General features: G+C 44.9%; 55 protein-coding genes, 1 tRNA gene and 1 other RNA gene (2 of these 57 running past the window's edge). 39 read left to right on the forward strand and 18 right to left on the reverse strand.

Annotated features, from left to right (window positions below; translation table 11 throughout):
• The 4 genes from xdhA to MAR181_RS07050 form a co-directional block, all read left to right on the forward strand.
• On the forward strand, nucleotides 1–223 hold the end of the coding sequence (xdhA, locus tag MAR181_RS07035; protein ID WP_013795912.1) for a xanthine dehydrogenase small subunit. Its footprint begins 1271 nt before the window's first position; only the last 223 of its 1494 coding nucleotides appear in the window; the start codon falls outside the window, past its left edge; it ends in the stop codon at nucleotides 221–223.
• Nucleotides 216–2573 (forward strand): xanthine dehydrogenase molybdopterin binding subunit, encoded by a 2358-nt coding sequence (gene xdhB, locus MAR181_RS07040; protein ID WP_013795913.1) that lies wholly within the window; start codon nucleotides 216–218, stop codon nucleotides 2571–2573. Before xdhA ends, xdhB begins: the two co-directional genes overlap by 8 nt.
• Nucleotides 2570–3436: a xanthine dehydrogenase accessory protein XdhC gene (gene xdhC, locus MAR181_RS07045; RefSeq protein ID WP_013795914.1), complete on the forward strand. Its 867-nt coding sequence runs from the start codon at nucleotides 2570–2572 to the stop codon at nucleotides 3434–3436. The genes xdhB and xdhC overlap by 4 nt, the downstream gene beginning before the upstream one ends.
• A 155-nt stretch (nucleotides 3437–3591) precedes the next feature.
• Nucleotides 3592–3960 (forward strand): MmcQ/YjbR family DNA-binding protein, encoded by a 369-nt coding sequence (locus MAR181_RS07050; RefSeq protein WP_013795915.1) that lies wholly within the window; start codon nucleotides 3592–3594, stop codon nucleotides 3958–3960.
• 77 nt (nucleotides 3961–4037) lie between these two features.
• On the opposite strand, the gene MAR181_RS07055 is transcribed toward MAR181_RS07050, so the two are convergent.
• The 3 genes from MAR181_RS07055 to MAR181_RS07065 form a co-directional block, all read right to left on the reverse strand.
• On the reverse strand, nucleotides 4038–4874 hold the full coding sequence (locus MAR181_RS07055; protein ID WP_013795916.1) for a mechanosensitive ion channel family protein: 837 nt from the start codon (nucleotides 4872–4874) through the stop codon (nucleotides 4038–4040).
• Between the two features lie 369 nt (nucleotides 4875–5243).
• Complete coding sequence (locus MAR181_RS18075) at nucleotides 5244–6980, reverse strand: hypothetical protein (protein ID WP_144011227.1); 1737 nt, start codon at nucleotides 6978–6980, stop codon at nucleotides 5244–5246.
• 195 nt (nucleotides 6981–7175) lie between these two features.
• Nucleotides 7176–7415, reverse strand: coding sequence for a DUF1127 domain-containing protein (locus MAR181_RS07065; RefSeq protein WP_013795918.1), 240 nt, complete (start codon nucleotides 7413–7415; stop codon nucleotides 7176–7178).
• A gap of 116 nt (nucleotides 7416–7531) precedes the next feature.
• Between MAR181_RS07065 and MAR181_RS07070 the strand changes: the two genes are divergently transcribed.
• Together MAR181_RS07070 and pssA are read left to right on the forward strand one after the other, a co-directional pair.
• A complete protein-coding gene (locus MAR181_RS07070; RefSeq protein WP_013795919.1) occupies nucleotides 7532–8488 on the forward strand; it encodes a LysR substrate-binding domain-containing protein in 957 nt (318 codons plus the stop codon).
• 168 nt (nucleotides 8489–8656) lie between these two features.
• A complete protein-coding gene (gene pssA / locus MAR181_RS07075; RefSeq protein WP_013795920.1) occupies nucleotides 8657–9994 on the forward strand; it encodes a CDP-diacylglycerol--serine O-phosphatidyltransferase in 1338 nt (445 codons plus the stop codon).
• A gap of 94 nt (nucleotides 9995–10088) precedes the next feature.
• On the opposite strand, the gene MAR181_RS07080 is transcribed toward pssA, so the two are convergent.
• Nucleotides 10089–11363 carry an aromatic ring-hydroxylating oxygenase subunit alpha gene (locus MAR181_RS07080; RefSeq protein WP_013795921.1) on the reverse strand — a complete coding sequence of 425 codons (1275 nt, stop codon included), beginning with the start codon at nucleotides 11361–11363 and terminating at the stop codon, nucleotides 10089–10091.
• A 263-nt stretch (nucleotides 11364–11626) separates the two neighbouring features.
• Here MAR181_RS07080 and MAR181_RS07085 point away from each other — a divergent pair, with 263 nt between their 5' ends.
• A complete protein-coding gene (locus tag MAR181_RS07085) occupies nucleotides 11627–12748 on the forward strand; it encodes an FAD-binding oxidoreductase (protein WP_013795922.1) in 1122 nt (373 codons plus the stop codon).
• Nucleotides 12749–13328: 580 nt separating this feature from the next.
• Nucleotides 13329–14447, forward strand: coding sequence for a choline metabolism transcriptional regulator GbdR (gene gbdR / locus MAR181_RS07090; RefSeq protein WP_013795923.1), 1119 nt, complete (start codon nucleotides 13329–13331; stop codon nucleotides 14445–14447).
• A gap of 69 nt (nucleotides 14448–14516) precedes the next feature.
• On the opposite strand, the gene MAR181_RS07095 is transcribed toward gbdR, so the two are convergent.
• Nucleotides 14517–15938 (reverse strand): ArnT family glycosyltransferase, encoded by a 1422-nt coding sequence (locus MAR181_RS07095; RefSeq protein WP_013795924.1) that lies wholly within the window; start codon nucleotides 15936–15938, stop codon nucleotides 14517–14519.
• Nucleotides 15935–16960: a glycosyltransferase family 2 protein gene (locus MAR181_RS07100; RefSeq protein ID WP_013795925.1), complete on the reverse strand. Its 1026-nt coding sequence runs from the start codon at nucleotides 16958–16960 to the stop codon at nucleotides 15935–15937. Before MAR181_RS07100 ends, MAR181_RS07095 begins: the two co-directional genes overlap by 4 nt.
• Nucleotides 16961–17089: 129 nt before the next feature.
• Between MAR181_RS07100 and MAR181_RS07105 the strand changes: the two genes are divergently transcribed.
• The 3 genes from MAR181_RS07105 to MAR181_RS07115 all read left to right on the forward strand — a co-directional run bounded on the left by MAR181_RS07105 (nucleotide 17090) and on the right by MAR181_RS07115 (nucleotide 20166).
• Nucleotides 17090–17770, forward strand: a complete 681-nt coding sequence (locus MAR181_RS07105; RefSeq protein WP_013795926.1) for a response regulator transcription factor — start codon at nucleotides 17090–17092, stop codon at nucleotides 17768–17770.
• Nucleotides 17767–19020 carry a sensor histidine kinase gene (locus MAR181_RS07110; protein ID WP_013795927.1) on the forward strand — a complete coding sequence of 418 codons (1254 nt, stop codon included), beginning with the start codon at nucleotides 17767–17769 and terminating at the stop codon, nucleotides 19018–19020. The genes MAR181_RS07105 and MAR181_RS07110 overlap by 4 nt, the downstream gene beginning before the upstream one ends.
• 144 nt (nucleotides 19021–19164) lie before the next feature.
• Nucleotides 19165–20166: a pirin family protein gene (locus MAR181_RS07115; RefSeq protein WP_013795928.1), complete on the forward strand. Its 1002-nt coding sequence runs from the start codon at nucleotides 19165–19167 to the stop codon at nucleotides 20164–20166.
• A gap of 14 nt (nucleotides 20167–20180) precedes the next feature.
• Here MAR181_RS07115 and MAR181_RS07120 read toward each other — a convergent pair whose 3' ends face one another.
• Complete coding sequence (locus tag MAR181_RS07120; protein WP_013795929.1) at nucleotides 20181–20609, reverse strand: GtrA family protein; 429 nt, start codon at nucleotides 20607–20609, stop codon at nucleotides 20181–20183.
• 59 nt (nucleotides 20610–20668) lie between these two features.
• Here MAR181_RS07120 and MAR181_RS07125 point away from each other — a divergent pair, with 59 nt between their 5' ends.
• From MAR181_RS07125 to MAR181_RS07135, 3 genes are all read left to right on the forward strand, one after another.
• A complete protein-coding gene (locus MAR181_RS07125; protein WP_083815586.1) occupies nucleotides 20669–20893 on the forward strand; it encodes a tautomerase family protein in 225 nt (74 codons plus the stop codon).
• A gap of 129 nt (nucleotides 20894–21022) precedes the next feature.
• Nucleotides 21023–21910, forward strand: coding sequence for a DMT family transporter (locus MAR181_RS07130; protein WP_013795931.1), 888 nt, complete (start codon nucleotides 21023–21025; stop codon nucleotides 21908–21910).
• A 7-nt stretch (nucleotides 21911–21917) separates the two neighbouring features.
• A complete protein-coding gene (locus tag MAR181_RS07135; RefSeq protein WP_013795932.1) occupies nucleotides 21918–22271 on the forward strand; it encodes a VOC family protein in 354 nt (117 codons plus the stop codon).
• Between the two features lie 158 nt (nucleotides 22272–22429).
• Here the strand turns inward: MAR181_RS07135 and MAR181_RS07140 are convergent, their stop codons facing one another.
• From MAR181_RS07140 to MAR181_RS07150, 3 genes are read right to left on the reverse strand one after another with little or no spacing between them, the layout of a single operon-like run.
• Complete coding sequence (locus tag MAR181_RS07140; protein ID WP_013795933.1) at nucleotides 22430–23461, reverse strand: asparaginase; 1032 nt, start codon at nucleotides 23459–23461, stop codon at nucleotides 22430–22432.
• Nucleotides 23458–24861, reverse strand: a complete 1404-nt coding sequence (locus MAR181_RS07145; RefSeq protein WP_013795934.1) for an aspartate ammonia-lyase — start codon at nucleotides 24859–24861, stop codon at nucleotides 23458–23460. The genes MAR181_RS07140 and MAR181_RS07145 overlap by 4 nt, the downstream gene beginning before the upstream one ends.
• Nucleotides 24862–24914: 53 nt before the next feature.
• The gene (locus MAR181_RS07150) at nucleotides 24915–26336 is read right to left on the reverse strand and encodes an alanine/glycine:cation symporter family protein (RefSeq protein WP_013795935.1); all 1422 of its coding nucleotides are present in this window, start codon (nucleotides 26334–26336) and stop codon (nucleotides 24915–24917) included.
• Between the two features lie 256 nt (nucleotides 26337–26592).
• Between MAR181_RS07150 and MAR181_RS07155 the strand changes: the two genes are divergently transcribed.
• Entirely contained in the window at nucleotides 26593–27408 is an 816-nt protein-coding gene (locus MAR181_RS07155) for a helix-turn-helix domain-containing protein (RefSeq protein ID WP_013795936.1), read from the forward strand.
• Nucleotides 27409–27435: 27 nt separating this feature from the next.
• Here MAR181_RS07155 and MAR181_RS07160 read toward each other — a convergent pair whose 3' ends face one another.
• Nucleotides 27436–27615 (reverse strand): DUF2986 domain-containing protein, encoded by a 180-nt coding sequence (locus MAR181_RS07160; protein WP_013795937.1) that lies wholly within the window; start codon nucleotides 27613–27615, stop codon nucleotides 27436–27438.
• Nucleotides 27616–27838: 223 nt separating this feature from the next.
• On the opposite strand from MAR181_RS07160, the gene MAR181_RS07165 reads away from it, so the two are divergent.
• Nucleotides 27839–28711 (forward strand): LysR substrate-binding domain-containing protein, encoded by an 873-nt coding sequence (locus MAR181_RS07165; RefSeq protein WP_013795938.1) that lies wholly within the window; start codon nucleotides 27839–27841, stop codon nucleotides 28709–28711.
• A 57-nt stretch (nucleotides 28712–28768) separates the two neighbouring features.
• Here MAR181_RS07165 and MAR181_RS07170 read toward each other — a convergent pair whose 3' ends face one another.
• Nucleotides 28769–29668 carry a DMT family transporter gene (locus tag MAR181_RS07170; protein WP_013795939.1) on the reverse strand — a complete coding sequence of 300 codons (900 nt, stop codon included), beginning with the start codon at nucleotides 29666–29668 and terminating at the stop codon, nucleotides 28769–28771.
• 257 nt (nucleotides 29669–29925) lie between these two features.
• Nucleotides 29926–30010, reverse strand: a tRNA-Leu gene (locus tag MAR181_RS07175).
• 158 nt (nucleotides 30011–30168) lie between these two features.
• Here MAR181_RS07175 and queA point away from each other — a divergent pair.
• The 5 genes from queA to secF all read left to right on the forward strand — a co-directional run bounded on the left by queA (nucleotide 30169) and on the right by secF (nucleotide 35643).
• Complete coding sequence (gene queA, locus MAR181_RS07180) at nucleotides 30169–31230, forward strand: tRNA preQ1(34) S-adenosylmethionine ribosyltransferase-isomerase QueA (RefSeq protein WP_013795940.1); 1062 nt, start codon at nucleotides 30169–30171, stop codon at nucleotides 31228–31230.
• Between the two features lie 32 nt (nucleotides 31231–31262).
• Nucleotides 31263–32381, forward strand: a complete 1119-nt coding sequence (gene tgt, locus MAR181_RS07185; protein WP_216086371.1) for a tRNA guanosine(34) transglycosylase Tgt — start codon at nucleotides 31263–31265, stop codon at nucleotides 32379–32381.
• Between the two features lie 72 nt (nucleotides 32382–32453).
• Nucleotides 32454–32780, forward strand: a complete 327-nt coding sequence (yajC, locus tag MAR181_RS07190) for a preprotein translocase subunit YajC (RefSeq protein WP_013795942.1) — start codon at nucleotides 32454–32456, stop codon at nucleotides 32778–32780.
• An 87-nt stretch (nucleotides 32781–32867) separates the two neighbouring features.
• Entirely contained in the window at nucleotides 32868–34718 is a 1851-nt protein-coding gene (gene secD / locus MAR181_RS07195) for a protein translocase subunit SecD (protein WP_013795943.1), read from the forward strand.
• 10 nt (nucleotides 34719–34728) lie between these two features.
• A complete protein-coding gene (gene secF / locus MAR181_RS07200; protein ID WP_013795944.1) occupies nucleotides 34729–35643 on the forward strand; it encodes a protein translocase subunit SecF in 915 nt (304 codons plus the stop codon).
• Nucleotides 35644–35719: 76 nt separating this feature from the next.
• Here the strand turns inward: secF and asd are convergent, their stop codons facing one another.
• Nucleotides 35720–36580, reverse strand: coding sequence for an archaetidylserine decarboxylase (asd, locus tag MAR181_RS07205; protein WP_013795945.1), 861 nt, complete (start codon nucleotides 36578–36580; stop codon nucleotides 35720–35722).
• Between the two features lie 23 nt (nucleotides 36581–36603).
• Nucleotides 36604–38079, reverse strand: coding sequence for an HDOD domain-containing protein (locus MAR181_RS07210; protein ID WP_013795946.1), 1476 nt, complete (start codon nucleotides 38077–38079; stop codon nucleotides 36604–36606).
• A gap of 123 nt (nucleotides 38080–38202) precedes the next feature.
• On the opposite strand from MAR181_RS07210, the gene motA reads away from it, so the two are divergent.
• Nucleotides 38203–39057, forward strand: coding sequence for a flagellar motor stator protein MotA (gene motA, locus MAR181_RS07215; RefSeq protein ID WP_013795947.1), 855 nt, complete (start codon nucleotides 38203–38205; stop codon nucleotides 39055–39057).
• A gap of 30 nt (nucleotides 39058–39087) precedes the next feature.
• Nucleotides 39088–39996, forward strand: a complete 909-nt coding sequence (locus MAR181_RS07220; RefSeq protein WP_013795948.1) for a flagellar motor protein MotB — start codon at nucleotides 39088–39090, stop codon at nucleotides 39994–39996.
• 83 nt (nucleotides 39997–40079) lie between these two features.
• Here MAR181_RS07220 and rsgA read toward each other — a convergent pair whose 3' ends face one another.
• Nucleotides 40080–41114, reverse strand: a complete 1035-nt coding sequence (gene rsgA, locus MAR181_RS07225) for a small ribosomal subunit biogenesis GTPase RsgA (protein ID WP_013795949.1) — start codon at nucleotides 41112–41114, stop codon at nucleotides 40080–40082.
• Nucleotides 41115–41188: 74 nt separating this feature from the next.
• On the opposite strand from rsgA, the gene orn reads away from it, so the two are divergent.
• Nucleotides 41189–41740 carry an oligoribonuclease gene (gene orn / locus MAR181_RS07230; RefSeq protein WP_013795950.1) on the forward strand — a complete coding sequence of 184 codons (552 nt, stop codon included), beginning with the start codon at nucleotides 41189–41191 and terminating at the stop codon, nucleotides 41738–41740.
• Nucleotides 41741–41810: 70 nt separating this feature from the next.
• On the opposite strand, the gene MAR181_RS07235 is transcribed toward orn, so the two are convergent.
• Complete coding sequence (locus tag MAR181_RS07235) at nucleotides 41811–42560, reverse strand: sulfite exporter TauE/SafE family protein (protein ID WP_013795951.1); 750 nt, start codon at nucleotides 42558–42560, stop codon at nucleotides 41811–41813.
• Nucleotides 42561–42700: 140 nt separating this feature from the next.
• Here MAR181_RS07235 and tsaE point away from each other — a divergent pair, with 140 nt between their 5' ends.
• The 14 genes from tsaE to rnpB all read left to right on the forward strand — a co-directional run bounded on the left by tsaE (nucleotide 42701) and on the right by rnpB (nucleotide 56782).
• Nucleotides 42701–43171 (forward strand): tRNA (adenosine(37)-N6)-threonylcarbamoyltransferase complex ATPase subunit type 1 TsaE, encoded by a 471-nt coding sequence (gene tsaE, locus MAR181_RS07240; RefSeq protein ID WP_013795952.1) that lies wholly within the window; start codon nucleotides 42701–42703, stop codon nucleotides 43169–43171.
• Between the two features lie 132 nt (nucleotides 43172–43303).
• Nucleotides 43304–44587, forward strand: coding sequence for an N-acetylmuramoyl-L-alanine amidase (locus MAR181_RS07245; protein WP_245546223.1), 1284 nt, complete (start codon nucleotides 43304–43306; stop codon nucleotides 44585–44587).
• Between the two features lie 48 nt (nucleotides 44588–44635).
• Nucleotides 44636–46552 (forward strand): DNA mismatch repair endonuclease MutL, encoded by a 1917-nt coding sequence (gene mutL / locus MAR181_RS07250; RefSeq protein WP_013795954.1) that lies wholly within the window; start codon nucleotides 44636–44638, stop codon nucleotides 46550–46552.
• 1 nt (nucleotide 46553) lies between these two features.
• Nucleotides 46554–47486: a tRNA (adenosine(37)-N6)-dimethylallyltransferase MiaA gene (gene miaA / locus MAR181_RS07255; protein WP_013795955.1), complete on the forward strand. Its 933-nt coding sequence runs from the start codon at nucleotides 46554–46556 to the stop codon at nucleotides 47484–47486.
• Nucleotides 47487–47575: 89 nt separating this feature from the next.
• A complete protein-coding gene (gene hfq / locus MAR181_RS07260; RefSeq protein ID WP_013795956.1) occupies nucleotides 47576–47821 on the forward strand; it encodes an RNA chaperone Hfq in 246 nt (81 codons plus the stop codon).
• Between the two features lie 33 nt (nucleotides 47822–47854).
• The gene (gene hflX / locus MAR181_RS07265; RefSeq protein ID WP_013795957.1) at nucleotides 47855–49144 is read left to right on the forward strand and encodes a ribosome rescue GTPase HflX; all 1290 of its coding nucleotides are present in this window, start codon (nucleotides 47855–47857) and stop codon (nucleotides 49142–49144) included.
• A 39-nt stretch (nucleotides 49145–49183) separates the two neighbouring features.
• Complete coding sequence (gene hflK / locus MAR181_RS07270; protein ID WP_013795958.1) at nucleotides 49184–50428, forward strand: FtsH protease activity modulator HflK; 1245 nt, start codon at nucleotides 49184–49186, stop codon at nucleotides 50426–50428.
• On the forward strand, nucleotides 50428–51309 hold the full coding sequence (hflC, locus tag MAR181_RS07275; protein ID WP_013795959.1) for a protease modulator HflC: 882 nt from the start codon (nucleotides 50428–50430) through the stop codon (nucleotides 51307–51309). The genes hflK and hflC overlap by 1 nt, the downstream gene beginning before the upstream one ends.
• A 110-nt stretch (nucleotides 51310–51419) precedes the next feature.
• Entirely contained in the window at nucleotides 51420–51617 is a 198-nt protein-coding gene (locus MAR181_RS07280) for a DUF2065 domain-containing protein (RefSeq protein WP_013795960.1), read from the forward strand.
• Between the two features lie 12 nt (nucleotides 51618–51629).
• Complete coding sequence (locus MAR181_RS07285) at nucleotides 51630–52799, forward strand: ATP phosphoribosyltransferase regulatory subunit (RefSeq protein ID WP_013795961.1); 1170 nt, start codon at nucleotides 51630–51632, stop codon at nucleotides 52797–52799.
• A gap of 44 nt (nucleotides 52800–52843) precedes the next feature.
• A complete protein-coding gene (locus tag MAR181_RS07290; protein ID WP_013795962.1) occupies nucleotides 52844–54142 on the forward strand; it encodes an adenylosuccinate synthase in 1299 nt (432 codons plus the stop codon).
• A gap of 216 nt (nucleotides 54143–54358) precedes the next feature.
• Complete coding sequence (locus MAR181_RS07295) at nucleotides 54359–55057, forward strand: response regulator transcription factor (RefSeq protein ID WP_013795963.1); 699 nt, start codon at nucleotides 54359–54361, stop codon at nucleotides 55055–55057.
• A gap of 6 nt (nucleotides 55058–55063) precedes the next feature.
• Nucleotides 55064–56371, forward strand: a complete 1308-nt coding sequence (locus tag MAR181_RS07300; protein ID WP_013795964.1) for a HAMP domain-containing sensor histidine kinase — start codon at nucleotides 55064–55066, stop codon at nucleotides 56369–56371.
• 63 nt (nucleotides 56372–56434) lie between these two features.
• Nucleotides 56435–56782, forward strand: an RNA gene (rnpB, locus tag MAR181_RS18180) — RNase P RNA component class A.
• On the opposite strand, the gene MAR181_RS07305 is transcribed toward rnpB, so the two are convergent.
• A complete protein-coding gene (locus tag MAR181_RS07305) occupies nucleotides 56779–57120 on the reverse strand; it encodes a hypothetical protein (protein WP_171810312.1) in 342 nt (113 codons plus the stop codon). The two genes, rnpB and MAR181_RS07305, sit on opposite strands and share 4 nt — an antisense overlap.
• Here MAR181_RS07305 and mraZ point away from each other — a divergent pair.
• A protein-coding gene (gene mraZ / locus MAR181_RS07310) for a division/cell wall cluster transcriptional repressor MraZ (protein WP_013795965.1) crosses the window boundary here: on the forward strand, nucleotides 57100–57160 show its 5' end (the start). It continues 395 nt past the right edge of the window; 61 of the gene's 456 nt are visible here — the first part of the coding sequence; it begins with the start codon at nucleotides 57100–57102; the stop codon falls past the right edge of the window. The two genes, MAR181_RS07305 and mraZ, sit on opposite strands and share 21 nt — an antisense overlap.

The raw sequence follows: 57160 nt of genomic DNA on the forward strand, positions 1-57160 counted from the left end.
ATTAGAAGTGGCGCTGCAGACTTTACGAGGTGAACTAACCCCGATGAGTGATATGCGAGCCAGCGCTAAATATCGCATTGATATGGCGTGCAACTTGATTCGCAAAGCTTGGCTGGAATTGAATGGTATGACGGTGCCCACTTTCTCTGGTCACCCTGTCCCTTCGGCTTGGCTGGAACTTGGTCAAGATGTCGGCAAACAGGAGGCATCAAATCATGCGTAAATTACCGAATAATTTAGTCACATCTAATCAAGATAAAGCATTGCCAATGCATGAGTCAGCAACGAAGCATGTGACAGGCCAAGCGATTTACATTGATGACGTGCCAGAATGGCCAAATGAATTGCATGTGGCCACAGGTAAATCCACCGAAGCCTTTGCGGACATAGTGTCGATCAATCTGGACAAGGTCATGTCGTATCCAGGTGTGGTGGATGTGATTTTACAAGCGGATATTCCTGGCGACCCTGATGTATCCCCCGTGTTAAGTGGCGACATGTTGCTGGCAGGGGACTTTGTTCATTACATAGGTCAGCCGATTTTTGCGGTGGCCGCGACGAGCCTTCGAGCGGCGAAACAGGCGGTGGAATTAGCGGAGATTACCTATCAAACGAATGCTGCCACCCTGCACCCAAAAGACGCCTTGGCGCGTCAGGAATTTGTCTTGCCGACGCACACCATTCAATGTGGAGATGCTCAAGCCGCGATGGCAAAGGCGGATTATCAGCTTGAGTCTGACTTGTATATTAAAGGCCAAGAGCACTTTTATTTAGAAGGTCAGATCAGTGTTGCCATTCCGAATGAAGATGGGGGCGTACAAGTGCTTGCTTCTTCACAGCATCCGGCCGAGGTTCAAAAATTGGTGGCGCGGGTGTTGGATTTACCGGTGGCGCAAGTGCTGGTAGAAACACGCCGTATGGGCGGAGGATTTGGTGGTAAAGAGTCTCAAGCGGCTACCCTAGGTTGTATGGCGGCCGTATTGGCGGTGCGCAATCATTGTCCTGTGAAGTACCGTATGCCACGTCAGGATGACATGGTGCAAACCGGTAAGCGTCATGACTTTTGGAACTCTTATCAAGTGGGTTTTACCCAGCAAGGTGAAATCGTCGCGGCGCAATACGACATGGTCGGCAAGTGCGGTTGTACAGCCGATTTGTCAGACGGTGTGGTTGACCGAGCTATGTTTCATGCCGACAACGCTTATTTCTTAGCGAATGCCCGTATCAGTGGTTATCGAGGCAAAACCCATACGGTTTCTAATACCGCATTCCGTGGTTTTGGTGGTCCGAAAGGGGTTTTGTTAGCGGAAAATATTATTGAAGAAATTGCCTGTAAAGTGGGCAAAGATGCGCTCGATATACGTAAGTTAAATTGCTATCAAGAAGGTAAAGACACCACACCTTATGGTCAGAAGATCGAGGAAGATGTATTGCTTGCTCTGATTGAGCAGTTAGAAAATACCTCGGACTATCGTGCTCGTCGTGAAGCGATTAACGACTTTAACCAACACAGCCCATTTTTGAAAAAGGGCTTGGCGTTAACGCCGGTGAAATTTGGTATCTCCTTTACGTCTAAGCATTTAAACCAAGGTGGCGCTTTGGTGCATGTGTATACCGATGGCAGTGTGCACGTGAGTCATGGTGGTACGGAAATGGGCCAAGGCTTGTACACCAAGGTGGCGCAAATTGTTGCTAAGGCTTTTGGTATCGATTACCAAAGGGTGAATGTGGGTTCGACACGAACTGACAAGGTGCCGAATGCTTCGCCAACGGCGGCGTCTGCGGGTACGGATTTGAATGGTATGGCAGCGCTCGATGCAGCGAATACCATCAAAGAGCGATTGCGTGAATTTGCGGTAGAGCATTTTGCCATTGTCGCGGAAGCGTTCGCTATTGAGGACGATGTGGTGACTTTGGGGTCTGACAGCATGGGCTTCCCAGAATTCATTAAATTGGCGTATATGAATCGCGTTTCGTTGTCATCGACTGGCTTCTATAAGACCCCCAAAATTGGTTATGACAGAAAAGCCGCGAAAGGTCGCCCTTTCTTGTATTTTGCCAACGGCGCATCTGTATCAGAAGTGATTGTGGATACTCTAACCGGTGAATATAAAGTGACACAGGTCGATATTTTACAAGATGTGGGCGATTCCATTAATTCGCACATTGATATTGGCCAGATTGAAGGGGCCTTTGTGCAGGGCATGGGGTGGTTGACGTCAGAAGAATTGAGCTGGGACGACAAAGGGCGTATTACCACCAACAGTCCGGCTAATTATAAGATTCCAACCTCAGCCGATGTACCAGAAAAGCTCACAGTGAAGCTGTTTGATCGTGCTAACGGTGAAGAGACGGTATATCGCTCCAAAGCGGTGGGTGAGCCGCCATTGATGTTAGGGATTTCGGTTTGGTGTGCGTTAAAAGACGCTTGTGCGTCTGTCTGTGATCATGAATTATCACCGCCGCTAGCAGCCCCGGCGACACCCGAAGCGGTTTATTATGCAATTCAAGCGGCTCAGGCATTTAAAGCGCAGAGCCTTGTTGGGAAAGAGGTTCAGGAGGCTAGCGTATGATGTCTTCTCTTAATTGGGTACAAGCCTTGGCTGAGGTGGAAAAATCCGGCCAGGCTTGGGTGATGGCGACGGTGATTGGCACCAAAGGCTCGTCGCCCCGTGAATCGGCCAGCAAGATGGTGATTACCTCTGAACACAGTTTTGACACCATAGGGGGGGGGCAGTTGGAATACGCTGTCTGCCAAAAAGCCCGTGCCATATTGGAAGCGGGCGACGGCCCTTCCCATGTGTTGGAAAACTTTCCGTTGGCGGCAAAGACCAATCAATGTTGCGGTGGGGCGGTTAGCGTCTTATTGGAATACTTTCCTGAGCCTGCTGCGAAAATTACCATTTTTGGGATGGGGCATGTGGCCACGACCTTGGTCAATGTGCTGGGCGAAATGCCAGCTAAGATTAGTTGGGTGGACAGTCGTGATAATCTGGCGCAAGACAAGCAAATGATTGGCACGCCAAGCAATGTGACGCCATTCTTGTACCAGTCTATGTTGGAGCATATTGACCGTATGTCCGCCAATGAAATCGCCTTGGTAATGACCCACGACCATGCCTTGGATTATCAATTGGTCGAAGCCTTGCTGGATCGAAAAGATTGCCGTTTTATTGGCTTGATTGGTTCGCAAACGAAAGCCATGCGCTTTAAAAAGCGTTTGGCCAGTGCGTCATTCAGTAAAGCTGAAATTGACTCGGTGCACAGCCCAGTCGGCATCCCAGAAGTAGCAGGCAAAAAGCCATTCGAAATTGCCATTTCTATTGCGGGACAAATTATTCAGTTAACGCAATCCATTACTGATCAGCCTAAAAAAGTCACAGGTTTAACATGGAAGGAGATTAATGGGGCTTTGGTTGATGCTAAGGGGGCTTGATTCTTTAGCCGATTAATCGCTATTTGTTGATCGTGACTATCAAGCCGTTTGGTAAAGCAAAATCAAAAAGGGGCTCTGACTGGATTACGTCCCATACATTCACTACTGTTTAAGGCGAGTAGGAAGTAAACAGATTTGACCGAAGGAGCCAAAATATGACCTATGATGACTTCAATCACTACTGTGGCTCCTTACCTGCAACGACTCATGTGGTGCAATGGGGGAATTCCCAAGTTTGGAAAGTTGGTGGGAAAGTGTTCGCTATTGGAGGTTGGAATGATAAGAAGCTTCCAGCTTTTACCTTTAAAACCTCACCACTTAATTATGATTTTTTAAGCCATAAGCAAGGCTATAGGCCCGCTCCGTATCTTGCGTCTCGCGGTATGAAATGGATACAGCAGTTTGAGGGCTCGGCGGAACTTGATGAAGAGCTTTTGTATTACCTTGCCGAATCTTATCGAATTGTGTCTTTGGGCTTAACGAAGAAAAAGCAAAAAGAGCTTGGTTTAAATCAAGAAGGTTAAGAGAACATCTGTCGATGCTTGGTGTTTTTTATGCAAATAAAGGGCAGGATAACCCCGCCCTTTATTGTCTTGGTGACTTATGATTGGGCGTTTTCGTTCACTACGATTACTTTTCGATGTGGGAAAGGGATTTCGATATTGTTGTCATCCAGTGCTTTTTTGATTTGTTCGGGTACGGAATAAAGGATGTTGAAATAATGTTCGCCTTGGCAGAATGGTCGCACTAAGAAGTCGACGGAACTGTCGTTTAGTGTTTCCACTTCAATAAAGGGAGCTGGGTCTTTTAAAACGTGTGGGTGGTTCACTAGTACATTTTCAATCACTTTACGTGCTGCATCCGTATTTTCTGCGTAAGCCACTCCAAAATGCATGTCTACGCCACGAACCTGATAATGGGAGTGGTTGATGATTTGGGAGCCCCAAATTTGGCTATTCGGAATGATGATTTGCTGGTTATCGAAGGTTTGTAATATGGTGGTGAATAAGTCGATTTCCGTGACGTTACCAAAACGTCCAGCTGCATCAATGAAGTCTCCCGCTTTGTAAGGTCTGAAAATTAGCAACATCACACCCGCGGCCAGATTGGACATGGCACCTTGTAATGCTAACCCGATCGCCAAACTAGCGGCACCCAGTAAGGCAATAATAGAAGCTGTCTGTACCCCAAAGCGGTTTAATACGGCAATTAGGACAAATGCCATCACGACATAACGGGCGAGGCTGCCTAAGAATCGGAACAGGGTGTCATCAAGTTTGTCGTGCTTTTTACTAATTTGTATAACAAGGTTTTTGGCTTTGTTGGCTATCCATAGGCCGATTAATAAGATGGCAATGGCAAGTAAAAGGTTGGTTGCCCAAGCAATGGCGTCTGGTAAATATTGATGGATGTCGATGTCGCTGATAATGTCCTGCATGATCTTTCCTCTGAGTACTGTATTACATAGTTTCGGTAGCCATAGATATTAGACGGAAGAGATCACAGATAGTGTAATCTCTTGTTAAGGCGAATCAGAAAAGTGACTGAAGAAAGTGTCAGATGATGACATAGAAAAACATTTTCACATTGAGCCGCTTTAACAGCCTACTTAACTGGATTTTAATCGATTAGTCGGTTCACCTTACTAAAGCTTCACGGTCTAAGGCGATGTTTTTATATCAAGGTCATTCTGGTCGAGTTAAAGATAAAGCTCGACCAGATTTTATGAGTTGTTATCCATATGCTGCCCCATACATGGATGCGGGGGGAAAGCATGTCCTAGCCTTTGGCCGTGTTCTTTCCATTCTTAAGTTTCAGGTTCGTCAATACAGGATATTGTCTTTTTGAATTGGCCATCTAGTACGCCGTTTATCGAAATGGTTTGCGGTCCTGTTGCGGTAAATACTCCCACTAAACTGATTTCGTTGTTATCCATGGAAAACAACGTGTCATGCCCGCTCATGGATAGACTGGTAATCTGTTTGGATTTATTGTTTCCGTCGGTAATCTTGATCTGATAGTTTGATGGCGTGGTGGTGTCGTTTAGGATGCATTGCAAGCTAAAATCACTTTCAGAAATTTGTGTGCTGATTGAAATGGGTATGCTTTTAACCTTGTCGCTGCCATTAATGTTGTAGTTCACAAGAAAGGACGCTGAGCTAGGTTTTGAATCTGAAGTGAATGCACTCTTACCCTCAGCGGGTGTTAGTTGATAGCATGAGGCGCCTTTTGCTTGACTGAGTAATGACGCTTGTGTGGTTAAATTGCTGTTTTTTGCGATCAAAGAGACGTTTGTAATATCGACATTATCAGGGTATTTGATGCATAAGCTGCTGCTGGTATCTGGTTGTTTTTGATCAATGAAATGAATTCCATTGTGACTTTTTAAAGAGGTCATTTTTACGCTAGCGGTTGCATCGATAATACTTTTTTGTGCGTCGCTTAACCCTTGAATGATGTTTTCTAAGTTCTCTCTTTTGAAGCTGTTTGGATTTTTAAGCAGTTTTTCTATTTCTTCCGCAGAAGGGTACAAAGCTTTGCGTGCTAGCCATTGTGAGGCGTCGCCGCCTTTGACTATGTTCAATCTTAGCCAAGTTTTATCTTTGTAGAGTCCTTTTGATGCGCCATTATCATCAAATTCAGTGAGGCCGGCCTTGGTAACTTTTAAGTTCTTGTCTTTAAACTCTTCAAGGCTAGAGCCATCGGGAGTATCGATGAAGGCTCGGTTTAATGTGGTTGGGATTAACATGAAGAAATCTGGAATTAGTCCAGGTAGGTTAGACCCGCCTTTGCTGAAATAGTCGTAGCAGGTTGCGACACTACAACCTTCTTGTTTTACTATGACGACTTGGCCACTTTTTAATGGAAGCACATTAGAGTGATTGCTTGAGGCGTAATTTGCATTACCCGCTACAAAGTCCACATCAAGATTCATGACCAAGTCATTTTCATTTGCTAGCAGTAGAGTATTAGCAATTTCTTTTGCGACCTTTATTTCTCCCAAAGTAATAGGGTTAGATAAAGAAAAACTTTCCGCTGCCGAGGTGATAAATTCTAACATGGCAGAGCTTTGATCACTTTCATCCAGGTCATACTCATACACTTTTATCTTCATAGTAAGTAGATCACTCTCCATCTTTTTTGGCCCATATAACGCTTTATTTAAAAACGGCGCTTTTATACCATCAGCCAAACTATCATAAGGCCCAAGAATTTTAGTGGTAGTATCGGCTTCTCTATTACCCGTAACTGCTTCAGTAAATTCCACAACAAAGATAACTTCATTTATTCCCCACCAATCGGATAAATATTTAAGATAACTATCTGTTAAGTAAATGGCATAAACATCATCGCCATCAGTAGAGCCATCGTCTTCCGTTTTAAAAATAATGTTTTCATCATTGATTAGATGACTACTATTCACGAGAGGAGATTCTAGGCTTCCCGTTTGATTAACGGAGCGCACGCTGATGGTGCCCATAGGGTTACTGGAGCAAGCAACGAGTAGAAAAGTGACGAGCAATAAAGTGATTTGTTTCATCATTAATTCCTTGTCTAGGTGTTTTACAAGATCATTTAACGTTAGCCTTAATTGGCCAAAAAATAAACAATAAGTGAGGTTTAGTATAGAGGCTAGCGTTCTGGGTTTTGACTAAAGTGGTTTTCTAGCGGGTCAGTGTGGACGAGAATGGATCCGACCCAATAGCGCTGGGTCGGATAGTGGCGTGATAAGGTAAGATTATTTCCATAAAGGTTTATGAACTTCTTGATATACATCACTGGATGTTAAACCTACATCTTTCAGTTGAGCGTCATTTAATTGGTTTAATCTAGCTCGAGTTTTCCAGTTATGATGCATTTTAGAAAGAAGAGTACGCCAGTTTTTACTGTTTAGCATAGCTAATGTTTTTTTCTGTTTTTCAGCAATTGCTGTGCAGACTGTGTCCAGTTCGGATGATTGGTTGTAATGCGCTTTCATAATGACCTCCTAATGAGTTTTTGTCGTTTCGTGATGAAATAATGGTCAATTTTTGGTGTGGCGACAAACGAGAAAAAACCGGATATGATTAAGAAAAACTTAACTATGGTGTTGTCATGTCTCGATCAAGAAGTTTGCCACCGTTAAAATCCATGCAGGCGTTTCGCTATGCTGCTGAGACGTTGAGTTTCAAGGCGGCAGCAGATCAGTTATTTGTCACTCAGGCAGCGGTGAGTCAGCAAATTAAGACCCTTGAGCAACACCTTGGTGTTGCCTTGTTTGAGAGACGTACTCGACAAGTGACTTTGACATCGGAAGGCCAATACCTTTATGAATACATAGAGAAGGCGTTTCGTTTGTTGGAAGAGGGCGTCAGGGGGATATCAGAAGATGCGAATCCAAATACCTTGGTGATCAGTGTGGTGCCGTCTTTTTCCAGCCGATGGTTGGTGCCGCGTTTAGGGGATTTTCAGCAACAGGCCGAAGATATTAATTTACGCTTAAGTCCTAGCATAGGTCTATCGGATTTTTCAGATAGTGATTTGGATCTCTGTGTTCGTTTAGGTCAAGGGGAATATGAAGGACTGCAATCTGAGCTGTTATTTGAAGAGTTTTTAATTCCAGTTTGTCATTCTGACTTGTTTCATGAAGATGAACCCATTGAGCAACAACTCAGTCGCATTCCTATTATCACAGATACCGGGCCGGATATGGATCATGTCTGGCCTAAGTTACAAACCTTCTTGAAAATGTATGATATGCCGCTGAAGTCACATCTTCACGTTGCGGATTCCACATCCTTGGTGGAGGCGTTATTGTCTCGCCAAGGGTTGGCCATGATGCGGTTTAGTTTAGTTTATGAGCTGCTTCAGAAAGACCTGTTAATTTGCCCTTTGCCAGTCTATATGAAATCTAAATACGATTTTTATTTGGTGGCCCCCGCACCGCATTTCCAATATGACAAAGTTCAGAACTTTCGTCGTTGGATCAAAGGGGAGATTAAGGAGATTGACTCAGCTTGGCTAACTTATCTTGGTGCGCATCAGAACTTCAAAGAGATTAAAATGGGCTAAGCATTGGCAAGCTTGAATTTGAATGTAAACTTTTGTAGTCTCGTAAATAATTTTATTTTATATCGATTCAGTGCGCTTTAATTTTAATTATCTTGGTGCTTTACGAGCAAAAGCTAAGCCATTTTGTTACAGTTCACTGTTTTTTTATTAAGGTCGCATTTAAGTATCATGCCACAACCCTCTTTGTTTGTTTCTTTACCTGCTTTTTCTGTTCATCCAGACAGCTTTTATATTCTTCATTCTGCAGTTGAATATCGTGAGTATCTTTTAGACGCCATCCGAACAGCGAAATCGAGAATTTTCCTAGTGGCACTTTATTTGGAAAACGATGAAGCTGGTCGTGAGATTCTGACGGCGGTGTATGAGGCTAAGCAGCGTAGTCCAGATCTAGACATTGTGATTTGTGTTGATTGGCATCGTGCGCAACGAGGTTTAATTGGTGCAGAGGCATGCGAGGGTAACGCAGCGATGTATCAAGAGTTTGCTCAGAAGTACAAAGAGCAAATTGCCATTTATGGGGTGCCGGTTCGTCATCGAGAAGTATTCGGTGTGCTGCATTTAAAAGGCTTCATCATCGACGATAGTGTGATTTACAGTGGCGCGAGTTTGAACAACGTGTATTTACATCGTCACAATAAATATCGTTTTGACCGCTATCACATTATTGCGAACCAAAAGCTGGCAGACAGCATGGTCAGTTTTATTGAGCAGATGATGATAGGGCAGATAGTGGTAAAAGATTTTACCAAAGGTGAGTGGCCAACGACGAAGAAGCTCAAGCCCTTAATTAAACAATACCGAATGTCTTTGTCGGAAGCGTCTTATCCATTAGAAAGTGAGTTGATTGATGACCAACATGTTGGCATTACACCCTTAGTGGGAATCGGTAAAAAAGACAATCAATTGAATCAATGTATTGTCGAAATGATTGCTGAAGCAAAACATGAATTGTATCTTTGCACCCCTTATTTCAATTTGCCTAAAGTGGTTTTGAGGGAGGTAAAGCGAGCCATTAAACGTGGCGTGAAAACGCATATTATTGTGGGAGATAAGGTCGCAAACGATTTCTATATTCCACCAGAGCAGACCTTTAAGGCCATTGGTGGCTTGCCATACTTGTACGAAATTATATTGCGTAAATTTGCGCGAGCGAATCGAAAATACCTCGAATCTGGTGATTTATCTATTTATTTATGGCGTCATGATGCCAATAGCTTTCACCTAAAAGGTCTTTGGGTAGACCGGAATAAAGCCTTGTTGACGGGGAATAATATTAATCCAAGGGCTTGGGCGTTAGATTTAGAAAATGGCTTATTGGTTCAAGACAATCACCAGCTTCTAGAAGAGAAGTTTTTGGCAGAATTCGGCAATATATTTGAACACACTAAAGCGGTTTCTAATTATCTTCAGCTTGATACTCGTCGTGATTACCCATTGGCCATTCAGAAGCTATTGAAGCGAGTGTTTCGAGTAAAAGCGGATCGCTTGTTAAAACGCATTTTGTAATTAACTTTTTGTCATTTCATAACACCTAAAAAAAGCGGGCATGATGCCCGCTTTTTTTATGGTTTACTTTCTATGAATTTTCTATGGGGGCGGTTTATGACCCCGCTAGATTTTTTTGCATAGTGTGGGCATACCAGTTAAGGAAATTGATGACACCAAATTCATAGGTTTCTGAGTAAGGTCCAGGTTGGTAGCCAATGGAGTTGATTCCCATTTGGTTGCGTTCACCAAGTACCTTGTCTTGCTCATTGGTGGCATCCCAAACCTTTCTAAGGTTTTCTGGGTCATAATCCACACCTTCCACTGCATCTTTATGCACAAACCATTTGGTGGTGACTATGGTTTCTTGTGCAGAAATAGGCAGCACTCTGAACACAATGAAATGATCCGATTGCATATGATTCCATGAATTCGGTAGGTGAAGGATACGCATGGAGCCAAGTGAGCGGTTTTTGATACGCCCCAATAATTTGTCGGATGCGGTCGAGCCATCAATGGTCATAACCTGCGTGCCCTTTTTCAATGGCATGCGCACAATCCGGTTGCGTTGTACTTCACCAAAGCTCTTGTGCTCATGTGGGATGCCCTCTGCGTCCCATTGAGCAGATTGTTCTGCATAATGGTCAAGGAACTCTTGTGAGGCTCTTGGGTCCTCTGTGTCATCCCATTCTAATAGGGTGTTTAACAACTCTGGGTGACTGGCAGAACAGTGGTAGCATTCACGGTTGTTTTCGAGCACCAGTTTCCAATTGGCTTTTTCGTACATGGTGGATTCCACAGCAAGCTTGGTGTTTTCCACATCGTAAGGTTCCATATAGTCTTCTAATGTCGCAAGGTAATCATCAAACCCGTCGTCCGGAGCAACCTTAGCTAAGCACACAAAAATGAAACCGCCAGCGGTTTTACAGTGAGCCGATTTCAAACCATGTTGTTTAAGCTCAAAATCTTTGCTCATCTCGGTGCCAGCGAACAGCAGATTACCTTTTAAATCATATGTCCATTGGTGATAAGGGCATACTAAATTTGCCACCTTGCCTCTGTGTTCCGAACAGATGACGGAGCCTCGGTGGCGACAGGTATTGTGAAACGCATTTACCTTGCCCTCAGCGTCTCGAACAATAAGTACCGGATTCTGGCCAATCTCAACGGTAAAATAGTCGCCTTTCTTGGGAATCTCGCTGGTCATGCCAACAAACAGCCATTCCTTTTGAAAAATTTCTTCCATGTCGATGCGAAACATATGTGGATCATTATAGAGCGGCGCTTCTAGCGAGTAGTGGCTCGGGCGTGACTTCAGGAGATCGCTCATAGCGGTTTTCGCATCGGCTAAACTGGCGTGACGAATATTGAGTAAATCATGTTGATTCATCTTTCTGGACCTTACTGACAAAAAGATTGATGGGCTTTATATATGTATTTGGTAACGTCGCCATATTGTCTTAATTAGTGGATGTGAAAATGCCCATTCACGACATGCGTTGGCATTTAAATCGACGCTCAATAGTGGACGATTCATGCGCTTGGCTGCCATGAGCAAGTTATTGTCGTTCAGGGTTAAATTGACTTTGAGCATAGCCACCAAAATGGCTCGAAATGGTGATAACGACTTCTTTACTTTGAAGGACAGATGCGATGACAGACATGAACAATGCTCCAGCCGATTACTTTGCTCCCGTTAATACCCAAACTTGGGTAAATGGTCGCCACAATGTACGTTGCGTGAAAGTGATTCATGAAACGTGGGACGTCAAAACCTTCTGTTTTATGGCGCAACAGCCGGTCATGTTCTTCTTCAAGCCGGGGCAGTTTGTCACCTTGGAGTTGGAAATCGACCACAAGCAAGTGATGCGTTCTTATACCATTTCCAGTTCGCCATCTGTGCCTTATAGTTTTTCTATTACGATAAAAAGAGTGCCTGGTGGCGAAGTGTCCAATTGGCTGCATGACAATATGAAAGTGGGTGTAGAACTCGCGGTGCATGGGCCTGTTGGGCAATTTAATTGCATCGACTTTCCGGCAGAAAAAGTGTTGCTCTTATCGGGGGGCGTTGGCATTACACCTCTGATGTCGATGGCTCGTTGGTGGTTTGATACCAACGCGGAAGTGGATATGACCTTTATTCACAGCGCACGTTCACCAAGAGATGTTATTTATTCTCGTGAGTTGGACCACATGGCTGCTCGGCTTGATAATTTTGGTCTTTATCTAATCGTAGAGCGCATGGAAAATGGTTTGCCATGGCAGGGATACCGTGGTTATTTGGATTCCGCCAAATTGGACATGATTTCGCCAGACTTTCTGGAGCGTGAAATTTTTTGTTGTGGCCCCGAACCCTATATGCGCGCAGTGAGAAGCCTTCTTAAGGAAAGAGGGTTTGATATGTCTCACTATCATGAGGAATCGTTTGGTTCGACCCCTGTGGGAGTGGTTGAAGATGCCATTGAGCTGGCGGAAGTGGCTCAAGCAGAAGCGGATGCCGTTAATCAGGAAGATTTGCTCAGAGTGGATTTTGAAAGCAGTGGTAAGAGTATCCAGGTGACGGTGGGTGAAACCCTTCATAACGCGGCCGCTAAGTTGGATTTAATGATTCCAAAAGCCTGTGGTATGGGAATTTGTGGGACTTGTAAGGTGATGATAAAAGAGGGTGAGACCCAGATGGATCATAATGGCGGTATAACCGATGAAGATGTCGAAGCTGGTTATGTTTTATCTTGCTGTACCGTCCCGAAAACGGATGTGGTTATAGAGTATTAAGGAAGGTGCGAATAAGTCTTCTGAAAGACCCGAAGGGCGTGGGCTAAGCTCTCTTTATTCTTTGTTAAGCTTGTTGCCAATAGACTGATATTGGGCGGCGAAACTTGCCTCGAATAAAAGAGAATTATTCTCACGCTGACCCCTACATGGATGTAGGGGATTAGAGCAACGCATAACCACAAGGATGTGGTGTAGTAGGGCAACGCAGGAGCGGTTGCCGAGGAGCACGTTGCCGTAGCCAGTGAACTTGTTCGTACCTTCCTTAAATCCCAGTTGAAAGAAAATTTGGCGATTTAATACACATTTTTATTAAATAAGCGTTCAATAAAAGAGCAAACTTGGTCTATATTAGTGCAATGTCGTGTGATGATGTGTTTCTTGGTGTTGGCAAATAAAGCCATAAAATACCTTGAAACTCATTATAAGGCGGAAGTTTTGAAGGCTTCTTCGTAACTTCCTTAAACATGACAAAGTTTTAGCAATTGCTTTTGTGTTTCCTTAAAAAAATAAAAAGCGCAATCTCAAACATGGTCTGTATTTTGCTATGTAAGAGTGAAAGTGCATAGATGAGGGCATTAATATGGTAATGGCAACAAGTTCTAGCTCAACCGCCACGCTTGGTTCGAAGAAAACAACTAAAGTGGGTTTTTTGCTACTTGATCATTTTACGATGATTGCATTAGCCTCTTCCATTGAGCCATTACGCATGGCCAATCAATTGTCGGCGGACACGCTTTATAACTGGAGTCTTATCTCCGAGGACGGTCAGCCCGTTACTGCCAGTGATGGTTTAAGTCTAACGCCGGATCTGTCCATTTATGACAATGCCGATTTTGACTTAATCATAGTGGCTGGTGGCGTTGACATCACCCGAGCCTATACGGCTAAGCAAGCCTCCTGGTTATCAAAGCAAGCTCGCAAAGGAGTCACTATAGGTGGCATTTGTACCGGAGCCTATTTACTGGCTTATGCGGGTTTGTTGGATGGCTATCAATGCAGTGTGCATTGGGAGTGTTTGACGGCACTGCAAGAAATCTTCCCTAAGGTGAAATGCAATAATCGACTTTTCTCTTTAGATCGTGATCGGATAACGTCCTCTGGCGGAACCGCCTCTATGGACATGTTGTTAACCATGATTGCTAAGCAGCATGGGCCGCGTTTATCGAATGCCATTTCAGACATGTTTATTTGTGAGCGAATTCGTCATGAGTCTGATCAGCAGCGTATGCCAATGCGTCAGTTTAGTACTGGTGGTGCAGGTGCGACCAAGTTGGTGGATGTGATTGAGTTGATGGAAAATAACTTAGAAGAGCCTATTGAATTGGACGAATTGGCGACGTTTGTCGACGTCTCACGCCGCCAAATTGAGCGCATGTTTCATCGTCATTTAGATTGCTCACCATCAAGGTACTATTTGAAACTTAGACTAGAGCGGGCTCGAAAATTGCTCAAGCAATCAAACATGTCGATTGTTGAAATCTCCATGGCGTGTGGCTTTATTTCAACACCGCATTTTAGTCGTTGTTATCGTAAGCACATAGGCGTATCACCACGAGATGAGCGTAAGCAGGCATGGAGCAATCAAGTGGAAGGGGATTTTCAATTGCTGAATGCTAGTGACGTGCTAAAAATGGCACACGCTCAAGAGGCTTTAGATCACTCTCATGCTGAGCCTAGCTATGGGTCTGTTGTGATGTAATGCATGACGTCCGTCTAAGTGATGGAAATTGAAAAGAGCTTCTATTTGATGAAGCTCTTTTTTTTGTGTTTAGGGCTGGCAAAATAGCAGTTTTTCTGTGGTAGATTGCCCTCTCTCTTGGCATGACCAGCGGGGGTAGTGGGTATGATCATCTTTAGCTTGGACAATGAAAAAAGTCTTGCTTTGATCAGGCAGCCAAGTATGGATGTCCGTCGAGCGCTTCTTTGCGCGACCAGCTGAATAATATTGTCCTGAGAATGGGCGTTTATGAAGATAGAAGAGATCGCTTTGTCCTGCTTCTGTCTGTTCCTGCCATTGTTTGAGCAGGTTGTGCTCTGATTTCACCTTGACCCACTGAAAGTGTAAAGCACTCACTAAGCCAATTAATAACAAAGGTGTGAAGAAACCGATTTTATAAAGCCTGTTGGGTAACGGGTGTTGTTGATGTAAATGCGTCAGCAATAACGCCATCGGAGGTAAGGCTGGCATGACATAGCTAGCAAGGATGTTGCCAGCAAAGCTAAACAATAGCATAGGCGCCAACATCCATAGAAGCAGAAAGCTCGTTATGCCGTTTTCGCTTTGCTCAACATCACGGTTTTCTTTGAGGTTTCGAATCCATTGGCAAATAAGCAGCGGGCTCCAAGGAAGCATGGCTAAGAAAGCGTAAATCCAGATAGTGCCTCGTGCTCTTTCGTGCGCCGAACCATATAAATCGCCCTGCCAGCCACTGACAATAAAGCGCTTAATGTGTTCGCCTACAAGGAAATAATTTAAGAAGCCGGGTGTTCGATGCTCAGCAATGAGATACCAAGGCAACGCGATGATGATCATTAAAGCACTGCCATAGCCCCAAGGTAGACGATGCAAAATGTGTTTCCATCGACCATTTGGGATTAGCCAAAGGGTGAGGCTGATTCCGACAAGCACTATGGCAAGCGGGCCTTTTGAAAGCATGCCCAGTGCTAAACCGACGAAAAATAGATACCCCCAGATTTTATTCTTGCCATTCCAAGCTTGCCAGAAGCTGATCATACTAAGACTGATCGAAAACGTCAGAGCGGTGTCTGTCATGACCGCACCGCTTAATAGGATGAAGGAGGTTGTCGAGGCTAGAACCGCCGCAGCACTTAAACCAAGCGTCTTGTTTTTATATTCATCACGAGCAAATTGATAAAGCAAAGCGATAATACCAATTCCAACCAGCAAGTGTGGTATTCGCACGGCAAATTCGTTTACCCCAAACGCGGCGAATCCTAAACTGCTTAACCAAGTGAAAAGTGGCGGTTTACCCCAAAATGGAATGCCATAATCAAACATGGGGGTTACCCAGTTTCCTGTTTCAAACATGATACGGGCCATTTCCCCATATCTTGCTTCGGTGGTATCCATTAATGGGTAAAGGCCTAAGGAAGCAAAGCGTAGGCCAAGGCAAAGGGCCAAAAGCCAAATTAGGGTTTTACTAAGGCATGGGGGGTTGTGTTTTATCATCTTGCTGTTTCCGATTGCGTAAAAGTCGGCTCTGAGGTGGTTTCTTCCATTAGCACATATAAAGGGCGTTGCTTTGATTCAATAAACAGACGACCGACATATTCTCCAAGGACGCCAATGGATAGGAGTTGAATGCCGCCTAAAAATAATATGATCAAAACGGTTGAAGGGTAGCCCACTACCGGGTCGCCCCAAACTAAGGTTTTAGTCAGAACCACCATGGCCATGACGAAGGTGAAAAAAGACGTGGTTAGTCCTGCTATGGTTGCCCAGCGTAAGGGTTTAGTGCTGAAAGAAGTAATGCCTTCTAAGGCAAGGTGGATGAGTTTTGGGTAATTCCACTTTGTTTTGCCTGCCAGTCTAGGCTCTCGATCAAAGGTCATGACTTGGCGAGTAAACCCTGGCCAAGCCAGCAGGCCTTTCATAAAGCGTGTTCGTTCTGGCAAGGTGTTAATGACCTCGACCACCTTTTTGTCCATGAGGCGAAAGTCTCCCACATTTTCTGTTATGGGGGCGTCGCTGATATAAGACATAAAGCGATAGAAGCAATGAGCCGTTGTTCGTTTTAACCAGTTTTCCCCCTGTCTTTCTCGGCGTTGCATTTCGATCACCTGAGCCCCCTGTTGCCAAGCTTCCACCATATCGGGGATGTATTCAGGTGGATCTTGAAGGTCGGCATCCAATAAGATGACGCATTGTCCCGAGGCGAATTTTAAACCGGCGCTTAAGGCGGCTTCTTTGCCAAAGTTTCGACTGAGCCTTAAACTGTGGATTTTGTGTGTAGGGTGTTGGAATTGACTGACTAATTGCCAGCTAGAGTCTTGGCTACCATCATCCACATAGACGATTTCACATGATCTCTGTAGGGTTGATAAAGCATGACAGACTCGCTGATGACATTGCTCTAGAACATCGCTTTCATTTAAAAAAGGAATGATGACGGTGACGAAAGGGCCTTCTTGTTTCCCCACATTCACATCGGCTTTGGCATGCACAAAGTGCTGATAGGCAACCGCTCTCATAGTGTTTCCTCGGTTATGTTCATAATGAAGCCATACTAGTCAGGGGCTTGTCGTAAAAAGATGATTCACTATTTTTTCATCTCTTTATGTCACAATGTGTTAAATGAAAAAGGCCAGAATTAAAATTGTATGAAGTTACTGTTGGTGGAAGACCATAAAGACATTGCGGGGGTTATTTTTGATTTTTTTGAACTCAAAGGTGACGAATTGGATTATGCCAATAACGGTGAGCATGGCTACAATTTAGCTGTTACTGAGTCATACGATGTCATTATATTGGATGTCATGTTGCCTAAAATGGACGGTTTAACTGTGTGTAAATCCTTGCGCGAGCAGGGTGTGGATACGCCTGTTTTGATGTTGACGGCACGTGATACGAAAGACGATATTTTGGCAGGCTTCGAAAGCTTAGCGGACGACTATTTAGTGAAACCCTTTGATTTGGATATTTTGGATTCTCGTATACAGGCGTTGGTTCGGCGGCAGAAAGGCAAAGTGGCGAACCGCGAACTGGTATTTGGGCAATTAAAACTCGATATGAATACTCGTATTTTGCAGCGTGAAGGGAGTCGTTACGCATTAAATCCTTCGCAGTACACTATTTTAAGAGTGCTCATGCAAAATGCGCCTGATGTGGTGAGTAAGAATGAAATCTCTGATGCCCTGTGGGGCGATGAAGAACCAGACAGTAAAGTATTGAGAAGCCATATTTATCAGTTGCGAAGTTTAATTGACCGACCATTTGAGCATGCTTATTTGCAGACAGTGTCGAAGGTGGGTTATCGGCTTGTTGTGGAAGGTCAAGAATGAAGCGTATCAAAACCGCTAAGCAGTTAACCTTTACCTATTTCTCTATCGTTGCCTTTGCCATTATCGCTTTTCATTTTTCCATGTTTCAGTCAGTGATTGAAAATGTTGAAATGATCTACGCTGAAAATCGCATGGTGAAAGATAAAAATGTGGCCTTAGAGCGTTTGCAAGGAACAAGCTTAACCCATGTTTCCATTCCGCCTTTTTCTGAGGTGTATGTTGGTCAAGAAAACCTGCCATTGGGTGTGGTTCTTGATCCTAACATGACAGATGATGTGACCTATGAGTTAGATGAGGCTTCTGATACGGATTTGGAAGTTTTCTCGATGCGCTCACAGGTAACCCTCAATGGGCAACAAAAGACCCTATATATTATCCATTACGATGAGATTTATGAGAGCAGCGAAACGCAGATGTTTCATACGCAAAGTACTCAATTAATGCTTTCCTTGCTCTTGTTAGTGGTCAGTTTATGGGTCGTCATGCAAATTTCCATGCGCTTAACCAAGCCACTGTCACAGCTGTCTCAATTTTTAACGTCGAGGCGGCCAGATGATTTGACTCCGATTGCCTTGCCTGAAGGTGCGGCTACCCGTGAGGTGCATTTGTTGGTGGCCTGTATCAATGATTATCAGCAGCAAATTCAAGCACTAATTGAACGTGAGCGGGCATTTAATCGTTATGCCAGTCATGAGCTTCGTACTCCTCTTATGGTGATGAAAGGGGCAGTCACTCTTCTCGGTAAGACAGATTCCCCGAGTTTTATTAAGCGCCAGCAGGTCAGGATGCACCAAGCTTGTCAGGAAATGGAGGATTATATTTCGACCTTGTTGTCTTTGACGCGAGAGGAAGACCTTTCCACTATACCAAAGCGCTCAGTCACACAAGCCGAGTTGGAAAGCATCAAACAAGCGCACATGGTTTACTTAACCGATGGTCAAGTGTCCGTCCAGATTCAGATGGAGAATAGGTTAGAAATTAAATTACCTGAGCCTGTTTTTCATATTCTGATAGGGAATCTGCTTAAAAATGCGATGGCGTCAACCGAGAAAGGGCGTATCGACATCCAAGTGGTGGGAAATCAAATTGACGTCATTGATACTGGTTGCGGTTTAAGTGGTAAACCCGGTGGCGAAAGTTATGGTCTAGGCTTGATGATTGTTCGTGATATTTGTGTGAAATACGCGTGTGAATTTAGTTTGCAGGATAATGTTGGGCAAGGATGCACGGCCAGGTTGGTCTTTACCTAGTGTATTTAAAAAGCCGATTGATTAGATTCAGTTTTAGCATGAATCAATCAAGTTTTTTGATGTTATTATGGCCTTATATCGTCCAGTATTCTTTTTGATAAGTGTTTTAAAAGAGATGGGTAAAGCTGTTTTGGGAGAGACAATATGAGTGACGCAATCCTTAAAAAAATACCATTAGACATGTTTTGGCCAACATTTGACCCTTTCTTGTTCTGTGCCTTTCACAATGATAATTACCCTCAAGCGAATGGTGAAATGGGGCCAGATGCGACCCTTGGCAATCGTCCATTAGGGCAAGACTTTGGTGGCATCGATGGTTGGCGCATGTATCACGGACGAAAAGTGCCAGGCTTTCCGGCACACCCACATCGTGGTTTTGAAACCGTCACCATTGTCAATAAAGGCTTTGTGGATCATGCAGACTCCATGGGGGCTGCCGGTCGTTATGGTCAGGGCGATACCCAATGGATGACCGCCGGTCAGGGCGTGCAGCATTCGGAAATGTTTCCCTTGTTAAACGAAACAGATCGCAATCCAGTTGAATTGTTCCAAGTCTGGTTGAATTTACCAAGCAAGAATAAAATGGTGCCTCCCCATTTCACCATGTTATGGAATGAAGACACGCCAGTGTTGACGGAGAAAGACACACAAGGCTTTGAAACTAGCGTAAAAGTGATTGCTGGCCCGATTAGTGGCGTGCAACCAGCGCCGTGTCCACCTAATTCCTGGGCGGCTGAAGATCAGAACCAAGTGGCTATTTGGTTAATCGATTTGGCTGAACAAGCGGAATGGACTTTGCCTGCTGGCGCGGCTGGACTGTCTCGTACCTTGTATTTTTTTGAAGGGGATCAGGTCGCGTTAGACGATGTCTCCGTGTCTGTGAGTCAGGCGTTTGTGCTTCAAAGTGATGCGAGTGTGGTGTTAAGGAATTTGGGAAAAGCTGCTCGTTTTTTGATGTTGCAGGGGCGTCCTATCAATGAACAGGTTGAGCAGCATGGTCCTTTTGTGATGAATACCCGTGCTGAGTTGCAGCAAGCCTTTCAAGATTATCAGCGTACTCAATTTGGTGGTTGGCCTTGGCCACGTCACGATCAAGTGCATGATAAGAACAAGGGACGTTTTGCTGAACATGGTAAGTTAGATTAGGGCTTTTAGGGCTTTTAGGGTTTTATTTGGTGGTCACGGAAGACCCAGTAGCGTGACAGTGAATAGTTAACACACATGCCGATGAATACTCCTGGCATCATGGCAAAGTATGGCCAAAGTGCCGTGAGTTCGTGATGATGTATAAATGGTTGAATTTTGATGAGTAAGAGATAGACGCCAAGGTTTGGAATGAAGGCCATTAATGAACCGCTGAGGAATTGTAACCATTCCACCACAGCGGTTTTTTTATGTCTATTATCCGAAAAGGTAAAGTGCCGATTCCACCACCAGTTTGAGCTGGCGGCGACCCAGAAGGAAAGCCCTCTAGCAATTGTGTAAGGCAGGTATTGTGACAATAGAATCAAGCTGGTGAGATCGACTAAGAAGCCAACGCCGCCCACCAAAGCAAAACGGCAATATGAGTGTTTTAAAATTCTGTTCATTGTGCGATTCTAATATCGCGCTCGTCAAAAAAAGATGAACACACGCCCAACCTCTAATGATGATACAAAGGAGAAATAGAATGCCATACGTGAATATTCGCATCACCAATGAAGGCGTCACAAAGGAACAAAAGCAGGCTTTGATTAAAGGTGCGACGGATTTATTAGTGGATGTTTTGGGTAAAAATCCATCGACTACTGTGGTGGTGATTGATGAGGTTGAGACCGATAATTGGGGGGTTGCAGGTGAGCAGGTGACGGAGCTGCGTAAGAAGAGCTCGTAATGTATTCATGCTAAAGTATTCATTCCTGAGTGGAATAAGCAAGATTCGTTTAATTCCTTTTACAAATAGTTGAGTTCATCGCATGCTAGCGCTTCGTTTATTTTCCCCTTCCTAATATCGAGCGTCAGTATGTGGATTTTTATCACTCTTTTTGCGGCTGCATGTCAGTCTGCTAGAACCGCCTATCAAAATACCTTAGCTCGTGAAGCCGGATTTTTACATGCCACCATGGCTCGTTCTTTGTATGGTTTGCCTCTGGTGACTCTCTATTTATTAGCGGTTTGGTGGCTATTTGGAGGCGTTTCTCTGAATGGCACAATGACGTTTTGGTGGGCGGCTTCTGCCTGTGCCTTGGCACAAATATTCGCGACCTATTTTATGCTTCGAGCTTTTCAGTCAGGCAGTTATGCAATGGGCACTCTTTTGGCCAAGACAGAAGCCGTATTAGCCGCGCTGATTGGTTTGCCTTTGCTGCATTACACGCTGACCTTTGCTTCTTGGGTAGGCATTGGTCTAGGGGTGTTCGGCGCTGTGGTAATGACGGTAAAGTGGCGTAATGTTCGTCATGCTTATCGAGATGCTTCTCTGCTGTTTGGTTTGGCGAGCGGCTTGTGTTTTGCTATGACTTCCGTGATGGCGTCGATGGCAAGTCATGCTTTATCTGGCTCGATCATTACTTCTGCAGGTATAACTTTATGGTTTGTCTTGATTGTCCAGTCGGTCATTTTATGTTCACTCCAGATGGTGAAAATGCGTGATATTCAAGCGCCTTTTAAACACGAGTTTCGTTTAAGTTGCCAAGTTGGTGTACTGAGTTCGCTGGGGTCGATTGGTTGGTTTACAGGTTTTGCTTTGGTGAATCCTGCCTTGGTCAAAACCCTAGGACAAATCGAAATTCTAGGAACTTTGTACTATTCTAAGGTGCGTTTTTCAGAGAAGCTTAGCAAGCAACAATGGCTTGGTGGCACAATGATATTGATCAGTGTGATTCTCGTTGTGGCATCAACCGTAAAGTGAGGCAGTCATGCAATCAACTAAGATACATTATGTGGAATTACCAGCACGAGATCTTGAGCTTAATAAAGCCTTCTTTCGACAAGCGTTTGGTTGGGATTTTGAAGACTATGGCCAAGAATACAGCGCGTTTAAAAATGCTGGCCTAGACGGTGGATTTTTTCAGGCCGACTTTTGTTCGCGTCCGCAAACAGGGGCGGCATTGGTTGTCTTATACAGTGATGACCTAGAGAGTGCGGTGAATCATGTCGAGGCCGCTGGTGGCACCATAGAGCAGGTGATTTTTGAATTTCCGGGCGGTCGTCGCTTTCACTTCTTAGACCCTTGTGGCAACGAATGGGCGGTATGGGGGCCCTTGGTGTAAGTTGAATCGTTTCAGTCGAATAGTTTCAGTTTAAGAGTCTCGGTTGAATTGTCTAGGCGAAATGAGAATTAGCCTGACGTTTTAAATGTGTGATTTTGAACGCCCGTCGTGTCATGCAGGATACGCTGGCATGCCATGCCAAGGTATCCTTGAGTTTGTTACTTTGTGGTAAATTCATTGGCGTAATTGATCGACCATTTCTCCAGCAGGCTATGGTAGTTTTCGCCATTGGCAATGAGCCAATGAAGTTTGCAAAAGGCCGCCTCTAGGGTCATATCCTGTCCACTTAATACATTCATAGATGACAGCATTGAACCAGTAGCATACGTGCCTTGAGACACTCCGCCATGCAGACATTGGGTAATGTTGACGACGATTTTCTTTCGCAACATGGCTTCCGTCAAGAAAGACAGAAAGGCTGGGTTTTGGTCCGGCACGTTGCCAGCGCCATAGGTCATTAAAATAATGCCATGGCAATCTTTGTCATCCAATAAGCTCTGATATAAGCTGATCGGCTGACTTGGGTGGAGTGTCACGACGGCAACGGCACCGGATTGAAAGGTCACCAACTTATCATCTAAGTTTGTAACCCTAAGGTCAGATGGCCATTCACTCATTCGTTCAGGGTAGAGTTGAACGTGAATCGCTAATTCACCCAGTAAGTCATTATTGGGTGTGTGAAAAGCCTCAAACCGTCCACTACTGACCTTTTGAATTCGATTGCCCCGCATGAGTTTCCCATTGAAAACCAAGCTGACGTCTGGAATGGGCTGTAAGACCGCCAAAGATAGAGCCGCTTGTAAATTTGCGGTGGCGTCTGATCGGTTCATTCCTAAGGGGATTTGTGACCCAGTTAGAATGATATTTTTAGGGCTGGCACCGAGCATAAATGACAAGGCCGAAGCGGTATAGGCCATGGTATCTGTGCCATGTAAGATGACAAAGCCATCGTAATCCTGCCAATGAACATTGAGGATGGAAACAAGCTTAGTCCAGTGTGCTGGGGTGATATTGGCGCTGTCGATGAGTGGCGAAATTTCCAGTACTTCAAAGCTCGGTAGGCTATTCAAACTATCGCCTAAAGCACGTTCAATTCGACCTTGTAAGCCAGAAGCTGGGGCCAAGCCTTGCGCTGTTTGAGTCATGCCAATGGTGCCGCCAGTATAGAGTACTAAAACCTCTGTGCTCATAAGCTCACCTTGCTTGGGGATAGCATGGACTCTGGGCTCAGTAATAAGTTGACTTGTTCTTCCGTTAATAGCTGTTCTTCTATAATAAGTGCTTTTACCGTGCTGCCTGTGGTTAAGGCTTGACGGGCAATGCGCGAGGCATTGGAATAGCCAATGTGAGGAACAAGCGCGGTGATAATACCAATGCTGTTTTCCACATGGCCGGCACAAACGGCTTCGTTCGCGGTAATGCCACGGATGCAACGGGTTTCTAGCATGTGACAAGCTTCTTTGAGCATTTTTAAAGAGTTTAGCAGGTTGTAAATAATCATGGGTTCCATGGCGTTAAGCTGTAATTGGCCTGCTTCAGCAGCCAGTGATACCGCTAAGTCGGAGGCAATGACCTGATACGCGGTTTGGTTCATCGCTTCAGGAATCACTGGGTTGACCTTGCCTGGCATAATAGAAGAGCCAGGTTGCATCGGAGGCAAATTAATCTCACCTAATCCGGTGCGAGGGCCACTCGAAAGTAGGCGTAAGTCATTGCTCATTTTGCTGAGTTTAATGGCGAGGCGCTTCAAAATTCCGGAGAAAAACACAAACGCGCCCATGTCTGAGGTCGCTTCTACTAGGTTGCTCGCAGGTACCATGGGTTTGGTCGAAATGGTGGCCAGCTTTTCAACCACACGCGTTGCGTAACCTTCAGGTGTGTTGATGCCAGTACCAATGGCGGTGCCGCCTAAGTTCACTTCACACAGTAAGGCGCAAGCTTCGCTGATGCGGTCGATGTCTTCCCCTAGAGTCACTGCAAAAGCATCAAACTCTTGCCCAAGTGTCATAGGCACGGCATCTTGTAATTGAGTTCGTCCCATTTTTACGATGTGAGCAAACGCTTTGCCTTTTTCTTCTAAAGCGGCTTTAAGTGACGCTAAGCTTGGGACAAAGTTGTCTGCCGCAAATTGAATGCCCAAGCAGGCGGCAGTCGGGTAGGCGTCGTTGGTGGATTGTGAGCGGTTGACATCATCGTTAGGGTGTAAGTGTTGGTAGTCACCTAATTTGTGGCCGAGTTTGGTCAGCGCTAGGTTGGCAATGACTTCGTTGGCATTCATGTTTGTTGAGGTGCCTGCACCGCCTTGAATAACGTCAACAATAAAGGCGTCATGATGTTGCCCAAGAATCAGTTCTTGGCAAGCCGCAACAATCGCATCGGCCTTTTCATCGGTTAATAAATGCATTTCCTGATTGGTGCGCGCTGCTGAGGCTTTGACCATCGCCAAGGCTTTGATCAATTCTGGAAAATGCGAAATGGGCACGCCGGTAATGGCGAAGTTCTGTGCGGCCCGCTGTGTTTGAATGCCATACAGAGCATCCGCAGGAAGGTCCATATTACCGAGTAAGTCGTATTCAGAGCGAGTATTCATAATGTTTTCCTAGGGCCTCATTCGAAAGGAATGAGGCCAGATGTCAGCTTGAGTTAATGGTTGTCTTTGTTTGGCCAGGAAACCGTGTCCAAATCTAAATCGTCAAAACGTTCTGCTTCGAAGGAGGGTGTCTCTTTGCCTGATTGGCGTTGGACGTCGAAGTCTTTCATGATGCGTTTTGCCACTTTAAATAGCAGTGCGAGGGCAAGTAAGTTGACTAATGCCAGCAGTCCCATGGTGAGATCCGCGAAGGCAAAGACTGTACCCAGATCTAAAATGGCCCCCGTGCAGCAAAGACAAATAATGATCACCCGGAACGAATTCATATAGAAGCCGTGATTATCTGATTTGGTTAGGTAGCTGACGCTGTTTTCACCCAAATAGTAGTTGTACAACACAGTACTAAAACCAAACAACAACAAGGCAATACTGACAAACATACGACCATAGTCACCCATATGAGTAGCAAGAGAGGCTTGGGTTAACGCCACACCTTGAACGGCGTCTGTGCTAGTCGGATCGTAAGCGGTTCCCAATAGGATGATTAGAGCGGTACAAGTACAAAGTACTATGGTGTCAATGAATACCGAAAACGCTTGCACAATACCTTGGTTCGCCGGGTGTGGAATGTAAGCAACAGCTGCCACGTTTGGCGCACTACCAAGACCGGCTTCGTTGGAGAATAAGCCACGTTTGACGCCCATTAAAATGGCTGCACCGATACCGCCACCAATAGCGGGTTCGAGTCCAAAAGCGCTTTTGATGATTAGCATTAATGTTTCTGGGATAACGCTTAAGTTCATTGCGATGACAATTAAAGCAATCAATAAGTAGCCGCCTGCCATGATGGGGACCAGAACTTCGGCGACTTGTGCTATGCGCTTAACGCCACCAAAGATGATTAGGCCCACAACAAAAGCCATTGCAATGCCGCTGTAATATGGCTGAATGCCAAAAGCATCTTCGAGAGAGGTGGCAACAGAATAAGATTGCAGTGTGGTAAAAGCGATGCCGAAGGTCGCCAATAATAAAACAGAGTAAATGACCGCCAGCCATTTCCATTGTTTGCCCAGACCACGTTCAATGTAGTAAGCCGGACCGCCACGATAAGTACCATCGTTTTCCGCGGTTTTATAGGTTTGTGCTAGCAAGCATTCAACGAAGCTGGTGGCCATGCCCATAAGGCCAACCATCCACATCCAGAAAATAGCCCCGGGTCCGCCTAGGGTAATAGCCACTGCGACGCCAGCAATGTTGCCACCACCAACGCGACCAGCAACCGACAGAATTAAAGCTTGGAAAGAGCTCAAATGTTTTCCATCGGCCTCATGATGTTTGGCTGTTAGGATTTTAAACATGTTACCAAAATAGCGAAATTGCACAAAACGGGTAGCGACTGTGAACCAGATACCTATGCCGATTAAAACGGCAATTAATACCTTGCTCCACAATAGATCGGTAAGAAGGGATAGCATAGAAAACTCCTACAGTTTTTAGATTTATTATGAGTGTCTTTTGGACGAATATACGCCGCTAATTGGAACCAAAATTGTCTTAAATGGGGAGTTCGTGAGATGTCGCTTGATGATGCTAGTTGATGCTTTAATAGCGTCTACTAGCATCGTTTTAAGGTGTGTTTCTAAAGATTAATCGATTACACTGAGGAGAATTAGTGTGAAGGTGATGTTGACGTTGATGGTTCTGATTAGAGTATTGGCGGGGGAAATATAGGTGTCTGAAGATCTTGCGAAGAACTTACAGCTCTTGTGTAGCTATTATAAGTCGGTTGCAGAAGTTTGTCGGCGTCTTAATATCAACCGTCCGCAGTTCAATCGTTATTTGAATGCCACTACCATGCCGAGCAAAAATACGTTAAGACGTATTGGTGAGTTTTTTGGGGTAGAAGTGGAAGAAATGATGCTGCCTCAACCGCAATTTTCCCTATTAGTCCAGTCTAGACCCATTCGTCAGTCCGCCGCGCAACTCAGTTTGACGCCCGAACAGAAGCACATCAATCGGTTAAATGAATCGGGTCAGGCTGGTTTGTCAAAATACTGCGGTTATTATTATGAATACTATATGTCGATGGCGTGCCCAGGTCAGGTATTGCGTACCTTGGTCGACATTCGTTCAGAAGGGGATAAAACCTATTATCAGCGTACTGAGCGACTTAATCCAGATGGGGTGAGCAAAGCGTTTCATGGTGTCTACACGGGCATGGTGCAATTGCTATCGGATCGGTTATTTCTAATGGATTATGAGCAAGAGACGCATGTGGAAATGACGCAGACGATTCTATACCCTTCCTTTCAGAATCGGGTGGCGCGTTTATCAGGGTTGCGTATCGGGGTGTCTGGTAGTGGCGAAAGAGCGCCTTGTTGTGCCCGAGTGGTGTACGAATACCTTGGTAAAAGTATCCAGAAGAAGCAGGTTTTAAGCCGTTGTGGCTTATTTGATCTTGATTCAGGTGAGATCGAAAAGAACATGATTAGTGCAATTCGAAATGATATGAAAGAAGGGGATTGGCACTTTAGAGCTAAGTTTTAATACAGACTGTATTAATCGTTAGTAAGGCTATAGATCGTCTTCTTGTGTGGTTTCTGGTTCGCTCGATGAAATCGGATTGGCTTCGGCGTCAAGTTTGGCGCGTTCTGCTTTGGAAATGTATTTTGGTTTGCTCTTCGGGTTGGCTTTCAGGTTGGCCTGTTTCGCCTTTTTGGTCAGAATGCTTTTGATTTTTTTACGACGATTCATATTGCTGCGCTCGAAATAATTTTATAATAAAACTTCAGCGAAATACGTCAAAACTTCACCGAAAATATCGATGTGACTATACCAGTCTTGCTTATCGTTCGAAAGGCTATGATGTATTTTACCATCGACAAAACGAGATATTGATATCATTAGAGTCATTTTGGGTGCTTGGTTTGTCAATATGGCGCCATATGCTAGATGAAAACGATGAGGTTAGGTCATTATGTTGCCACGTAGAAAGCTTCCAGCATTAAATTCACTTCGAGCATTTGAGGTGGCTGGGCGTTGCCTGAGTTTTCGTCATGCTGCAGAAGAGCTCGGCGTAACGCAAGGAGCCGTTGCGCAGCAAGTGCGCTCCCTTGAAGAGCATTTGGGTGTTTTGCTTTTTCAGCGTTTGCCACGCGGTTTGGCGCTTACTCCAAAAGGCATTGTCTATCTTGCTAGTCTGACGAGAGCGTTTGATGTCATGGGAGAAGCGACGTCAATAATGGTTGAGCGTTCTAATACGGTTACGATTAGTGTCACGCCAACGTTTGCAGCGAAATTACTTATTCCTCGTCTTGGTTCGTTAAATACACGGTTTCCTGATATTGAGTTGAAAACAGTGGCGACAGAGTCTATCTCAGATTTTGATGCTGACCAAATTGATATTGCTGTTCGACTCAGCAAAGAACCTTTTGTCTCTAATTTGCAAGCGGAGCCTCTATTTCCTCAGGAGCTAGTCGTAGTCGCAAGCCCACAATTATTAAAAGGGCAAAGTGCCCCTCTATCTTTAGAAACGTTGCAGCAATTTCCATTGTTGCATGATGCCCACAATCATTGGCCGACCATACTTCGGTCTAATGAAAAAATTGCAGGCGCTAAGTTTAATCAAACATCTTTGGCAATTGATGCCGCCTTAGCGGGGCAAGGTGTTGCGTTAGTGTGTCGAGCATTTGTTGCACAAGAGTTAGCATTCGGTCGGTTAGTGCAGTTATTAGATCACTCATTTTTTATTAAACCAGACTACTTTCTAGTCAAAAAGAAAGATATACAAACATCTGTTGCCGTTAGCGCGGTTTGGCAATGGTGCCTGGATGAGTTTGAGTTAAAATAAGTTTAAAGGCTTTGTTGCGGCTAATCAGAGGCTGATTAACCGCTTGGAGCTAAATGGTTAGCTATTATTTGATTGGCTAGCTGGTGGTTTTTTAGCTCCTGTTTGAATTAGGATTACACCTGTTAGGATTAAGGTCAACGCGATGATAAGTAACAAGTGAATTTCCTCTCCGACAATGGCACCAATAATAACGGCAACAACAGGTGCGATATAGGTTGCCCCAGAGGCTTTTACAGATCCTAGTTTTTCTATTGCATAGTAATAGAGGAAAAAAGCTCCGCCAGTACCAAGTAGCCCAAGACCGATAACGACGCCCAAGGCGGTTTGAGTGTTCGACATTATCTCGGACATACCTGTAAAGTCTGTTAGAACTAATAAGGTTAATGAGGCGAAGCCTGTTTGCCATGTGGCTAAGGCTAGAGGCGGAATTTTATGTGGTGACAAAAGGCGTTGAGCATAGACAAATGATACGCCCAAACTGGTTGTTCCTGCTATCATCCAGATCACTCCCATTAAGTTGATTCCTTCAACATTTTCCCATGGGCGAGCACTGATTATTATGCCTAAAAATCCAACCAGAACCCCAATTAACATTTGTCGTGTAGGGCGGTCTTTTCTTAAAAATAGAAAAGCGCATATAAAGGTGAAAATGGGAATAGAGCCACTTAAAAGGCCAGCAACGCTAGTTGGAAGTAGGGCTGTACCGGCCACAAAACCGTAATAGTAAAATGTCGTGGCCAGTACGGACATGACGGCAAAGTGCAGTAGGTGTTTAAATTGCCCTCGGTGAAGAGCTTTTGTGTACAGTGCAATCAGAAAGAGAGGGATGAAACCGCACAGAACTCGTAATAAAACAGTTTGGCTTGGTGTTATGAGTAAAGTAGACCATTTCATGAAAATAAAATTTGATCCCCAAATGACACCTAAAGCAAGTAATGCTGTGTAGCTTTTCAGCATGCAATTTTCTCCAATTAAAAAGCGACTAGTTCAGGTTTGTATTGTAGTCATTGAGAAAGGTTTTGCGCGTGATAAAAAAACGTTAATGGTGTAGTTTTTCTACAGTCTTATGACGGATTAAGGAAAACTAAATCTTGGGCAGGGTTATTGGTTGGCTTTTAACTATCTTAAATGGTAAATGCTAAGGTGGGAGGAGCTGTTGTCAGTGTCCTAGAAACAACAAAGCCCTAACTAAAATAGCTAGGGCTTCGTCTAAATGGTACCAGTAGGCGGACTCGAACCGCCACGCCTTTCGGCAACGGATTTTGAATCCGTCGTGTCTACCAATTCCACCACACTGGCCTTGAAAAAGGTGAGGCGTATTCTAGGTTAATTTGGAAGGATGTCAACGATTGGTTGAATATTTTTTTATCTTTTTAATATCTAGTGGGTTGGAAGTACCTTTTTATCTGGTTTTTCGCTAGAATATCGGGTCGTTTTTTCTAGGTAGCTTTCATTTCATGCTCGTTTCCGATTATCACTTTGATTTACCCGATTCTCTCATTGCGAATTACCCCACGCCGGACAGAACCGCCAGTCGTCTTTTGCATCTTGATGGGCCAAGTGGTGAGGTGATTCATCGCCAATTTCCGAATGTTTTGGAATTAGTTCAAGCTGGCGATTTGATGGTGTTTAATAATACCCGAGTCATTCCTGCTCGAGTATTTGGCCAGAAGGAATCGGGTGGCAAAGTTGAAATCTTAGTAGAGCGAGTGATTGCTAGTCACGAGGTGTTGGCGCACGTTCGTGCCAGTAAATCACCAAAAGAAGGTACTAAGATTTTCTTGGGACAAGATAAGGGTGAGCAGATTGAGGCGACTATGCTGGGCCGCTCTGGTGCGTTATTCCATTTGGCTTTTCAAGAGCCGGTCTTGGATATCTTAACTCGTGTCGGGCACATGCCATTGCCGCCTTATATCGAACGTCCTGATGAAGACAGTGACCAAGAGCGTTATCAAACGGTTTATAACCAAAAGCCGGGCGCGGTTGCCGCGCCAACAGCAGGCTTGCATTTTGATGATGCCTTGTTGGCCAAATTAAAGGACAAGGGCGTTGAGGTGGCTTTTGTTACCTTGCACGTCGGTGCGGGAACCTTTCAGCCAATGAAGGTGGATAATGTAGAAGACCACATTATGCACGCAGAGTATGTCGAAGTGGGTGAGCAGGTCGTCCAGCAGGTGCAAGCGACTAAGGCTCGAGGTGGTCGAGTGGTCGCGGTCGGTACGACGAGCGTACGCAGCTTGGAGTCCGCCAGTCAATCGGGTGAGATTGCGCCAATGCAAGGTGATACCAGTATTTTTATTTACCCTGGTTACGAATTTAAGACCGTTGATGCTTTGGTAACCAATTTTCATTTGCCTGAATCAACCTTGATTATGTTGATCAGTGCCTTTGCAGGCTATCAGCAAGTAATGTCGGCTTATCGCGTGGCGGTGGAGCAGAAGTATCGATTTTTCAGTTATGGTGATGCCATGTTTATTACACGAAATGCGCAGGCGAAAGGCCCGCAAGGTGAGGAATAAGACGTATGTCTGAGAAACGTCCAGAATGTTTTATGGATTTTGAACTGCATACCAGTTCAGGTAAAGCGCGTCGCGCGACTTTGACTTTTCCACGAGGCAAGGTAGAAACCCCTGCTTTTATGCCAGTCGGTACGTATGGCACAGTGAAGGGCATGTTAACCAAGGACATCGAAGAAATCGGTGCTGATATTATCTTGGGGAACACTTTCCATCTTTGGTTGCGCCCAGGAACCGAGGTGGTGAAAGCGCATGGGGATCTGCATGACTTTACGCAATGGAAGAAACCTATTTTGACCGACTCTGGTGGTTTTCAAGTGTTTTCTCTTGGGGAAATGCGCAAAATCACGGAAGAGGGTGTGAGCTTTCGCTCACCCATTAATGGCTCCAAAGTCTTTTTAAGTCCTGAGATTTCCATGCAGGTTCAGCGTGATCTTGGCTCCGACATTGTGATGATTTTTGATGAGTGCACGCCTTACCCTGCGACAGCGGATGTGGCGGCCAAATCGATGCGCATGAGTCTACGTTGGGCGAAGCGTTCCAAAGATGAGCACGGTGACAGTCCATCGGCTTTGTTTGGTATTATCCAAGGCAGTATGTTCGAGAACTTGCGTGATGAGTCTCTAGAGGGTCTAGAGGAGATTGGTTTTGATGGCTATGCCATTGGTGGCTTGTCCGTAGGTGAGCCAAAAGAAGAAATGATCAAGGTGTTGGATTACATCACACCGAAAATGCCAGAAAACAAACCGCGTTATTTGATGGGCGTAGGTAAACCTGAAGACTTAGTGGAAGGGGTTCGTCGCGGCGTCGACATGTTTGACTGCGTGATGCCGACTCGTAATGCCCGTAACGGTCATTTGTTTACCTCTGAAGGTGTGGTGCGCATTCGTAATGCTCAATATCGCCATGATATTGACCCACTTGATAAAGAATGTGACTGTTACACTTGTAAAAACTTTTCTCGGGCTTATCTACATCATTTGGATAAGTGTCAGGAAATGGTGGGTGCACAATTAAATACCATCCATAACCTTCGTTATTACCAAACACTCATGGCGGGATTGCGAAAGGCGCTCGATGAAGGTAGATTTGACGCCTTTGTTGATGAGTTTTATGCAAAGCGCGGCCTAGAAACGCCTGCTTTGAGTGAATAATAAACAAAATATGACAATTTTCTCTTGTCAGGGAATTGTAAGAGTTTCATAAACCATTGGAGAGCTAAAACCATGATCGCATTGATCTCACCAGCTTACGCTGAAGGTGGCGCACCAGCGGACGCAGGTATTTTTAACCTAGTCCTACTTGCTGGCTTTGTCGTTATTTTCTATTTCTTAATGTGGCGCCCTCAAGCAAAACGTGCGAAAGAGCATAAAAACTTGATTGCTGCTCTAGAGAAAGGAACTGAAGTCGTAACTGGCGGTGGTGTCCTAGGTAAGGTAACAAAAGTAGACGATGCCTATGTCGCTCTAGAGGTATCAGAAGGTGTTGAAATGAAATTTCAAAAATCTTCTGTTGCTGCTGTGTTGCCTAAAGGAACATTAAAGTCGATTTAATGTTGCTGGAAAAGCGCCTGAAGAGAGAATCGAAGGCGCTTTTCTTCTTTCTTGCCCACTCAAATTTTTAGGTGTAAAGGATTTTTCATGCTTAACAAGTACCCCTTGTGGAAGTATTTGCTAATTCTTCTTGTTTTGGCTTTGGGGCTACTCTATGCCTTCCCAAACCTTTATCCGGATGATCCAGCGTTACAACTCTCTACTCAAAAAGCGACTTCCGTGGTTGATCAGCAAACTTTGCAAAAAGCAGAGCTGGCACTCAGTAAAGCAAATATAGAATTGAAAGAAGCAGAGCTAACCTCTGCTGGCGGTACCTTGCGTTTCAATAATGGCGAGGACCAATTGGCTGCTAAACCTGTCGTAGCGGCGGCCCTTGGGGAAGACTATGTGACGGCGTTGAACCTAGTGCCAACCACGCCAGAATGGCTGGCTTCTTTGGGCGCTGGGCCAGCTAAGTTGGGCTTGGACTTACGTGGTGGTGTGCACTTCTTGCTGGAAGTGGATACACCAGCAGCGCTCAAGCAACGCTTAGAAGTAAGTAGCAGTGAAATGAAGGCGGCTCTGCGTAAAGACAGAGTGCGTTACCGTAGTGTGAGTATTGCCGATGGGGTGTTGTCGATTCGTTTCTTGAAGGAGTCGGACTTAACCTTGGCTGAAGATCTATTGAAAGGTGAGTTTGCTGACTATCGTTACGACACTCGCCAAGAAGACACAGATTACTTTTTGGATGTGAGCTTTACCGAAGCGGAAACCAAAGAAATCGAGTCTTATGCGTTACAGCAAAACTTAACGACTTTGCGTAATCGTGTAAATGAGCTTGGTGTGGCAGAGCCATTGGTTCAACGTCAGGGCAGCAATCGTATTGTTGTTGAGCTGCCTGGGGTTCAAGATACTGCAGCGGCGAAACGTATCATTGGTGCGACGGCAAACCTAGAGTTCCATTTGGAAGCCGGGTTGGATGACCAAGGTGCGGATGTTGAAACCTTGTCTTTTCGTGATGGCAGTGGTCGTACGGCGCGTTTAGAGCGTGACATCATCATCACTGGCGACAGTGTGGCTGATGCAAGCTCATCTTTTGATGAAAATGGCCAGCCTCAGGTGAATATCAGCCTTGATTCTAAGGGTGGTAAGCAGATGACTAAGGTGACTCGCTCTGCAGTGGGTCGCAATATGGCGGTGGTGTTCATCGAGCACAAATCCCGCAGTCGTTTTGTTGAGAAAGACGGTAAGATGGAAGAAGTACGTCGCAGTTACAGTGAGAAAAGTATTATCTCCTTGGCGACCATTCAAACCACTTTAGGTAATTCCTTCCGTATTACAGGACTAGATAGTCCACGTGAGTCCTCAGAATTAGCCCTGTTATTGCGTGCCGGTGCTTTGGCTGCACCAATTTACTTCGTTGAAGAACGGACTATTGGGCCAAGTCTTGGTGCTGAAAACATTCAGTTGGGTGTGACTTCTGCGCAGATTGGTTTATTGGTGGTGATGCTGTTCATGTTGGTGTATTACAAGGTATTTGGCATTTTTGCCAATGTCTCCTTGGCGCTTAATATTGTATTGCTAATGGCCTGTATGTCCCTGATGTCGGCCACGTTAACCTTGCCAGGTATTGCGGGTATTGTGTTAACGATGGGGATGGCGGTGGATGCCAATGTGTTGATTTTTTCCCGGATAAAGGAAGAGTTAGCCAATGGTGTGCCAAGCCAGCAGGCGATTCATTCTGGTTTTAACCGTGCTTTTACGACGATTTTTGACGCCAACATTACTACCTTGTTGGTAGCGGTGATCTTGTTTGCTGTGGGAACCGGACCGGTAAAAGGGTTTGCAGTCACTCTATCGTTGGGTATTTTAACATCCATGTTTACGGCCATTGTGGTAACGCGTTCACAAGTGAATCTTGTTTACGGCGGTCGTAAAAACAAGAAATTGTATATTTAAGGGGAGAGCCATGAAAGTGACAACTATTCCGTTTATGGCGATGCGTAAGATTGTGGCGTGTTTTTCCGTTGCACTTATTCTCATCTCCTTGGGATCATTGGCTGTGAAAGGCTTGCAATTTGGCCTGGATTTCACTGGCGGTACTTTGGTTGAGGTGGCGTATGATCAAGCGCCCCAGCTGGACGATGTGCGTCAGTTGCTGGCGGATAATGGCTATGAAGACATTGTCGTGCAGAACTTTGGTTCACCGACGGATGTGGTGGTGCGTATGGCCAATGCCTATACACCAACCTTGGGTGACGAAGTGTTGGCGAGCTTGCAAAATCACGGCGAAGTGTCGGTGACTTTGCAGCGTTCTGAATTCGTTGGTGCGCAAGTGGGTGAAGAGTTGCGTGAGCAAGGTGGCTTGGGAATGTTGCTGGCGCTATTGATCGTGATGATCTATGTCGCGGTGCGTTTTCAGTTTAAGTTCTCCTTGGCGTCTGTTGCAGCCTTGGCGCACGATGTCATTATCACACTCGGCTTTTTTTCGCTTTTCGAAGTGGAGTTTGATTTGACAGTGTTGGCGGCTTTATTGGCGGTGGTAGGTTATTCTTTGAATGATACCATTGTTGTCTGTGATCGAATCCGCGAAAACTTTCGTATTATGCGAGACACAGAGCCTTATGATTTGATTAATGAGTCTATCAATCAAACATTGGGTCGTACCTTGATTACCTCTTTGACCACCTTGTTTGTGTTGGTGGTCTTGTTCTTGTTTGGTGGTGAAGCCATTCATAATTTCTCTATGGCTTTGCTCGTGGGAATCGTGATTGGTACCTATTCTTCTATCTTTGTGGCGGCGAATTTGTTGCTGGGATTGAATATTACAAGAGAAGATTTGGTGCCGACGCCGAAAGAGGAATTAGAGGACGAGTTGCCTTAGTGAGTATGCTTCAATCTTGACTAAAAAAAGCCTGCAATTGCAGGCTTTTTTTATATCGGGCGGTTTTAATGCCTGTTTAGTTCTTGCTTATTTTACCAAATGGCATACCCATTAGGGTTGGGCTGTCAGCTTGCAGGCTTTCTTCCCAATCAACGGCGTCTTTGCCGAACAGTACAATGGCTGTAGAGCCCAGTTTAAAGCGGCCCATTTCATCGCCTTTCTGCAGCTCGATCTCATTAAGCTCAGCATAATCCCAAGTAACGACGTTTTTATTAAAAGGTGTGACCTGTCCAGCCCACACGGTTTCAATGCTGGCCACTATCATAGCGCCTACTAGGATGACGGCCATTGGGCCTGCTTCTGTTTCAAATAGGCAAACGGTGCGTTCGTTGCGAGCAAAGACATTGGGGATTTGCTCTGCGGTGACTTTATTGACCGAGAAAAGCTTACCAGGTACGTGAATCATTTTGGTTAGCTTGCCAGTTAATGGCATGTGAACTCTGTGGTAGTCTTTTGGAGACAGATACACAGTGGCGAATGAGCCACCAAGGAATTGATCAGATAAAGAAGCATCGCCACCGAGCAATGTGGTAAGGCTGTAATGATGGCCTTTTGCTTGAAATAAGGTGCCGTGTTCTATCTTGCCTAATTGGCTGATCGCGCCGTCTGCAGGACAAGCTAGACTGTCATCACTTTCAGCAATCGGGCGTAATTCAGGTCGAATAGCGCGAGTAAAGAAATCGTTGAAGTTACGGTAAGAAAGAGGGTCACTGTTTATGGCTTCAGACATATCAACTTGATATTTTTTAACAAATTGACTGATAAAGGTATTTTTTACCCAGTTATTCTCGCATTCCGCGATTCGGCCGATGGCTCGTGAAAGTGTTTTTTGAGGTGTGATGTGTTGCGCGAAGGCAAACAGTTGGTCTTTAGTCACAGTGTTCGTCCTGATGATTGGGGTTAGGCGTTATTAATAAGGGACACGATTTGTTTTAGTGTCTTAAAATCTTTTTCGTTAAATTCGTTTCGGGTTTCAAGCCAAAAAAGCATCATTTCATGTTGACTGACGACGGCTGATGCCAGGATAAGATGGCTTTGCTCGTCGATGATTTGATCCGAGGTGTCGGGTAAATCGCTGAATAATGCATTAAGTTTATCACCAAATAAGTGGCTTGCAGATTTTTGCTTGGCAAGTTTGTCAAATACTTTTGAGCCGGCATTCCAGCGAATTTTCTTCAAGATTTCCAGTTTATAGCCAGACTGGAAGAGAGGCTGAAACCCAGTTGAGTTGTGTTTGAAGATAATCACGTGCTGAGTATTTGGGATGCTCTGTTTAATGGTTTTTAAGGCCAGATTGGCTTGGTTTTTACAGCCCTGATGCTCACTTCTTGTTAAGTTTTTCTTTAAGCTGGCTAATGGAGAAACAACCACCTTCTTTTTAACAGAAGCGCTGTTTTTGGTGTACAGATCTGGATCAAGCAATTGCAAGGCCATAGGGCGTTTGCCGCGATGATTATAAAGTTTCGCGGCTTCCGTAGAGGCAAAGTGAGCGGTGCTAATGATGTTACCAATACGACGATGCATGACGGATGCTACCACTCGGTAAAAGAACGCGAGATTTTTTGAGTCCCAGCCGTTGTTGCTTACTTCGTCTGCGACCTTAGAGGCGCAGTATGAAAAAATCAGCGGGTTGTTCATCAAGATGGTTAGTCGTTTATCCTCAGTAAAACCTGGTAGCTCATCTGGGTGATGTGCCAAATGGGCGAGGGACTGTAATTCGCTGGTATTGGGAATGTGTTTGGTTAAAAATGACTCGATAACCTTGTTTGGCGTTCCCCAGAAAGTGCATAAATGCACCGTCAATTCATCAATACGGCAGCCTAATACTCTCATTTCAACCTGGCTGGCTTTTTCGCCCTGTAGGATTCGATTCTTTATTTCTTGCATAACAGGGTAAGCGTAATACCAGAGTAGCCATTTGACAGAATCACGGAATAGGGTAATCCAGAAAATATCATCTTCATGGCTGGTTAGGTTTTCGATCGACCAATGTCTAGCAATCGAGGCTGCTTCATAGCTTGTTTGGATTTCGGCTAAAAAGGCATTGAGGTTATCTGGGCGTTGTTTGTTGCGTGTCTCGTAAGGAGTAAAATATTTAAATAGGTTTTGAATGCCATTCATGCCTACCATCGCCGCCGCATGAAATGGTGTATTGATTTCATTATGCTTGTTGACCACAATTCGGTTGGCTTCATTTAAGATGGCGAAGGCGAGGAGTGGATCACTGGCAACATTTTTTTGCATGTTCTCCAGAGTGTCTTCCGTGCGTTTAATTTGTGTCTTTAGGCGAGCCAGATTGCCCGCTCGCACTGGGAATTTTTTCGTTTTAAGAAAACTCAGCCATTCGTTTAGGCCCGATGGAGATTTGCTGCTCATAAAAGGTGACTTTGTCGACTCGGTTGTTTATAAGTATGCATCATACTCTTATATTTCGTATCTGATTAATCATACTGTATATTTATGTAAGAGCATACTTTGTCAGTATTAAGGAAGTAAAATATGTTTGCATTAGCAGGCCTGCTGGTCGTTATCGTCAGTGTTATAACTGGATACGTGGCCGCACATGGACAGTTATTAGCGTTATGGCAGCCTTTTGAAATTCTTATTATTTGTGGTGCTGCATTAGGGGCTTTTATGGTGGCGAACCCTTTCGTGGTGCAGAAAAAAGTCTTTACCATGCTGCCGCAAGTGATCACCGGAAGTCGACACAATAAACGTTTTTATTCCCAATTATTGGGGTTGATGTATTGTTTGTTTCAGAAAAGCCGTCAAGAGGGCTTTTTGTCAATCGAAGAAGACATCGAATCACCTTTCACCAGTGATATGTTCAATCGTTTTCCTGATGTGGTTCGTGATCATGAGGTGGTGAACTTTCTCACCGACAACTATCGTATTTTTACCCTGACTGGGTTACCCGCCTACGAAATTGAAGCCATTATGGACAACGAAATTGAACAAATTCAAGAAGAGTTAGTTGAGCCTGGTCATGCATTAAATCGTGTGGCTGAGGCTTTGCCTGGATTTGGTATTGTCGCGGCGGTTTTGGGTATTGTCATCACCATGGGGTCAATTGGTGGGCCAATGGAAGAAATTGGTTATCATGTGGCGGCCGCTTTGGTGGGGACGTTTTTGGGGATTTTCTTTGCTTATGGTTTTGTCGGTCCGGCATCGGCGCATCTGGAGACTCTTGGAGGCCATGAGTTAAAAGCCTATTTGTGTGTGAAAGCCAGTTTGAATTCTGTGGTGTCTGGCTATGCACCACCAGTAGCGGTCGAAACAGGTCGTAAATTACTGCCACCGGATATGCGTCCGAGTTTTGCTGAATTGTCCATTGAACTTCAGCAATACCGCTAACTTGAGCTATGGCAATAAGGAGAGAGTGAGATGGCCTTAGGTTCTAATAGCTTGGTTATTCGGCGAGTAAAGAAGGTTAAGAAAGGTGGCCATCATAGTGGCGCATGGAAGATTGCTCTGGCGGATTTTGCCTTGGCGATGATGGCTTTCTTTTTGGTGTTGTGGATTATCAGTGTGGCGACCCCAGAAGAAAGGGAAACGATTCAAGGGTATTTTCAGGATCCTATGGGAGCAGGCTCGGCAGGTTTTAGTGCTAATCCAATTGATTTGGGGGGCAGTCCAGCCATGAGCATAGAGAAAAAGCTCGATTTGCAGTTACCTGAACCAGGTAGTACCGATGTGCCAACCCATGAAACAAGAAAGGGAAATGGGGAAGAGTCTTCTGTGTCGCAGAGTTTGAATGACTTAGTCAAAGATGAATTAGAAAAAAATAACATTGTTCTGTCTAAACAGAAGAATTTGCGCATCGAGATTACCCCTATTGGCGTACGCATTACGTTACTGGATACGCCGGATAAGCCGATGTTTGAACGTGGTAGTGCGCGAATGGTGCCAGACATTGAGAATACTCTGTTAACCATGTCACCACTCTTTAATAAGGTAAATAACCCTATTGTTATCAGTGGTCATACGGACTCTTCTAAATATATAGGCTCAGCCCGACTGAACAATTGGGACTTATCAGCCATGCGGGCCAATGCCGCGCGCAGAATTTTAGAAGAAGGCGGGGTGAGCGATACTCGGTTTGCTCAGGTAACCGGATTAGGTGGCACCGTTCCATATAATCGCTTGAACCCAGCGAGCCCTGAAAATAGACGCATTAGCATTACCTTGCTGACGGACGATGCTTACCGTAAATTGCTAAATCAGAATCGTCGTAACTTTGGTAACCCTGCGAAACAGTCGGATTTGAAGCTCACACCAGAAATGGTTTTTTAGATTGAATGGTCTGAATGGCACAAAATATCGTTAAAGAGTTGTTGTAAAAATGCGAGCTTTGTTGGCTCGCATTTTTTATTTAACTAAAAGGCTTGGTTTTCTCGAATGGATTGCTTGATGCGTAAGTAGCTTTGGAATCTATGTTTGGAGATTTCGCCTTTGTCTAGGGCTTCTAATATGGCGCAGCCAGGTTCTTTTTCATGGGCGCAGTCGCGGAAGCGGCAATAACCAATGTGAGGGCGAAATTCAATGAAGCCATTGAGTAGTTCATCTTCACTAATGTGCCACAAACCAAATTCCCGGATGCCGGGGGAGTCGATTAAGTCTCCGCCTTTGGGCATGTGAAACAGTCGTGCTGTGGTGGTGGTGTGAGTGCCTTTTTTGCGCTTTTGCGATAATTCGCCCACGCTAATATCAATGTCTGGCAGCAATGTACCAATGAGAGACGATTTGCCGACTCCAGATTGACCAACAAACACGCTGGTTTTGTCCCCTAGGAACTGATATAGGGATTCCATGCCAGCTTGATCTTTGGTGGAGGTTCGAATGATTCGATACTTGAGCTGCTCGTAAGTGTCTAGCAAGGCATTGAGCTGGTCACGATTGCTGTCATTGATCAGATCGCACTTATTAAGCAGAATCACCGGAGGTATACCAACGGTTTCGGCGGCCACTAAATAGCGATCAATTAAATTGGCGTGAGCAACCGGTTCTGCTGCAATCACAATCACAATATGGTCTATGTTGGCGGCAACTGGTTTTAGGCGACCATGCATGTCTGGGCGTGACAGGGAGGTTTGTCTCTCTGTTGTTGCTACTACAATGCCACCTGCTTGTTGTTTAGGGCGCCAAATGACTTTGTCGCCTGTCACTAATTGGCCAAGATTGGCTCTTAAGTTACAACGGGTAGAAATGCCGATAAAAGGTGCTTGTGTGCCCTCGACCTCAACTTGTGTACCAAAATGAGAGATGACAATGCCCTCAGTTTCGGCACCAAGATCGGACGATTGAAGAAGTTCTTCGGCGATGTCGCCGCGCTTCTTGGTTCTCTCAATGCGCTCTTGTTGAATTTTTTCAATGCGCCAAGTTTGTTGTTTGGTAAGTTTTCGCTTCGACATTCGGTTCGTCTGATCCTATAGTAAGGCGCATAGAGTATAATGCTTGGCATTGATAATAAAGGATTTGGAAAAATATGAGTTTGAATAAAGACAATTTAATCTGGATTGACCTTGAAATGACAGGTTTGGAGCCAGAGCAGGATACTATCATTGAAATTGCGACTGTGGTGACCGACAAAGATTTAAATGTGCTGGCAAAAGGCCCGAACTTAGCAATTCATCAAGAAAAATCCGTGATGGATGGTATGGATGAGTGGTGTACTCAGCATCATGGTGCGTCAGGTTTGACGGCAAAGGTACTGGCTTCTGACATTGATATGGCGGCCGCAGAAGCGCAAACGATAGCTTTTCTTGAGCAATATGTTCCGGCTGGTGTTTCGCCAATTTGTGGTAACAGTGTGGGGCAAGATCGTCGTTTTTTGTATCGTTATATGCCGAAGCTGGAGGCATATTTTCATTACCGTTATCTCGATGTTAGTACGATTAAAGAGTTGGCACGTCGCTGGAAACCAGAAGCGTTAGAAGGGTTTACAAAATCCGGCGCGCATTTGGCCTTGGACGATATTTTGGAGTCCATTGGTGAGCTCAAGCATTATCGCAAGACAATGTTTGGCTTAGATGTTTGATGCTGCTTGATATGATGTGAATACATGACATAAAAAAACGAGCGTTGGCTCGTTTTTTTATGTCATAAGCTTAGATTAACGCCCTGCCGCCATCCCAGATTAACTTGATGCCTGTTATGAATAAAAAACTGTACATGCATTTGAAAAACAAGCCGGTTGAGATCTGGTCGTGTAACCAAGCGCCAAGTTGTACGCCGATATAGGCTAATGGCGCAAAGCACAGTGATAGTAAAATGTTTGAGGCGTTGAGTTGGCCTAGCATGCTATAAGGGATTAGTTTGACGTAATTGATGGCGGTGAAAATTACCGCGGCCGTGGCGACATATTGTGTTTTGTCCAAATTGGCTCTGATCAAATACACGCTCATTGGTGGGCCGCCAGCATGGGCTATAAAACTGGTGAAGCCCCCAAGGGCGCACCATAAGCGCCCCGCAATTTGATTGATCGGTTGGGGGCTTTTTGTGCGGTGTTTGCGTGGCCATGAATTGAGTGTAAAACCAACGGCAACAATGCCCACCATGATTTTTAACCAATCGGCCGAAAACCATGATGCGGTTAATCCACCAAGGATAACACCGGTAATCGCAGCCGGAATGCAGTTTATTAACTCGGCTTTGCGCCATTTTTGCCAAAACTTTTGTAGGGTGAAAATGTCCATTAAACATAAGATGGGCAACATAATAGCGGCGGCGTAAACTGGCGATGTCTGCAGTGAGATTAACGGCACAGCGATGATGCCAAAGGCGCCAGAAAATCCACCTTTGGAGATGCCGGTAATGAAAACCGCTATTGCGATCAATGTAATGAGTAGCCAATCCATGAAAAGCCTTAAAATAAGCTTATTAACGATAAGTGTTTGATTATGCGGTAACAGAGCTTGTTTCAAAAGCTTTGTGTATTAGAATTGTCTGAGTTTCAGTGTGGTCCTGGTGTGATTGGGCGAAGAAGGTTTAAGAGCGAATGCAAATAGTAAAAGATATTTATGGTGAGGCGGACATGGAAGCCTTTGGGGCACGCTTGTCGGTCGCGTTACGAAACGGTGGTGTGGTGTACCTAGAAGGGGACCTTGGGATGGGGAAAACCACCTTGGTTCGAGGTATGTTAAGAGGTATGGGGCATGAAGGGCCAGTTAAAAGTCCAACCTATACAATTGTTGAGCCCTATGAATTGGCAGATTTAGAAGTATATCACTTTGATTTGTACCGGCTTGGCGATGCCGAAGAGTTAGAGTTTATGGGCATTCGAGATTATTTTACCGAGCAGAGTTTGTGCCTTATTGAGTGGGCGGAAATGGGGCGAGGGATTCTGCCGCAAGCCGATTTAATTGTGCGTTTAGGTTTGATTCGTCAAGGTCGTCATGCTGTGCTTGAGGCGACGACCGATAAGGGCGCAATCGCTATGGCGAAGTTACAAGACATGCTTGCCGACTAAGCCATCGAATTCTTTACGATCAGTAAGATTGAGATCCACTGGTTCAGCCGTTATAGTGTGTCTCTTATATATAGCTAGCTGTCTGATATGCAAACTAAATTTCAAACATTTTTGAGTATAATTTTGGTCTGGATGGCTTCCATTGTTGCCATGGAAGTGTCTGCCGCCGAAGTGCGTGATATTCGTGTTGCCCAACAAGAAGGGGTGACTCGTTTGGTATTTGAGCTATCCAATAAGTCTGAACATCGTATCTTTCCTTTGTCTAATCCAGACCGCATTGTTGTTGACATTAGTGACGCCAATTTGAGCAACTCTGTCGTAAATGGCTTGGCTGCATTGTCGTCCGATGTGTTGATGCGAGTTCGTTACGCTAAGCGTAATTCTGGCGTCCGTTTTGTATTGGATTTGGCGCAAGCTGCGCGAGCCAAAAGTACTGTCTTGTCAGCCAATAGCACCTATGGTCCAAGGATCCTAGTGGAGCTAGAGTATGGAAAGAGAAAGCCAGCTACGATTGTAAAAAGTCTAGCCAATATTTCGAAAGAGAAGCGAGACATTGTGATTGCCATTGACCCAGGTCATGGTGGTAAAGATCCGGGGGCCTTGGGGAAATACAAGGTGCGTGAGAAAGACATTGTGTTGTCGATCGCGAAAGAGTTGGCGAAACGAATTAATGCGGTGGATGGTTTTAAAGCGGTGTTGACCCGATCAACGGACGTTTATTTGAAATTGCGGGATCGTTCTCGGGTGGCTCGTGAAGCGAATGCCGATTTAATGATTTCGGTACACGCCGATGCCTTTACCAAAGCCAGCGCGCGAGGTGCCTCAGTGTGGGCTTTGTCGTTAAGTGGTAAAAGCTCGGAAATGGGGCGTTGGTTGGCGCAGCAAGAGAACGCGGCTGATTTAGTGGGCGGTATCTCACTGGATGACAAAGACCAGCTGTTGGCCGAAGTCTTGCTTGATATGTCAATGAATTCGACTATCCAGATGAGCCTTAATATTGGTGAAAGTGTGCTTGGCAAAATGAAAGGGGTGGCCAAGTTGCACAAAAACTCCGTTCAGCAAGCAGGCTTTGTGGTGCTTAAATCCCCTGATATTCCATCTATCCTCATCGAGACGGGATTTGTTTCAAACAAGACTGAAGCGAAAAACCTGTCTAGCCGAACTTATCGAGTTAAATTGGCTGAGTCTATTTCCAAAGGTGTGATTGAATACTTCACGAAAAATGCGCCGGAAGGCACCTTGGTAGCGTGGAAGCAAAAGAAACATTCTGACTATGTCTACACGGTTAGCAAGGGTGATACTTTGTCACAAATTGCACGTCGGAATCAGGTTTCTTTGGCAGTTTTAAGAAAAGCCAATAAGTTAAAAAATGATGTTATCTGGATTGGTCAAAAATTAGTGATTCCAGCTGGATAATCAGATCAGGTGCCCAATACGAATGGGCCAAAATAAATAAGGTCGTCAATGAAAAGAATCAATCTTTTATCGCCACGTCTTGCCAACCAAATTGCCGCTGGTGAAGTGGTTGAGCGTCCCGCTTCTGTGGTAAAGGAACTGCTGGAAAACAGTTTGGATGCGGGTGCTTCCCAACTGGATATTGATGTAGAGCAAGGTGGTGTTAGGCGAATTAAGATCCGTGATAATGGCGTCGGTATCGTGAAAGATGATTTGTCACTTGCTCTGAGCCGTCATGCCACCAGTAAAATTGTCACTCTGGATGATCTTGAAGCTGTGAATACGCTGGGATTTCGCGGAGAAGCACTGGCCAGTATCAGCTCAGTGTCTAGAATGCACCTCACGTCTCAGGCAGAAAATGAAAGCGAAGCATGGCGTGTGGAAGCGGAAGGTAAAGACATGGCCGCGGCAATTCGCCCAGCCTCTCATCCGCAAGGTACCACGATTGATGTGCGCGATTTATTTTTTAATACGCCAGCGCGTCGTAAGTTTTTGCGGACTGAAAAAACCGAGTTTTCTCATCTTGAAGAAGTGGTTAAGCGTTTGGCTTTAAGCCGCTATGAAACGGGCTTTCGTCTGAGTCACAATGGTAAGCAAGTGTATGACTTGCGTCCAGTGACGGATCAGTTGCATGCGGAGCATCGCTTAGCGACTTTGTTGGGTAAAAAATTCATTGAAAACACTCTAACACTGGATGTTGAAGCGGCTGGTTTGCGACTGTGGGGGTGGATTGGTTTGCCTACCTTTTCGCGTTCTCAGGCGGACTTGCAATATTTCTTTGTGAATGGTCGAGTGGTGAAAGATAAGTTGGTGGCCCATGCGGTTAGGCAGGCCTATCGTGATGTGTTGTATAACGGTCGTCACCCGACGTTTGTCTTGTATTTAGAATTGGATCCTTCCACGGTTGATGTGAATGTGCACCCGACGAAACATGAAGTGCGTTTTCGTGATGGGCGTTTGGTGCATGATTTCCTATTTAGTCGTATTCACAAAGCGATAGCGGATGTGCGTCCTGAATCCGATTCCGCTCCGACAGGTGTGACGGACAGTCAGGAGAATACAGTCTCAATCGGTGCCATGTCAGAGCAATCCGCATTACCGTTGGTAAATCGTCCTGCTAATAATGGTATGGATTGGATGCGACAAACTGGTGTGGCAAGCAATCCAACTGGCGATAGCATTCGTAATCAGTTAGATGGTATGCAGCGCCTGTCAGGTTACGCTCAGGATTTTGCTTCTGCCACGGAGCAAGTGGATCCAGAGACGGGGGAAATCAAATCTATCTCCGTTCCTTCTAGTGAATCCGTCTTTACGCAGGTTAATGAAGGGAATTATCAGAAAGTGCCACCATTGGGCTATGCCGTGGCGCAAATACATGGTGTGTATATTCTTTCTGAAAGCGAGCAGGGATTGATAGTGGTCGACATGCACGCGGCACATGAGCGTATTGTTTATGAGCGAATGAAAAATGCATTTTATGAAAAGAGCATTGCTACACAGCCTTTGTTAGTGCCGATTAATATTTCTGTCTCACAAAGTGAGGCTGATTTGGTTGAAGAAAGTGGTGCGGTTTTTGAGGCATTTGGTTTTAGGGTTGAACGTACTGGATTGGAAAGTGTGATGGTGCGTGAGGTGCCTATTATTCTGATTCGTGGTGATGTTGAAAATTTGGTTCGGGATGTGATTAGTGATCTTTCCGCAAACGGTGTATCGGATCTTTTGGAGTCACGTGCTAATGAATTAATGGCATCTATGGCGTGTCACGGTGCGGTGCGTGCCAATCGTAAGCTTACGATTGCCGAAATGAACAGTTTGCTGCGTGACATGGAGGTAACTGAGCGAAGTGGTCAGTGTAATCATGGTCGACCAACATGGGCCTATTTGAGTATGAATGACTTAGACAAACTCTTTTTGCGAGGGCGTTAGTATGGCAAAACCACAAGTGGTGTGTTTAATGGGGCCAACAGCCTCTGGTAAAACGGGGTTGGCTGTTGAATTGGCTGAGCAGCATGATTTTGAAATTATTAGCGTTGATTCTGCGTTGGTTTACAAGGGAATGGACATAGGCACGGCAAAACCAGATGCTGAATTGTTGGCTAGAGCACCACATCGTCTGATTAATATTATTGATCCTGTTGAGTCTTATTCGGCGGCAGATTTTGTCGACGATGCGGTCATGCATGTAGAGGAAATTTTAGCGAATGGAAAAACACCGCTCTTAGTTGGCGGTACCATGATGTATTTTAACGCCTTGCAGAAAGGCTTGGCCGATATGCCAAAGGCGGATGCCGGTTTGCGTCAAGAGATTGAGTGGGAGGCCGAAGAGAAAGGCTGGCCTGCTTTGCATGAAGTGTTAGCAAAGGTTGACCCTGAAGCGGCGTCCAGAATTCACCCTAATGATCCTCAGCGCTTACAGCGTGCGTTAGAGGTATATCGATTGACTGGCAAGACCATGACGCAGTTATGGACAGAGCAGCAAGCGGTTTCTTTGCCTTTTGATATGATTAATATGGCGGTGATGCCGAAAGAGCGTAGTCTTCTACATGAACGCATTGAGTTACGTTTCAAGCAAATGATGGAGCAAGGTTTTTTGGCAGAGGTGGAGGCCTTGTACCATCGAGGGGATCTTACCATTGATATGCCTTCTATGCGCTGTGTCGGTTATCGTCAACTTTGGCAATATTTAGAAGGTGAGGATTTGTTAGAAGATGCTATCTTTAAAGGGGTAGTCGCTTCTCGTCAATTAGCGAAACGACAACTGACTTGGTTGCGAGGCTGGGAAGATTTGATGATTTTCGACAGTTTATCAAAAGAACTTGCCTCTGAGGCCTTGAATTACATAGAAAGCAGGATTATATAGGGGAAATAATAAAAAATTTGGTGTAGTATCTACAGTATTGTTTTTTCAATATTTAATTTATTAGTTTTCGCTTTTTTAAGGAGATTCCGATGTCAAAAGGGCAATCATTACAAGACCCTTACCTAAATGTTCTGCGCAAAGAAAGAGTGCCTGTTTCAATCTTTCTTGTGAATGGAATTAAACTTCAAGGCCAGATTGAGTCATTTGATCAGTTTGTGATTCTTTTGAAAAACACAGTTAGCCAAATGGTATACAAACATGCTATTTCGACTGTTGTGCCTTCACGTACTATCCGCATGCCGTCTCCTGATCAGCCGGAAGATGCCGCTGAATAGTTTGTCTGACAAGACAAACAGAGGAATATAAGATTGTTTTTTGAACGCCCTGATAGTGGTGAAATTGCTGTTGTGGTCCATATTGATTTTAATGATCAAAGCGAAAGCTATGGGCCAGAAGAGTTTGTTGAGCTTGCTATGTCGGCTGGTGCTGACCCTGTTGCTGTTGTTACAGGGTCCCGTCAGCGTCCTGATGCCAAATATTTTGTTGGTAGCGGGAAATTGGATGAAATTAAAGATATTGTTGATCAAGAAGAAGCACAAGTGGTGCTGTTTGATCATGCTTTATCACCATCTCAAGAGCGTAACTTAGAAAGTGTTTTAAAGTGTCGAGTGTTGGATCGTACTGGTTTAATACTGGATATTTTTGCCCAGCGTGCACGTACCCATGAGGGTAAACTGCAGGTTGAGCTGGCTCAGTTACAGCACATGTCAACCCGATTGATTCGTGGTTGGACTCACTTAGAACGCCAAAAAGGCGGCATCGGTATGCGTGGCCCTGGTGAAACCCAGTTGGAAACGGACCGTCGCTTGCTTCGTGTACGCATTAAATCCATTCAGAAACGCCTTGAAAAAGTGGGTACGCAACGAGATCAAAGTCGTCGCTCTCGTGCCCGTTCTGCTGTTCCTACTGTGTCTTTAGTCGGTTACACAAATGCGGGAAAATCAACATTATTTAACCGTATTACGGGTTCTGAGGTGTATGCTGCTGATCAATTATTTGCGACACTGGATCCGACTCTTAGACGTTTGGATATCGAGCAAATAGGTTCTGTGGTATTGGCGGATACGGTTGGGTTTATTCGTCAATTGCCGCACAGATTGATTAAAGCGTTTCAGGCGACCCTTAAAGAGTCGGCGGAAGCGGATTTGTTGCTGCATGTGGTGGATGCGGCTGATATTTCTCGTGATGATAATATGCTTCATGTGGGTACAGTGTTGGAAGAAATTGGTGCGGATGAAGTGCCGACTTTGTTAGTTTTTAATAAAATTGATGCACTTCCTACGGCTGAGCCACGTATAGATAGAGATGAGCATGGGAACCCAAGACGAGTTTGGTTGTCTGCTCGTGATGGCGATGGTTTAGAGTTGCTAAAGCAGGCTATTGCTGAGTTATTGGCGGTGGATGTGTTTACGGAGACATTAAACTTGCCAAGTCATTATGGTCGTTTGCGCGCTATGTTGTTTGAGCATGGTGCGGTAAGATCAGAGCGTTTTGACGAAAACGGTCATTTTGTATTGGATGTGAAGCTTCCTAAGAAAGACTATTTACAGATTTTAGCTCGTGCTGGTATGTCTGAGGATCAGATTGTAGCGGCATAGGTCACTGGAATTATCATTAAAATAAAGTGGAGATGTAGTATGGCCTGGAATGAACCGGGTAATAACGACAACGACCCATGGAATCCAGATAAAAACCGTAATAATGGTGCTGGTCGCCCAGATGAAGGTCGCGATAAAGAGAAGAATAACGATCCTTGGGGTCGTCCATCCGGCGGAAAAGATCAAGGACCACCAGATCTAGATGAAGCCTTTAATAAGTTGATGGACATGCTAGGGGTTAGAAAATCTCGGAAAGGCGGCGGCTCAAATGGCGGCGGTTCTGGTTTGTCTGGCAAGTTCAGTGGCGGCTTGATTGCTATTGTATTGTTGGCTTTGTTCGCGCTTTGGGCGGCAACTGGTGTTTATCAGGTTGACCAGCAAGAGCGAGGCGTGGTGTTGCGCTTGGGTGAATATCATTCGACTGTGATGCCTGGTTTGCACTGGAATCCACCTTTGATTGATTCCGTTAGTAAAGTTAATGTCACGAAAGTGCGTTCGCATGATCACAAAGCGCTTATGTTGACGGTTGATGATGCGATTGTTGAAGTCGGTGTGTCGGTTCAGTACTCAGTACAGAACCCGAAGGATTTCTTGATCAATGTGCGTAATCCCGAAGAGTCTTTGGCTCAAATGACAGAAAGTGCGCTTCGTCATGTTGTGGGTAGCTCAGAAATGGGTCAAATCCTTACAGAAGGTCGTGAACTGTTGGCGGATGAAGTAAAAGCGCGTATTCAGTCTTACAGTGATCTGTATGGCACAGGCCTACTTATCTCTAAAGTAAACGTTGAAAATACTCAGGCGCCGACTCAGGTGCAAGAGGCATTTGATGACGTTATTAAAGCGAAAGAAGATGAGTTGCGAGTGAAAAACGAAGCAGAGTCTTATGCTAACGGTGTGATTCCTGAAGCGCGTGGTCGTGCTCAGCGTATTCGTGAGGAAGCAGAAGCTTATCGCTCTGAGATTGTTGCTCGTGCGAGTGGTCAAGCGGATCGTTTTGATCGTTTGTATCGCGAATATACTAAAGCGCCTGAAGTGACTCGTCGTCGTTTGTACATCGAAACAGTTGAGTCTGTTTATAAAGACGTTAACAAGGTTGTTGTTGATACCGAAGGTGGGAATAACATGATGTACTTGCCGCTTGATCAATTGATGAAGCAGTCAGCAGCGTCAGCCAGTGGTTCTTCAAACTTGGGGTCGTCTGATATTAGCAGTCTAACTGATCAGGTGTTAAACGAGTTGCGTAAGCGCCAAGGTGTCACCGTTCGTAGAGAGGGTAGAAATTAATGAAAGGCTTTTCTTTTGTGGTTTTATTTGTACTTCTTCTTGTCGTTCTGGTGGGGTCTCAAACGCTGTATGTCGTGAAAGAGACTGAACGAGCCGTTGTTTTGCGTTTTGGTGAGATCGTCGAAGACGATGTGAAGCCAGGTTTGCACTTTAAGCTGCCGATCATGAATGAAGTGAAGAAGTTTGATGCGCGTATTTTGACCATGGATTCTCGTCCTCAGCGTTATTTGACGCTAGAACAGAAAGCGGTTGTAGTGGATTCCTATGTGAAATGGAAAATCGACTCAGTGGCTAAGTTCTATCAGGCAACGTCAGGTGATGAGTTTGTTGCGAATCGAGTATTGTCATCTCGTGTTGATACTGGTTTGCGTAACAAATTCGGTGAGCGCACCATGCACGAAGTAGTGTCTGGTGAGCGTGATTTGCTGATGACGGAATTGCGCGATGACCTAAACCGCGTTGCACAGAATGAGTTGGGTATTTCGATTATTGATATTCGTGTTAAACGAATTGATCTTCCGCCAGATGTAAGTGAGTCTGTTTATCAGCGTATGCGTACTGAGCGTGAGCGTGAAGCTCGTGAGCACAGATCGAAAGGTCTAGAGCTAGCGGAAGGTATTCGTGCGGATGCGGATCGTCAAAAAGTCGTTTTGGAAGCCGAAGCACAACGGGATGCGGAAATGATTCGTGGTGATGGTGATGCGAAAGCAGCCGCTATTTACTCGAAGGTTTATAAGCAGGATCCAGAGTTCTATGAATTCTATCGTAGCTTGCAGGCCTACCGTGAAAGCTTTGTTGGTAACGGCAATCTGTTTGTGCTTGAGCCTGACAGTGAGTTCTTCAAGTACTTGAATAGCTCTGTAGGCGGCGGTTCACGATAGATAATCGCGAATAATCGTGCGACAAGCCTATTTGTTAAAATAGGAAACATGGTACTATTACAAAAACCGGGTCAGGCCCGGTTTTTTAATGGTTGGAACAAAGAGAATCTATGCAGGAATTGTTGCAGTCGCTACTGGTTGGCGTCAGCCTTTTATTGATCGCCGAGGGGATTTTGCCGTTTCTCGCTCCACATTTTTGGAGAGAAATTATGGCAAGAGCTATCGCAAGCTCAGATTTTAATTTACGCATTCTGGGGGCGGTTAGTATGTTTCTTGGAGTAGTACTTCTTTTGCTGACACGAAGCTAAGAGGATAATTTAATGACATTAGCAGATCGCTGGTTACTTCCTGAGGGAGTAGACGAAGCTTTGCCTGAGCAGGCTGCTAAAATAGAACACCTTAGAAGAACTCTGCTTAATCTCCATCAAAGTTGGGGATATCAATTAGTAATACCTCCTCTTTTAGAGTATCTGGACTCCCTTTTAACGGGTGCTGGTTCAGACTTAGAAATCGAAACCTTCAAAGTAATTGATCAGCTATCTGGTCGTTTGATGGGGGTGCGCGCCGATTTTACATCACAGGTCGCTCGTATTGATGCGCATTGCCTTAAAGAAGAAGGTGTTCAGCGTTTGAGTTACTGCGGTAGCGTACTGCGTACTGTGCCATCAGGTTTGGATGGTACTCGTTGCCCGATTCAGCTGGGTGCGGAAGTGTATGGTCATGGTGGTGTTGAAAGTGATATCGAAGTGCTGTCTTTGATGTTGCAGACCTTATCTGTCTCCGGGTTGTCAAATGTGGTGCTGGACCTTGGTCATGTGGATATTGTGAACGGTGTTGTGTCGGCTTGTCAGTTAAGCTCTGAGCAAGAAAGTAAATTGGCCGATTTGTACCGAGCAAAAGATTTGCCCGAACTCGAACGTTATGTTGACACATTAGCGCTAAGCGAAGAGCAATCAACATGGTTGATCGAGTTGCCACGTTTGTGTGGCGGTCAAGAAGTACTGGAGCAAGCGGATACACTGTTGGCGTCAATTTCTGCGCCGGTTAAAGAGGCCATTGCTCTATTGAAAGAGATGGCGGCGGCGGTTGCTCAACGTTTTCCAACGGTTGGTTTGCATTTTGATTTAAGTGATTTGATGTCATACAGCTACCACACTGGTGTGGTGTTTGCGGCTTATGTGCCAGGTCATGGTAATGCGATTGCTCGAGGCGGTCGTTATAACAATATTGGTCAAGTGTTTGGTCGTTCGCGTCCTGCGACAGGATTTAGTACTGATGTGAAGGCTTTGGTAAGTCTTGCCGAGGTTGAGGTTGCTAAGTCAAAAACAGTCGTGTCACCAGTGAGTCAAAGTGTCGAGCTTTGGCAAAAGGTCAATGCGTTGCGTGCTGAAGGTTATCAGGTGATTGAGTCGCTTGATGAGGTAACGGCGAGCGAGGCAGATTATAAGCTGGATTTGGTGGATGACGCATGGCAATTACTGCCACGTTAACGCAAGACTTTTCTTTAAGAACTATCTAAATGAGACCTGAAACTATGGGTAAAAACGTTGTTATTCTGGGCACTCAATGGGGTGATGAAGGTAAGGGTAAGGTTGTTGACTTACTAACCGAAGACGTCGCGGCTGTTGTCCGTTTTCAAGGTGGTCATAATGCTGGCCATACCTTGGTAATTGATGGCAAGAAGACCGTTCTGCATTTGATTCCTTCTGGTATTTTACGTGACGGTGTGCAGTGCATCATTGGTAATGGTGTGGTGTTGTCGCCAGCGGCTTTGAAAAAAGAAGTATTAGAGCTTCAAGAACAAGGTGTGCCTGCGGTTGATCGTTTGAAAATCAGTGCGGCTTGCCCGTTGATTTTGCCTTACCACATTGCGCTTGACCAAGCTCGCGAACAGGCAAAAGGCGAGAAGAAAATTGGAACAACGGGTCGTGGCATTGGACCAGCTTATGAAGACAAAGTTGCTCGTCGTGCGATTCGTGTCGGTGATTTGTTGGATGCTGAACGCTTTGCCACGAAATTAAAAGAAGTGTTGGAATACTACAACTTTGTGTTGACTCAATACCACAATGTTGAGGCCATTTCTTATGATGAGGTGTACGCTGAAGGCTTGGAGATGGCTGAGTTCTTGCGTCCTATGGTGGCAGACACCATTACCCTGTTGCACGATCTGCGTAAAGCGGGTGCGAACATCATGTTCGAAGGTGCTCAAGGTTCCTTGTTGGATGTGGATCACGGTACTTACCCATATGTTACCTCTTCTAATACTACTGCAGGTGGTGCACCAGCGGGTACAGGGTTCGGTCCTTTGTATCTTGACTATGTTCTGGGTATTACTAAGGCTTACACGACTCGTGTTGGTTCTGGTCCTTTCCCAACAGAATTGTTCTGTGAGAATGGTCAGCGCTTAGGTGAGCGTGGGCATGAGTTTGGGGCAACAACTGGTCGTTCTCGTCGCTGTGGTTGGTTTGATGCTGTGGCTTTGCGTCATGCTGTGCAAATCAACTCAGTCTCTGGTATTTGTTTGACCAAACTGGACGTTCTTGATGGTTTTGATTCTGTTAAGGTGTGCGTTGGTTATACAGATGCAGATGGAAATCCAGTTGCTGGCTCTTTGGTCGATAGCGAAGGTTACGAACAAGCTCAGCCAACTTATGTTGAGCTGCCTGGCTGGAGTGAATCCACAGTGGGTGCTGAAAACTTCGAAGCCTTGCCAAAAAATGCGCAAGATTATATTCGTTACCTAGAGGAGCAAGTGGGTGTGCCGGTTGATATTATTTCAACGGGTCCTGATCGTAATGAAACTATTGTGTTACGTGACCCATTCAAACAATAAGTTCTTCAATTTTTTGACTTGATTGTTTTGTAAAGAAAGCCGCAGTTTTGCGGCTTTTTTGTTTCTCTAAATGCGTTCGTTCAACTTATTAGTATTCTTTGTAAATAGAGTGAAAAGAGGGGCGCGTGTGTGTCGGGCTCTAAGGTAATCTTTACAATTGAATTGATGGCATAAAAACGCCGACATAATAAAGAATAGAGGAAGAGGATATTAGTTATGATGAAGTTATTGCTTGCGGATGATGATGCTCGCTTATCAGATTTAATAAAGGAATATTTTGACGGCGAAGGTTATGAGGTGGTGCACGCTTGGAATGGCCGTGAAGCACTTGAATTAATGGCGAATGATATGCCAGATATTGTGATTTTAGATGTCATGATGCCAGAGTTGGATGGTTTTGAAACCCTGAAGCAAATCCGTAATAAAAGTGCCGTCCCAGTTATCATGTTGACGGCCAAAGGTGATGATATTGATCGAATCCTGGGGTTGGAAATGGGAGCAGATGATTACCTGTCTAAGCCATTTAACCCTCGTGAATTGTTGGCACGTATTAAGGCCATTTTGCGTCGCGCTAGCCAAGAAAAAGAAGATGATCCTACGGCTGACATTGAGCTGGCGGGTGTCTTGTTGCGCCGAAAAGATCGTACTGTGTATTTGGAAGGTGAGTTGGTTGAATTGACAACGTCTGAATATACCTTATTAGAATGCATGTTAATGGCGCCAGGTCAGGTATTAACGAAACAAGAATTATCTGAAAAAGCCTTAGGTCGAAAATTGACTATGTATGATCGCAGTTTGGATATGCATATTAGTAATCTGCGTAAGAAAATAGGCAATTTAGAAAATGGTGATCCTCGTATTAAAACCGTTCGTGGTGTGGGTTATATTTTTGTTTCAAATGATCAAGGTGCTTAGTTATTCATGAAAAACACTTTTCTGCGTGTGTTTCTGGTGGTGCTACTCTCCAATATTATTGTTGTTAGTATTGGTTTGGGGATGGTGCATTTTATCCAGAAGCAAAACCAAGTTTCTGCTGATCTATTGGGCGATATCGGTGTTCAATTGGTTTCCAGTTATGAGAAGTTTGGTATTGAATCCTTAGAGGAAGAAACGGAAAAAGCAGAGAAGCGTTTATCTGGATCAATCTATTTATATCAAGAAAATGGTCGGCCTTTATTAAAGGCCTTACCACGCAATTTCCGTGAACAAAATTCGGCCAGTGTCAGTGGTCAGCCGTCAGCGGATTTTCTGCATAGCCAATTCATTCAGGTGATTGGTGGTAATAATGTTCAGTATTTGCTGATTTTCAAACCAAACCCAGAAATCAATTCTTTGGCGCCTGAAGCAGTTGTTGGGTTTTCATTGTTGGGGTTGTTGGTGTCGAGTGGTGTGTTGGCATATTGGCTACTGGGTCCTTTACTTAAGCTGCAGCGAGTGGCTAGGTCGTTTGGTCGTGGTGATATGTCAGCACGGGTTGAGCGTAAGATGGCCCGTCGAAGTGATGCGGTTGGTAAGTTGGCGCGAGAGTTTAATGAGATGGCAGAGCGAATAGAAACGCTGCTGTCCTCGAAAGAGCGTTTGATGCGAGATGTGTCTCATGAGTTGCGAACCCCTTTGGCTCGAATTGAAGTGGCGTTAACCATTGCTGAGGATAAACATGGAATGGAGGCTCAAAAAAACTACTTGTGTCGTATTCGCACCGAATTGCATGAATTGGATGAGTTGATTGGTCAGGTGCTGACATTGAGTCGATTAGAGGCGGCAGCTTTAGTGAAAGAGCCGATGGACTTGCAGGCTTGGTTGGATGAAATTGTGGCTGATGTGAGCTTTGAAAGTCAGCTTAAAGGGATCACTGTTTTTAAAACGGGTCGATTGCCTAAAACCTTGTTTGGTGATCCGTTGCAATTACGTCACGCTATTGAGAATGTGCTACGTAATGCCTGTTTTTATGCTGGTGATGGTGGTGTCATTGAGGTTGTGACAGAAGAAAAAGCCGGGGAAGCCTTTATATATGTGCGAGATAATGGCCCTGGAGTGGATGATGAGAAATTGGAAAAAATATTTCATGCTTTTTATCGTTCTTCCGAGGCGCGAGAAGCCAATAGTGGTGGTTTTGGTGTTGGTCTGACCATATCTCAGCGGATTATCCGGGCTCATAAAGGGCGAATTACCGCTCAAAATCGCCCAGAGGGTGGGTTGGAAGTATGCTTTTGTTTGCCTCTTAAGTAGATTCAGGGCATTTTCGATAAAATGCCTTGTTATTCTTTGATGGGGTAAGTAATATGCCCGTCGCAAGTTGGCCAGACAGTCGCCGCTCATTTTATGAGGGGAGGAAAGTCCGGGCTTCGCAGGGTAAAGTGCCAGGTAACGCCTGGGGGGCGTGAGCCTACGGAAAGTGCAGCAGAAAATATACCGCCTAAGCAGTTTACTGCCGGTAAGGTTGAAATGGTGCGGTAAGAGCGCACCGCGCGACTGGCAACAGTTCGTGGCATGGTAAACCCCACTTGAAGCAAGACCAAATAGGAACTCTTTGGCGTGACCCGCGCTGAGTTCGGGTAGGTTGCTAAAGACGTGCAGTGATGTACGTATTAGATGAATGACTGTCCACGACAGAACCCGGCTTATCGGCCAACTTGCTATTCTTCTCTTTTCGTTCTGTTTTTTTCAATTCCTGTTTTAGAAGCATCCCTGTGAGAGATCCTTGTTTCCCACTTTTTGCCTTTTTTTGTTTTTTTTGAAGGGGAATTTGGGAGGTCTTCCCATTTTTCTACTTTGTTGTTGTTTTTGAAGTCTTTTTTATCTCCATAAAGGCATTTTTCTCCCACTTTCTTTATCGCTTGGGGGTTTTGTTGTGTCTGTGTTTCAGCATTTTTGCATTTTTTAACCAATATTTTTTTACTATTTGGGTTGAATGGTGTTAAATTGTGGGAGAAAGTGTCGATAAGTGGGATATATTTGTGTTTAGAGGGATTCATCAAGTTAGTGTGGATGCAAAGGGGCGTATGTCGCTTCCTGCTC

The sequence above is a fragment of the Marinomonas posidonica IVIA-Po-181 genome, from assembly GCF_000214215.1.
Classification (GTDB): Bacteria; Pseudomonadota; Gammaproteobacteria; order Pseudomonadales; family Marinomonadaceae; genus Marinomonas; species Marinomonas posidonica.

Excerpts from the sequence above, each read along its gene's own strand:
- xdhB (WP_013795913.1), top strand. The coding sequence starts at position 216 with ATGCGTAAATTACCGAATAATTTAGTCACATCTAATCAAGATAAAGCA.
- xdhC (WP_013795914.1), top strand. The coding sequence starts at position 2,570 with ATGATGTCTTCTCTTAATTGGGTACAAGCCTTGGCTGAGGTGGAAAAA.
- MAR181_RS07050 (WP_013795915.1), top strand. The coding sequence starts at position 3,592 with ATGACCTATGATGACTTCAATCACTACTGTGGCTCCTTACCTGCAACG.
- MAR181_RS07055 (WP_013795916.1), bottom strand. The coding sequence starts at position 4,874 with ATGCAGGACATTATCAGCGACATCGACATCCATCAATATTTACCAGAC.
- MAR181_RS18075 (WP_144011227.1), bottom strand. The coding sequence starts at position 6,980 with ATGATGAAACAAATCACTTTATTGCTCGTCACTTTTCTACTCGTTGCT.
- MAR181_RS07065 (WP_013795918.1), bottom strand. The coding sequence starts at position 7,415 with ATGAAAGCGCATTACAACCAATCATCCGAACTGGACACAGTCTGCACA.
- MAR181_RS07070 (WP_013795919.1), top strand. The coding sequence starts at position 7,532 with ATGTCTCGATCAAGAAGTTTGCCACCGTTAAAATCCATGCAGGCGTTT.
- pssA (WP_013795920.1), top strand. The coding sequence starts at position 8,657 with ATGCCACAACCCTCTTTGTTTGTTTCTTTACCTGCTTTTTCTGTTCAT.
- MAR181_RS07080 (WP_013795921.1), bottom strand. The coding sequence starts at position 11,363 with ATGAATCAACATGATTTACTCAATATTCGTCACGCCAGTTTAGCCGAT.
- MAR181_RS07085 (WP_013795922.1), top strand. The coding sequence starts at position 11,627 with ATGACAGACATGAACAATGCTCCAGCCGATTACTTTGCTCCCGTTAAT.
- gbdR (WP_013795923.1), top strand. The coding sequence starts at position 13,329 with ATGGTAATGGCAACAAGTTCTAGCTCAACCGCCACGCTTGGTTCGAAG.
- MAR181_RS07095 (WP_013795924.1), bottom strand. The coding sequence starts at position 15,938 with ATGATAAAACACAACCCCCCATGCCTTAGTAAAACCCTAATTTGGCTT.
- MAR181_RS07100 (WP_013795925.1), bottom strand. The coding sequence starts at position 16,960 with ATGAGAGCGGTTGCCTATCAGCACTTTGTGCATGCCAAAGCCGATGTG.
- MAR181_RS07105 (WP_013795926.1), top strand. The coding sequence starts at position 17,090 with ATGAAGTTACTGTTGGTGGAAGACCATAAAGACATTGCGGGGGTTATT.
- MAR181_RS07110 (WP_013795927.1), top strand. The coding sequence starts at position 17,767 with ATGAAGCGTATCAAAACCGCTAAGCAGTTAACCTTTACCTATTTCTCT.
- MAR181_RS07115 (WP_013795928.1), top strand. The coding sequence starts at position 19,165 with ATGAGTGACGCAATCCTTAAAAAAATACCATTAGACATGTTTTGGCCA.
- MAR181_RS07120 (WP_013795929.1), bottom strand. The coding sequence starts at position 20,609 with ATGAACAGAATTTTAAAACACTCATATTGCCGTTTTGCTTTGGTGGGC.
- MAR181_RS07125 (WP_083815586.1), top strand. The coding sequence starts at position 20,669 with ATGATACAAAGGAGAAATAGAATGCCATACGTGAATATTCGCATCACC.
- MAR181_RS07130 (WP_013795931.1), top strand. The coding sequence starts at position 21,023 with ATGTGGATTTTTATCACTCTTTTTGCGGCTGCATGTCAGTCTGCTAGA.
- MAR181_RS07135 (WP_013795932.1), top strand. The coding sequence starts at position 21,918 with ATGCAATCAACTAAGATACATTATGTGGAATTACCAGCACGAGATCTT.
- MAR181_RS07140 (WP_013795933.1), bottom strand. The coding sequence starts at position 23,461 with ATGAGCACAGAGGTTTTAGTACTCTATACTGGCGGCACCATTGGCATG.
- MAR181_RS07145 (WP_013795934.1), bottom strand. The coding sequence starts at position 24,861 with ATGAATACTCGCTCTGAATACGACTTACTCGGTAATATGGACCTTCCT.
- MAR181_RS07150 (WP_013795935.1), bottom strand. The coding sequence starts at position 26,336 with ATGCTATCCCTTCTTACCGATCTATTGTGGAGCAAGGTATTAATTGCC.
- MAR181_RS07160 (WP_013795937.1), bottom strand. The coding sequence starts at position 27,615 with ATGAATCGTCGTAAAAAAATCAAAAGCATTCTGACCAAAAAGGCGAAA.
- MAR181_RS07165 (WP_013795938.1), top strand. The coding sequence starts at position 27,839 with ATGTTGCCACGTAGAAAGCTTCCAGCATTAAATTCACTTCGAGCATTT.
- MAR181_RS07170 (WP_013795939.1), bottom strand. The coding sequence starts at position 29,668 with ATGCTGAAAAGCTACACAGCATTACTTGCTTTAGGTGTCATTTGGGGA.
- queA (WP_013795940.1), top strand. The coding sequence starts at position 30,169 with ATGCTCGTTTCCGATTATCACTTTGATTTACCCGATTCTCTCATTGCG.
- tgt (WP_216086371.1), top strand. The coding sequence starts at position 31,263 with ATGGATTTTGAACTGCATACCAGTTCAGGTAAAGCGCGTCGCGCGACT.
- yajC (WP_013795942.1), top strand. The coding sequence starts at position 32,454 with ATGATCGCATTGATCTCACCAGCTTACGCTGAAGGTGGCGCACCAGCG.
- secD (WP_013795943.1), top strand. The coding sequence starts at position 32,868 with ATGCTTAACAAGTACCCCTTGTGGAAGTATTTGCTAATTCTTCTTGTT.
- secF (WP_013795944.1), top strand. The coding sequence starts at position 34,729 with ATGAAAGTGACAACTATTCCGTTTATGGCGATGCGTAAGATTGTGGCG.
- MAR181_RS07210 (WP_013795946.1), bottom strand. The coding sequence starts at position 38,079 with ATGAGCAGCAAATCTCCATCGGGCCTAAACGAATGGCTGAGTTTTCTT.
- motA (WP_013795947.1), top strand. The coding sequence starts at position 38,203 with ATGTTTGCATTAGCAGGCCTGCTGGTCGTTATCGTCAGTGTTATAACT.
- MAR181_RS07220 (WP_013795948.1), top strand. The coding sequence starts at position 39,088 with ATGGCCTTAGGTTCTAATAGCTTGGTTATTCGGCGAGTAAAGAAGGTT.
- rsgA (WP_013795949.1), bottom strand. The coding sequence starts at position 41,114 with ATGTCGAAGCGAAAACTTACCAAACAACAAACTTGGCGCATTGAAAAA.
- orn (WP_013795950.1), top strand. The coding sequence starts at position 41,189 with ATGAGTTTGAATAAAGACAATTTAATCTGGATTGACCTTGAAATGACA.
- MAR181_RS07235 (WP_013795951.1), bottom strand. The coding sequence starts at position 42,560 with ATGGATTGGCTACTCATTACATTGATCGCAATAGCGGTTTTCATTACC.
- tsaE (WP_013795952.1), top strand. The coding sequence starts at position 42,701 with ATGCAAATAGTAAAAGATATTTATGGTGAGGCGGACATGGAAGCCTTT.
- MAR181_RS07245 (WP_245546223.1), top strand. The coding sequence starts at position 43,304 with ATGGCTTCCATTGTTGCCATGGAAGTGTCTGCCGCCGAAGTGCGTGAT.
- mutL (WP_013795954.1), top strand. The coding sequence starts at position 44,636 with ATGAAAAGAATCAATCTTTTATCGCCACGTCTTGCCAACCAAATTGCC.
- miaA (WP_013795955.1), top strand. The coding sequence starts at position 46,554 with ATGGCAAAACCACAAGTGGTGTGTTTAATGGGGCCAACAGCCTCTGGT.
- hfq (WP_013795956.1), top strand. The coding sequence starts at position 47,576 with ATGTCAAAAGGGCAATCATTACAAGACCCTTACCTAAATGTTCTGCGC.
- hflK (WP_013795958.1), top strand. The coding sequence starts at position 49,184 with ATGGCCTGGAATGAACCGGGTAATAACGACAACGACCCATGGAATCCA.
- hflC (WP_013795959.1), top strand. The coding sequence starts at position 50,428 with ATGAAAGGCTTTTCTTTTGTGGTTTTATTTGTACTTCTTCTTGTCGTT.
- MAR181_RS07280 (WP_013795960.1), top strand. The coding sequence starts at position 51,420 with ATGCAGGAATTGTTGCAGTCGCTACTGGTTGGCGTCAGCCTTTTATTG.
- MAR181_RS07285 (WP_013795961.1), top strand. The coding sequence starts at position 51,630 with ATGACATTAGCAGATCGCTGGTTACTTCCTGAGGGAGTAGACGAAGCT.
- MAR181_RS07290 (WP_013795962.1), top strand. The coding sequence starts at position 52,844 with ATGGGTAAAAACGTTGTTATTCTGGGCACTCAATGGGGTGATGAAGGT.
- MAR181_RS07295 (WP_013795963.1), top strand. The coding sequence starts at position 54,359 with ATGATGAAGTTATTGCTTGCGGATGATGATGCTCGCTTATCAGATTTA.
- MAR181_RS07300 (WP_013795964.1), top strand. The coding sequence starts at position 55,064 with ATGAAAAACACTTTTCTGCGTGTGTTTCTGGTGGTGCTACTCTCCAAT.